Annotated in this window: 51 protein-coding genes and 2 tRNA genes (1 of these 53 running past the window's edge); 21 read left to right on the top strand and 32 right to left on the bottom strand. The window is 66.6% G+C overall.

The features are described from left to right. Positions 1 to 418: 418 nt before the first annotated feature. Positions 419 to 1,597: a trypsin-like peptidase domain-containing protein gene (locus tag F791_RS0111195; protein ID WP_019592619.1), complete on the top strand. Its 1,179-nt coding sequence runs from the start codon at positions 419 to 421 to the stop codon at positions 1,595 to 1,597. Between the two features lie 298 nt (positions 1,598 to 1,895). On the opposite strand, the gene F791_RS0111200 is transcribed toward F791_RS0111195, so the two are convergent. Continuing rightward, complete coding sequence (locus F791_RS0111200; protein ID WP_019592620.1) at positions 1,896 to 2,507, bottom strand: bifunctional 2-polyprenyl-6-hydroxyphenol methylase/3-demethylubiquinol 3-O-methyltransferase UbiG; 612 nt, start codon at positions 2,505 to 2,507, stop codon at positions 1,896 to 1,898. A gap of 113 nt (positions 2,508 to 2,620) precedes the next feature. Between F791_RS0111200 and F791_RS0111205 the strand changes: the two genes are divergently transcribed. Next, complete coding sequence (locus tag F791_RS0111205; protein WP_018995312.1) at positions 2,621 to 5,755, top strand: error-prone DNA polymerase; 3,135 nt, start codon at positions 2,621 to 2,623, stop codon at positions 5,753 to 5,755. 27 nt (positions 5,756 to 5,782) lie between these two features. Here F791_RS0111205 and F791_RS0111210 read toward each other — a convergent pair whose 3' ends face one another. After that, positions 5,783 to 7,213: a mannose-1-phosphate guanylyltransferase/mannose-6-phosphate isomerase gene (locus F791_RS0111210; protein WP_019592621.1), complete on the bottom strand. Its 1,431-nt coding sequence runs from the start codon at positions 7,211 to 7,213 to the stop codon at positions 5,783 to 5,785. 5 nt (positions 7,214 to 7,218) lie between these two features. Next, positions 7,219 to 8,565 carry a phosphomannomutase/phosphoglucomutase gene (locus tag F791_RS0111215; RefSeq protein ID WP_019592622.1) on the bottom strand — a complete coding sequence of 449 codons (1,347 nt, stop codon included), beginning with the start codon at positions 8,563 to 8,565 and terminating at the stop codon, positions 7,219 to 7,221. Positions 8,566 to 8,748: 183 nt separating this feature from the next. On the opposite strand from F791_RS0111215, the gene F791_RS0111220 reads away from it, so the two are divergent. Next, on the top strand, positions 8,749 to 9,510 hold the full coding sequence (locus F791_RS0111220; RefSeq protein ID WP_026182236.1) for a class I SAM-dependent methyltransferase: 762 nt from the start codon (positions 8,749 to 8,751) through the stop codon (positions 9,508 to 9,510). A 78-nt stretch (positions 9,511 to 9,588) separates the two neighbouring features. Here F791_RS0111220 and F791_RS0111225 read toward each other — a convergent pair whose 3' ends face one another. From F791_RS0111225 to F791_RS0111240, 4 genes are all read right to left on the bottom strand, one after another. Continuing rightward, complete coding sequence (locus F791_RS0111225; RefSeq protein WP_019592623.1) at positions 9,589 to 10,863, bottom strand: sensor domain-containing diguanylate cyclase; 1,275 nt, start codon at positions 10,861 to 10,863, stop codon at positions 9,589 to 9,591. 68 nt (positions 10,864 to 10,931) lie between these two features. Beyond that, positions 10,932 to 11,324 (bottom strand): CBS domain-containing protein, encoded by a 393-nt coding sequence (locus F791_RS0111230; protein WP_018139706.1) that lies wholly within the window; start codon positions 11,322 to 11,324, stop codon positions 10,932 to 10,934. Between the two features lie 13 nt (positions 11,325 to 11,337). Then, entirely contained in the window at positions 11,338 to 11,685 is a 348-nt protein-coding gene (locus tag F791_RS0111235) for a hypothetical protein (protein WP_018173905.1), read from the bottom strand. Next, positions 11,682 to 13,202, bottom strand: coding sequence for a DUF1538 domain-containing protein (locus F791_RS0111240; RefSeq protein ID WP_018139704.1), 1,521 nt, complete (start codon positions 13,200 to 13,202; stop codon positions 11,682 to 11,684). Before F791_RS0111240 ends, F791_RS0111235 begins: the two co-directional genes overlap by 4 nt. Positions 13,203 to 13,262: 60 nt before the next feature. Here F791_RS0111240 and F791_RS0111245 point away from each other — a divergent pair, with 60 nt between their 5' ends. Beyond that, positions 13,263 to 13,967, top strand: coding sequence for an SDR family NAD(P)-dependent oxidoreductase (locus tag F791_RS0111245; RefSeq protein ID WP_019592624.1), 705 nt, complete (start codon positions 13,263 to 13,265; stop codon positions 13,965 to 13,967). 92 nt (positions 13,968 to 14,059) lie between these two features. Next, complete coding sequence (locus F791_RS0111250) at positions 14,060 to 14,710, top strand: OmpW family protein (protein ID WP_018139702.1); 651 nt, start codon at positions 14,060 to 14,062, stop codon at positions 14,708 to 14,710. A 6-nt stretch (positions 14,711 to 14,716) separates the two neighbouring features. On the opposite strand, the gene F791_RS0111255 is transcribed toward F791_RS0111250, so the two are convergent. The 3 genes from F791_RS0111255 to F791_RS0111265 are packed head-to-tail and all read right to left on the bottom strand — an operon-like array spanning position 14,717 to position 18,253. Then, positions 14,717 to 15,136 carry an HIT domain-containing protein gene (locus F791_RS0111255; RefSeq protein WP_018173908.1) on the bottom strand — a complete coding sequence of 140 codons (420 nt, stop codon included), beginning with the start codon at positions 15,134 to 15,136 and terminating at the stop codon, positions 14,717 to 14,719. Next, complete coding sequence (locus F791_RS0111260; protein WP_019592625.1) at positions 15,133 to 17,109, bottom strand: M1 family metallopeptidase; 1,977 nt, start codon at positions 17,107 to 17,109, stop codon at positions 15,133 to 15,135. Before F791_RS0111260 ends, F791_RS0111255 begins: the two co-directional genes overlap by 4 nt. Before the next feature lie 13 nt (positions 17,110 to 17,122). Then, entirely contained in the window at positions 17,123 to 18,253 is a 1,131-nt protein-coding gene (locus F791_RS0111265) for a ChaN family lipoprotein (RefSeq protein WP_018139699.1), read from the bottom strand. A 123-nt stretch (positions 18,254 to 18,376) separates the two neighbouring features. Here F791_RS0111265 and F791_RS0111270 point away from each other — a divergent pair, with 123 nt between their 5' ends. Both F791_RS0111270 and F791_RS0111275 read left to right on the top strand, forming a co-directional pair. Further along, positions 18,377 to 19,165, top strand: coding sequence for an FkbM family methyltransferase (locus F791_RS0111270; RefSeq protein ID WP_019592626.1), 789 nt, complete (start codon positions 18,377 to 18,379; stop codon positions 19,163 to 19,165). A 32-nt stretch (positions 19,166 to 19,197) separates the two neighbouring features. Then, complete coding sequence (locus F791_RS0111275; protein WP_018139697.1) at positions 19,198 to 20,001, top strand: creatininase family protein; 804 nt, start codon at positions 19,198 to 19,200, stop codon at positions 19,999 to 20,001. 8 nt (positions 20,002 to 20,009) lie between these two features. Here F791_RS0111275 and F791_RS0111280 read toward each other — a convergent pair whose 3' ends face one another. Beyond that, positions 20,010 to 21,401 carry a M17 family metallopeptidase gene (locus tag F791_RS0111280; protein ID WP_019592627.1) on the bottom strand — a complete coding sequence of 464 codons (1,392 nt, stop codon included), beginning with the start codon at positions 21,399 to 21,401 and terminating at the stop codon, positions 20,010 to 20,012. A gap of 88 nt (positions 21,402 to 21,489) precedes the next feature. Here F791_RS0111280 and F791_RS0111285 point away from each other — a divergent pair, with 88 nt between their 5' ends. The 4 genes from F791_RS0111285 to mnmD all read left to right on the top strand — a co-directional run bounded on the left by F791_RS0111285 (position 21,490) and on the right by mnmD (position 26,801). Then, a complete protein-coding gene (locus F791_RS0111285; RefSeq protein ID WP_018173913.1) occupies positions 21,490 to 22,467 on the top strand; it encodes an ABC transporter ATP-binding protein in 978 nt (325 codons plus the stop codon). After that, positions 22,464 to 23,246, top strand: a complete 783-nt coding sequence (locus tag F791_RS0111290) for an ABC transporter permease (protein ID WP_018139694.1) — start codon at positions 22,464 to 22,466, stop codon at positions 23,244 to 23,246. Before F791_RS0111285 ends, F791_RS0111290 begins: the two co-directional genes overlap by 4 nt. A 111-nt stretch (positions 23,247 to 23,357) precedes the next feature. After that, entirely contained in the window at positions 23,358 to 24,881 is a 1,524-nt protein-coding gene (locus tag F791_RS0111295; protein WP_369771636.1) for a peptidoglycan DD-metalloendopeptidase family protein, read from the top strand. 60 nt (positions 24,882 to 24,941) lie between these two features. Then, positions 24,942 to 26,801 (top strand): tRNA (5-methylaminomethyl-2-thiouridine)(34)-methyltransferase MnmD, encoded by a 1,860-nt coding sequence (mnmD, locus tag F791_RS0111300; RefSeq protein WP_026333034.1) that lies wholly within the window; start codon positions 24,942 to 24,944, stop codon positions 26,799 to 26,801. Positions 26,802 to 26,827: 26 nt separating this feature from the next. Here the strand turns inward: mnmD and F791_RS0111305 are convergent, their stop codons facing one another. The 4 genes from F791_RS0111305 to F791_RS0111320 form a co-directional block, all read right to left on the bottom strand. Then, a complete protein-coding gene (locus tag F791_RS0111305) occupies positions 26,828 to 29,104 on the bottom strand; it encodes a diguanylate cyclase (protein WP_019592630.1) in 2,277 nt (758 codons plus the stop codon). A 149-nt stretch (positions 29,105 to 29,253) separates the two neighbouring features. After that, a tRNA-Leu gene (locus F791_RS0111310) sits at positions 29,254 to 29,340 on the bottom strand. Between the two features lie 43 nt (positions 29,341 to 29,383). Continuing rightward, on the bottom strand, positions 29,384 to 31,357 hold the full coding sequence (locus tag F791_RS0111315; RefSeq protein ID WP_018139690.1) for a M48 family metallopeptidase: 1,974 nt from the start codon (positions 31,355 to 31,357) through the stop codon (positions 29,384 to 29,386). A 9-nt stretch (positions 31,358 to 31,366) separates the two neighbouring features. Then, positions 31,367 to 31,951 (bottom strand): LemA family protein, encoded by a 585-nt coding sequence (locus tag F791_RS0111320; RefSeq protein ID WP_018139689.1) that lies wholly within the window; start codon positions 31,949 to 31,951, stop codon positions 31,367 to 31,369. Positions 31,952 to 32,090: 139 nt separating this feature from the next. Between F791_RS0111320 and F791_RS0111325 the strand changes: the two genes are divergently transcribed. From F791_RS0111325 to F791_RS0111345, 5 genes are all read left to right on the top strand, one after another. Beyond that, entirely contained in the window at positions 32,091 to 32,915 is an 825-nt protein-coding gene (locus F791_RS0111325) for a motility protein A (protein WP_018139688.1), read from the top strand. Positions 32,916 to 32,917: 2 nt separating this feature from the next. Beyond that, on the top strand, positions 32,918 to 33,736 hold the full coding sequence (locus F791_RS0111330) for an OmpA family protein (RefSeq protein WP_018139687.1): 819 nt from the start codon (positions 32,918 to 32,920) through the stop codon (positions 33,734 to 33,736). 119 nt (positions 33,737 to 33,855) lie between these two features. Further along, complete coding sequence (locus tag F791_RS0111335) at positions 33,856 to 34,761, top strand: HPP family protein (protein ID WP_018139686.1); 906 nt, start codon at positions 33,856 to 33,858, stop codon at positions 34,759 to 34,761. A gap of 75 nt (positions 34,762 to 34,836) precedes the next feature. After that, positions 34,837 to 34,913, top strand: a tRNA-Arg gene (locus F791_RS0111340). Between the two features lie 62 nt (positions 34,914 to 34,975). After that, on the top strand, positions 34,976 to 35,302 hold the full coding sequence (locus F791_RS0111345) for a hypothetical protein (RefSeq protein ID WP_018139685.1): 327 nt from the start codon (positions 34,976 to 34,978) through the stop codon (positions 35,300 to 35,302). On the opposite strand, the gene F791_RS0111350 is transcribed toward F791_RS0111345, so the two are convergent. Continuing rightward, positions 35,210 to 35,977, bottom strand: a complete 768-nt coding sequence (locus tag F791_RS0111350; protein WP_018995301.1) for an arylesterase — start codon at positions 35,975 to 35,977, stop codon at positions 35,210 to 35,212. The two genes, F791_RS0111345 and F791_RS0111350, sit on opposite strands and share 93 nt — an antisense overlap. Between F791_RS0111350 and F791_RS0111355 the strand changes: the two genes are divergently transcribed. Then, positions 35,976 to 36,686 (top strand): ABC transporter ATP-binding protein, encoded by a 711-nt coding sequence (locus F791_RS0111355; protein ID WP_018139683.1) that lies wholly within the window; start codon positions 35,976 to 35,978, stop codon positions 36,684 to 36,686. The two genes, F791_RS0111350 and F791_RS0111355, sit on opposite strands and share 2 nt — an antisense overlap. Next, positions 36,683 to 39,205 carry an ABC transporter permease gene (locus F791_RS0111360; RefSeq protein WP_018139682.1) on the top strand — a complete coding sequence of 841 codons (2,523 nt, stop codon included), beginning with the start codon at positions 36,683 to 36,685 and terminating at the stop codon, positions 39,203 to 39,205. Before F791_RS0111355 ends, F791_RS0111360 begins: the two co-directional genes overlap by 4 nt. A 15-nt stretch (positions 39,206 to 39,220) precedes the next feature. On the opposite strand, the gene F791_RS0111365 is transcribed toward F791_RS0111360, so the two are convergent. Then, positions 39,221 to 40,102, bottom strand: coding sequence for an undecaprenyl-diphosphate phosphatase (locus tag F791_RS0111365; RefSeq protein WP_018995298.1), 882 nt, complete (start codon positions 40,100 to 40,102; stop codon positions 39,221 to 39,223). Positions 40,103 to 40,360: 258 nt separating this feature from the next. Here F791_RS0111365 and F791_RS0111370 point away from each other — a divergent pair, with 258 nt between their 5' ends. Together F791_RS0111370 and F791_RS0111375 are read left to right on the top strand one after the other, a co-directional pair. Further along, a complete protein-coding gene (locus F791_RS0111370; RefSeq protein WP_018139680.1) occupies positions 40,361 to 40,792 on the top strand; it encodes an Rrf2 family transcriptional regulator in 432 nt (143 codons plus the stop codon). A gap of 24 nt (positions 40,793 to 40,816) precedes the next feature. Continuing rightward, entirely contained in the window at positions 40,817 to 42,481 is a 1,665-nt protein-coding gene (locus F791_RS0111375) for an ExeM/NucH family extracellular endonuclease (protein WP_019592631.1), read from the top strand. On the opposite strand, the gene F791_RS0111380 is transcribed toward F791_RS0111375, so the two are convergent. From F791_RS0111380 to F791_RS0111430, 11 genes are all read right to left on the bottom strand, one after another. Next, entirely contained in the window at positions 42,478 to 43,416 is a 939-nt protein-coding gene (locus F791_RS0111380) for a mechanosensitive ion channel family protein (RefSeq protein ID WP_018173923.1), read from the bottom strand. The two genes, F791_RS0111375 and F791_RS0111380, sit on opposite strands and share 4 nt — an antisense overlap. An 11-nt stretch (positions 43,417 to 43,427) precedes the next feature. Continuing rightward, positions 43,428 to 44,234 (bottom strand): hypothetical protein, encoded by an 807-nt coding sequence (locus F791_RS0111385; RefSeq protein ID WP_019592632.1) that lies wholly within the window; start codon positions 44,232 to 44,234, stop codon positions 43,428 to 43,430. 57 nt (positions 44,235 to 44,291) lie between these two features. After that, complete coding sequence (locus tag F791_RS0111390) at positions 44,292 to 45,377, bottom strand: PA0069 family radical SAM protein (RefSeq protein WP_019592633.1); 1,086 nt, start codon at positions 45,375 to 45,377, stop codon at positions 44,292 to 44,294. Between the two features lie 287 nt (positions 45,378 to 45,664). Then, on the bottom strand, positions 45,665 to 46,033 hold the full coding sequence (locus F791_RS0111395) for a DUF1992 domain-containing protein (protein ID WP_018139675.1): 369 nt from the start codon (positions 46,031 to 46,033) through the stop codon (positions 45,665 to 45,667). A 3-nt stretch (positions 46,034 to 46,036) separates the two neighbouring features. After that, positions 46,037 to 46,528: an O-acetyl-ADP-ribose deacetylase gene (locus tag F791_RS0111400; protein WP_019592634.1), complete on the bottom strand. Its 492-nt coding sequence runs from the start codon at positions 46,526 to 46,528 to the stop codon at positions 46,037 to 46,039. A 7-nt stretch (positions 46,529 to 46,535) separates the two neighbouring features. Then, on the bottom strand, positions 46,536 to 47,000 hold the full coding sequence (locus F791_RS0111405; RefSeq protein WP_018139673.1) for a hypothetical protein: 465 nt from the start codon (positions 46,998 to 47,000) through the stop codon (positions 46,536 to 46,538). Between the two features lie 124 nt (positions 47,001 to 47,124). Continuing rightward, positions 47,125 to 48,162 carry a dihydroorotase gene (gene pyrC, locus F791_RS0111410; protein ID WP_019592635.1) on the bottom strand — a complete coding sequence of 346 codons (1,038 nt, stop codon included), beginning with the start codon at positions 48,160 to 48,162 and terminating at the stop codon, positions 47,125 to 47,127. Positions 48,163 to 48,228: 66 nt separating this feature from the next. After that, positions 48,229 to 48,486, bottom strand: coding sequence for a DUF167 domain-containing protein (locus F791_RS0111415; RefSeq protein WP_038057126.1), 258 nt, complete (start codon positions 48,484 to 48,486; stop codon positions 48,229 to 48,231). Between the two features lie 5 nt (positions 48,487 to 48,491). Next, positions 48,492 to 49,238 (bottom strand): class I SAM-dependent methyltransferase, encoded by a 747-nt coding sequence (locus F791_RS0111420; protein ID WP_018139670.1) that lies wholly within the window; start codon positions 49,236 to 49,238, stop codon positions 48,492 to 48,494. Positions 49,239 to 49,310: 72 nt separating this feature from the next. Beyond that, positions 49,311 to 50,204, bottom strand: a complete 894-nt coding sequence (locus F791_RS0111425) for a hypothetical protein (RefSeq protein WP_019592637.1) — start codon at positions 50,202 to 50,204, stop codon at positions 49,311 to 49,313. Between the two features lie 164 nt (positions 50,205 to 50,368). Beyond that, on the bottom strand, positions 50,369 to 51,226 hold the full coding sequence (locus tag F791_RS0111430) for an alpha/beta hydrolase (RefSeq protein WP_019592638.1): 858 nt from the start codon (positions 51,224 to 51,226) through the stop codon (positions 50,369 to 50,371). Positions 51,227 to 51,344: 118 nt separating this feature from the next. On the opposite strand from F791_RS0111430, the gene F791_RS0111435 reads away from it, so the two are divergent. Further along, entirely contained in the window at positions 51,345 to 53,546 is a 2,202-nt protein-coding gene (locus F791_RS0111435; RefSeq protein ID WP_019592639.1) for a bifunctional (p)ppGpp synthetase/guanosine-3',5'-bis(diphosphate) 3'-pyrophosphohydrolase, read from the top strand. A 108-nt stretch (positions 53,547 to 53,654) separates the two neighbouring features. On the opposite strand, the gene F791_RS0111440 is transcribed toward F791_RS0111435, so the two are convergent. From F791_RS0111440 to F791_RS0111455, 4 genes are all read right to left on the bottom strand, one after another. After that, positions 53,655 to 54,038: a flagellar protein FliT gene (locus tag F791_RS0111440; RefSeq protein WP_018173932.1), complete on the bottom strand. Its 384-nt coding sequence runs from the start codon at positions 54,036 to 54,038 to the stop codon at positions 53,655 to 53,657. 49 nt (positions 54,039 to 54,087) lie between these two features. Beyond that, on the bottom strand, positions 54,088 to 54,501 hold the full coding sequence (fliS, locus tag F791_RS0111445; RefSeq protein ID WP_019592640.1) for a flagellar export chaperone FliS: 414 nt from the start codon (positions 54,499 to 54,501) through the stop codon (positions 54,088 to 54,090). Positions 54,502 to 54,519: 18 nt separating this feature from the next. After that, entirely contained in the window at positions 54,520 to 55,872 is a 1,353-nt protein-coding gene (gene fliD, locus F791_RS0111450) for a flagellar filament capping protein FliD (protein ID WP_019592641.1), read from the bottom strand. A gap of 227 nt (positions 55,873 to 56,099) precedes the next feature. Further along, positions 56,100 to 56,260 carry the 3' portion of a flagellin gene (locus F791_RS0111455; protein ID WP_019592642.1) on the bottom strand. It continues 1,156 nt past the right edge of the window, so the window shows 161 of its 1,317 coding nt (coding positions 1,157-1,317); its start codon lies off the right edge, out of view — the gene reads right to left on this strand; its stop codon occupies positions 56,100 to 56,102.

The raw sequence follows: 56,260 nt of genomic DNA on the forward strand, positions 1-56,260 counted from the left end.
CTGGACATGCCCGATCGGCGAGAGGGCTCGCCTCCTACAGTGGGTAGGCCCCAGCCTCGGCGACGTGAGAATGCGGCAACCCACCCTCCTCCGGCTCCACGCTGCCTTTCCGGCTGCATTGGAGCTCCAGGTTATCTACCGTCAGGATCGACAGTCCCGTTCGTGTATCGCTCCAAATGCAAGCGCTTCGACGCGGTATCGCCGTTTCGCTGGGGAAGACTAACGGGACATCCACCTTTTGGCACGTCCGGGAATCCACCATCGCCGTACGCCGCAGTCCCCCGTTTTGGCATGGCTGTGCTTGCGCCCTATGTCGGCTGCGGAGCGCGGTCTATGATCGAAGGGACATGGGTTCGGTGCCGAGCGCACCCGGGGATGCTGGCGAAAAGAGAGGAACATCATGGCGGGGCCATATCGGATGCTGCATGGGGCCGGGTTGGTGCTTGTTCTGCTGGCAGTCGTATCGGCCGCAGGCTGTGCCATCAGCCAGCCCACGGAAGGCCTGGATGACGAGCGAAACACGATCGCGGTGGCGCGCGAGGCGGGGCCGAGCGTAGTTTCGGTGCGGGTGTCGAGAACAGCAGAAGAGGACGACGCGGGCCCCGACGAGATGACCGAGGTGATCGGTGGCAGTGGCTTCGTGGTAAACGACGAGGGCCAGATCATCACCAACTTCCACGTGATCGCGGCCACGGTTGGCGAGGCGAAGGAGGACCGCATCGATCTGGCACCAGGGGCGACGCTAACGGTGTCGTTCCTCGGGACGCCGGAGGTGGAGCACGATGTGCGGGTGGTCGGTGCCAACCCGGACGTGGATCTGGCGCTACTGGAGCTAGTGGACCCGGCGGCGGCGCCCGACCCCGGCCCGATCCCGCTGGGCGATTCCGACCGGTTGCAGGTCGGCCAGAAGGCGATCGCGATCGGCAATCCGTTCGGCCTGCATTCGACGGTCACCGCCGGGATCGTGTCGGCGCTGGAGCGCGAGCGTCCGGGGCTGGTGGGGATCGAGATCCCGTACATCCAGACCGATGCTGCGATCAACCCCGGCAATTCCGGCGGGCCGCTGCTCGATTCCAGTGGCGAGGCGGTGGGGGTCAACAATGCCATCCTGGCGCCGGCCGGAACCTTCGCGGGCATCGGTCTGGCGGTGCCGAGCAACCTGGTCGCCGAGGCGATGGCGGAACTGCGCGCGGGCGGTTTTTCCGGCCTGGCGGCCGCGGCGGCGCAGCTGCCGGAACGCCCGCGCATGGGCATGGAGGTGGCGCTGCGGGTGGTGGATTACCCGCGCGGCCTGCGCGCGGAGCTGGGGCTGCCAGAGCATGGCGTGGTGGTGACCGACACCTCGGCCGACGGGCCGGCCGAACGCGCCGGCATCCGGCGGCCGGAGAACGTGTTGCTGGTAAACGGGCGCGCGTTCCCGGTGGATATCGACGTGATCACCCATATCGACGGACAGCGCGTGACGCGGCCGATCGACATCCAGCGCGTGATTCTGGGGCGCGAGGAGGGCGACGTGGTGACGCTGCGGGTATGGCGCGACGGCACTGAGCGCGAGGTGGAGGTAGCACTGGAGATCGTTCCCCTGGGCGAGGATTGAGCCCGAAGGCGGGAACCGCCGCACCCTTGGTCTGACGCCTCTGGCGTGCGCTCTCCGGCAGGAGCCCAGCCCTCTGGGCGATGGAGGCTGGACACGCCCGATCGGCGAGAGGGCTCGCCTCCTACAGTGGGTAGGCCCCAGCTTCGGCGACGAACCCGCGTGCCAGATGCCGCACACGCCCCCTTCTCTCGTAGGAGCCCAGCCCTCTGGGCGATAGGGCGCTGGACATGCCCGATCGGCGAGAGGGCTCGCCTCCTACAGTGGTAGGTCCCAGCCTCGGCGGCGAACCGGCGTGCTTTCAGGCGGAGCTGGCGGGTCGGGCGATGGCAAGGACGGAGGCGCGCGTCCCGTGGCGTCCGAGTGTGGTGAACTCGTCGATCACAAACCCGGCCCCCGCCACCTGTTCCCGAAACGCTTCTTCGTAGGTCACGCGACCGAAATCGATGGTGGTGATGCGTCTGAGCAGCGGCTTGAAGCGTTCCATCCAGCGGGAGGGGCGGGTCTGGAAGGTCTGGGTGAAGAAGACCTTCCCCTCCGGCTTCAGCAGGCTGCGGCAGTGGCGCAGAGCGCCCTCGGGGTCCGGCAGGAGCATGAAGCTGGCGGAGAAGTAGATCGCGTCGTACGGGCCACCCGTGTGGTCGTAGATGGATTCGAGTCGGGCCTCGGCATGATCGGCCAGGGACGAGTCGCGCAGGGCTCGCCGGGCGTGCTTGATGTAGTCGGCATCGATATCGATCCCCGTGATGACGAGCCCCTTCTCGCGCGCCGTGTCGGCATTGGCGAGCAGCGCGCCGGCGGTGCCAATGCCCACGTCCAGCAGGGCCGCCCCGTCCGGCAGCCGCCGCATGACCTCGGCATACCACTGCGAGGTAAGGCGGAGGATCAGCAGGTTGTAGATAGCGCTGCGCATAGGGGAGTCGTCACTGGGATCGGCCGGTAGCGGGCCTACCATACCGGAGCCGGCGCACCGGCTCGAAGCCAGGGTTTCTTGCCAGCCCGTAATACTGTTTATATAAACAGTCTATGGATGCCACTACCCCCGAACCATCGGAGTACGCCGAGCTGACGGCCGTCAGCAACTTCTCGTTCCTGCGCGGGGCCTCGCACCCGGAGGAGCTGGTGGAGCGGGCCCGAGCGCTGGGCTATCGCGCGCTGGCGCTGACCGATATCGCCTCGCTGGCCGGCGTGGTCCGCGCGCACGCGGCGGCGAAGGACTGCGGGTTGCACCTGATCCTAGGGGCGACCTTCCAGCTGGCACACGGCCCCGCCCTGACCCTGCTGGTGCGCAATGCGGCGGGCTATGCCGCGCTGTGCCGGCTGATCACCCATGCACGCGGGGCGGCGGACAAGGGGCACTACCACCTGACACAGGCGGACCTCGACGCCCTGCCCGCCGAGGCGCGTGCCGGCTGGCACGTCCTGCTGCGTATCGAGCCCGAGATCGCGGAGCCGACGCTCGCCGAAGCGGCCCGCTGGCTGGCCGGGTGGGCCGCGCCGGGGCAGGCCCATCTGGCGGTCAGCCAGCTGCGCACGCCGGAGGATGCCGCGCTGGCAACCCGCACACAGCAGCTCGCCGACACGGTGGGACTCCCGATCGTCGCTTGCGGCGATGTGCACATGCATTCTCGCGGCCGGCGTGCCCTGCAGGACGTGCTGACCGCGCTGCGCCTGCGCACCACAGTTGCCGAGGCGGCCCCGTCGCGCTTCCCCAACGGCGAGCGCTGCCTGCGCCCGCGCGACGACCTGGCCGCGCTGTATCCCGCCGCCTGGCTCGCGGCCAGTGTGCGGATCGCGCGGGACTGCGACTTCTCGCTGGACGCGGTCACCTACCGCTACCCGACCGATCCCCTGCCCCGGGACACGAGCCCGGCCGCCTACCTGCGCAAGGAGACCCTGAAGGGCGCGCGCGGGCGCTGGCCCGACGGCATCCCGCCGAAGGTGTCCGAACAAATCGAACGCGAGCTCGGGATCATCGCGCAGCTTGGCTACGAGCCCTACTTCCTGACGGTCTACGACATTGTGCGCTTTGCTCGCGGCCGCGGGATCCTGTGCCAGGGGCGCGGCTCGGCGGCAAACTCCGCCGTTTGTTATGCGCTCGGGATCACGGCGGTGGACCCCTCGCGCTCCAGCATGCTGTTCGAGCGCTTCATCTCCGCCGAGCGTGGCGAGCCGCCGGATATCGACGTCGACTTCGAGCACGAGCGCCGCGAGGAGGTGATCCAGTACATCTACCAGCGCTACGGCCGCGAGCGCGCGGCGCTGGCCTGCACGGTGATCCGCTACCGCCGGCGCAGCGCCCTGCGCGACGTCGGCCGCGCGCTGGGCATCTCGCGCGCGCGGCTGGATGCGCTGACCGCCAACCTCGCCTGGTGGGACGACGGCATCCCCGCCGAGCGCCTGCGCGAGGTCGGGCTGGATCCGGATGGTGCCCTGGCCCGACAGTGGCAGGCGCTGACCGCCGAGCTGCTGGGCTTCCCCCGCCACCTGTCGCAGCACACCGGCGGCTTCGTGATCGCCGAGGGCCGGCTGGACGAGCTGGTGCCAATCGAGAACGCGGCGATGCCGGAGCGCTCGGTGATCCAGTGGGACAAGGACGACCTCGACGCGGTGGGGCTGTTGAAGATCGACGTGCTGGCGCTGGGGATGCTCTCCTGCGTGCGCCGCGCGCTGGAGCTGATGGCGCGCCACCGGGGCCGCGACTGGGGTCTGGCCGACATCCCCGCCGAGGATCCGGCGGTCTACCACATGCTGCAGAAGGCCGACACCCTGGGCGTGTTCCAGATCGAGTCGCGCGCGCAGATGAGCATGCTGCCGCGCCTGAAGCCGGCGAACTTCTACGACCTGGTGATCGAGATCGCCATCGTGCGCCCCGGCCCGATCCAGGGCGAGATGGTGCACCCATATCTGAAGCGCCGTGCCCACCCGGAGCGGGTGCGTTATCCGAATCCCGAGATCCGGCGGGTGCTGGGGCGCACCCTGGGGGTGCCGATCTTCCAGGAGCAGGTGATCGAGCTGGCGATGGTCGCGGCCGGCTTCTCCGCCGGCGAGGCGGACGGGCTGCGCCGCGCGATCGGGGCCTGGCGCCGTACCGGCCAGCTCGCGCGCTACCGCGAGCGCCTGATGGACGGGATGCGGCAACGCGGCTATCCGGAGAAGTTCGCCGAGCAGCTGTACAAGCAGATCCTTGGCTTTGGCGAGTACGGCTTCCCCGAGTCGCACTCGGCCAGCTTTGCGCTGATCACCTATGTCTCGTCCTGGCTCAAGTGCCATGAACCGGCGATCTTTGCCTGCGCGCTGCTGAACAGCCAGCCGATGGGCTTCTACGCCCCTGCACAGATCGTCGCCGACGCGCGCCGCCACGGCGTGGAGGTGCGCCCGGTGGATGTGCGCTGCAGTGACTGGGACTGCACGGTGGAGCCGGTGGCCGGGAGCGACGCGCTGGCCCTGCGCCTGGGCCTGAACCGGGTCGGCGGGCTCGCGCAGGCCGTGGCCGAGCGCGTCGTCGCCGCGCGCACCGAGCGCCCGTTCGCGGACGTGCCGGATCTGGTCGCCCGCGCCGCCCTGACCCGTGCCCAGGCCAACCGCCTGGCCCGCGCCGACGCCCTGAAGGGACTGGCCGGCAACCGCCACCAGGCGCGCTGGGCAACCGAGGCGGTGGAGGAACCCCTGCCCCTGTTCGCCGACGCCCCGGCCGACACAGTGCGCGAAGCCGACGTGACCCCGCTGCTGCCGCGCCCGGATGCGGTGGATGACCTGGTGCAGGACTACGCCACCCAGGGCCTGAGCCTGGGCCCGCACCCGCTGGCGCTGATGCGCCCGTTCCTGGAGCAAAGACGTTTACCCACCGCCGCCCGGCTGCTGGAACGCCCTGGGCATCCCGGTGCCCGCTATGCCGGCATCGTCATTACCCGCCAGCGTCCCGGCTCGGCCAACGGCACGGTGTTCCTGACCCTGGAGGACGAGAGCGGCACGCTGAACCTGATCGTCTGGCCGGACCGGGTGGAGCGCTTTCGCGCCGAGGTCCTGCACGGCCGCCTGCTGGAGGCCCACGGGGAATGGCAGTACAGCGAAGGGGTCGGCCACCTGATCGTGCAGCGCCTGATCGACCGCAGCGCCTGGCTGGGCGAGCTGACCACCCGCTCCCGCGACTTCGGCTAGTGCGAGGGATAGCCGCTCGGGCGGTATTCAGACGCGGCCGTAGAGGTCCTCCAGCCGCACGATGTCGTCCTCGCCCAGATAGCTGCCGGACTGGATCTCGATCAGCTCCAGCGGGATCGCGCCCGGGTTCTCCAGCGAATGGATCTGCCCGATCGGCACATAGGTGGACTGGTTCTCCGTCACCAGATAGGTCTCCTCGCCGTTGCGCACCCGCGCGGTGCCGCTGACGACCACCCAGTGTTCCGCGCGATGGTGATGCATCTGCAGCGAAAGCTTCGCCCCGGGTTTTACGGTAATGCGCTTGACCTGATAGCGCCGCCCGACGTCGACGCACTCGTAGCAGCCCCAGGGGCGATACACCGCCGGGTGGTCCACATGCTCGCTGCGGTTGTCCGACTTCAGCCGCTCGACGATGCGCTTGACGTCCTGCACGCGGTCGCGGTCCGCCACCAGCACTGCATCGCGGGTGGCGACCACCGCGAGGTTGCGCAGGCCGATCCCCGCAACCAGCAGGCCGTCGGCATCGACCACGCAGCCCTCGCTGTCCTCCAGCAGGCAATCGCCGCGCAGGGTATTGCCCTGCGCGTCGGTCCCGCGCACCCCGGCCAGGGCGGACCACGAGCCGATATCGCTCCAGCCCGCGGCCAGGGGCGTGACCGCCGCGCGGTCGGTGCGCTCCATCACGGCGTAGTCCACCGAGATGTTCGGGGCCCGGGCAAACGCCTCCGGGGCTACGCGCAGGAAATCGAGGTCCTCGCGCGCCCCCTCCAGCGCGGCCTGACAGGCCGTAACGATCTCGGGCTCGAAGCGCTCCAGCTCCTGCATATACTGCGAGGCACGGAATACGAACATGCCGCTGTTCCAGAGATAGCCCCCCTGGCTCAGGTACTCGCGCGCCGTGGCAGCATCGGGCTTTTCGACAAAACGCGCGACCCGCGCACCGGCCTCGCCCAGCGACTCGCCCTGCTGGATATAGCCATAACCGGTCTCGGGTGTCACCGGCACGATCCCAAAGGTGACCAGATAGCCGGCCTCCGCCAGCGCCACGGCGCGGCCCACGGCAGCCTTGAAGGCATCGCCATCACCGATGTGGTGATCCGCGGCCAGGACCAGCAGCAAAGGATCGCGCCCTTCCGCCCGGGCCTGCAGCGCCGCCAGGGCAATCGCCGGGGCTGTGTTGCGCCCCTCTGGTTCCAGCAGGATGCGCGCCTGTTCGACACCAATCGCGCGCAATTGCTCGGCGGCGAGGAAGCGGTGCTCCACGTTGGCCAGCACCAGTGGTGCCGCCGCATGCAGGCCCTCCAGGCGCGCGACGGTTTGCTGCAGCAGCGTCTGGTCGCCGGTCAGGGGCAGGAACTGCTTCGGGTAATGGCTGCGCGACACCGGCCACAGCCGCGTGCCGGTACCGCCGGCCAGGATCACCGGTTGCAGCTGGTTCTGGGTATCGGCAGGCGCCATCGTTGTTATCCCCGTATCAGGCGGGAAAGCTCTTCCACGCGACGCTCCAGCAGGGCCGGATCAGCGCGGGTCTCGACGTTCAGCCGCAACAGCGGTTCGGTGTTGGAGCTGCGCAGGTTGAAGCGCCAGTCCGGGAACTCGAGGCTGACGCCGTCGGTGCGATCTTCCTCGCCACCCTGACCCTCAAGGGCCGCGAGAACGCGATCCGTGGCGGCTTCGACGTCCGCGACCTCGAAGTTCAGCTCGCCGCTGCAGGGGTAGCGTGCCATGCGCTCGGCCACCATTTCGCCCAGCGACTGGCCACGGCGCCCCATCAACTCGGCGACCCGCAGCCACGGCAGCATCCCGCTGTCGCAGTAGTAAAAATCCCGGAAGTAGTGATGCGCGCTCATCTCGCCGCCGTAGATGGCGTCCTCGTGGCGCAGGCGCTCCTTCATGAATGCGTGCCCGGTCTTGGACTGGACGGGCTCGCCACCCCCCGCTCGCACCATCTCGATGGTGTTCCAGGTCAGCCGCGGGTCGTGGACGATCCGCTCGCCGGGTTGCCCGCCTTCCAGACAGGCCTGCGCCAGCAGCCCCACAATGTAGTAGCCCTCGATGAAATTCCCCGCTGCATCGAACAGGAAGCAGCGATCGAAGTCGCCATCCCAGGCCACACCCAGATCCGCGCCATGCTTGCGCACGGCGTCGGCCGTGGCCGCTCGGTTCTCCGGCAACAGCGGGTTGGGGATGCCATTGGGGAAATGTCCGTCCGGCTCGAAATTCACGCGGATCAGCTCGAACGGCAGATGAGGCTCCAGTGCCTCCAGCACCGGGCCCGCACCGCCATTGCCCGGGTTTACGACTACGCGCAGCTTCGGCAGCGCCTCTCGGTCGACCGATGCGAGCAGCCGGGCGATATAGTCCGGCCGATGGTCCAGCGGATGTACCTGGCCTTGTGGCATGGGGCGGAAGTCGCCGCGCTCTGCGCATGCCTGGATCGCCTGCAGCCCGGAGTCCCCGCTGATCGGTCGCGCCTCGCCGCGCACGAGCTTGAGCCCGTTGTAATCCAGTGGGTTGTGGCTCGCGGTAACCATCACCCCGCCACCAGCCCCGTAGTGCGCAGTCGCAAAGTAGACCTCTTCGGTCCCGCACAGACCGATATCGGCCACGTCGCTACCGCCGGCGGTGAGTCCTTCGGTCAGGGCCTGGGCCAGTGTCGGGCTGGAGAGGCGGATATCGTGTCCGACCACCGTACGGCCGGGCCGGACCTCTTCGGCAAAGGCGCGTCCGATGGCGTATACCACCTCGGGGTTGAGTTGATCCGGCACGCGGCCGCGTACGTCGTACGCCTTGAAGCAATCGATCTTCATGCAGTTCCCTTCCGGCCCCCTCCGACTCCCGGCACCGCCGGCAGCGCGCACTCCTTTCTCCTCATGATACATAGCAGAGCCGCAGCATGATGCGACGGAGGTTACAACGACCTCAGTAGGTTTACTTGACGCTTGCGGCTCATGCCCCTGAACATGGTGGGTTTATCCAACGAGGAGAAGCCGATGAGTGAGCCGCAAGTGAAGACCGAGGAGAAGAAGCAGCATTTCGACGATATCTACGTCGCCGAGACCCCGGTGCCGTTCAAGGAGCGCATCATCGACGCGCTCGATTACATCTCCGACGACTTCAACCGGCAAACCTTCGACCGGCTGATTCTCCCCTGGGCGCAGCAACAGGCTGACGCAGGCAAGACCCTGAATTACGTCGATCTGTGCTGCTGCTTTGGTAACACCACCATGGCGGCCGTCCACGGCATGGATGTCGAGGCAATCCGCGCCAACTGGGCCGACGAGCAGGCCTGCAAGACGGTTGCTGCCCCGCGCCGTCTGCCCATCAAAACGACCGGAATCGACATCTCCGGCAACGCCCTCGCCTACGGCAAGAGCTCGGGTCTGTTCGACCAGACCTTCGAGGCTGACCTGAACCAGGCCGACGCCGACACGCGCAACGCGATCGAGCAGTCGATGGAAGAGGCAGACATCGTCATCTCCACCGCATCGCTGGTCTATCTGGACCCGCCGGCCATCGAGAGCCTGGTGGACGCCTTCGCGCGCGGCAAGGGCGAAGGCTACATGCTGGTGAATTTTCTCAACCCCTTCGCACTAGAAAAAGCGGACGCCACCAAGCGTTTGTTGCTGGATCGTCTGGACTTTGTCGGCAGTACTGCAACCCGTCACCGTCGTATGTCGCCGCTGGAGCAGGAAAACTATCCCGGCGAAGACTGGGCCCTGCTGGAAATCTGGGTGCTGCGTCGCCGCGGGTAAGCCGTTACCGGCGCCTTCAGCGCATCAAGGAAAAGGCCGGCGTTCGCCGGCCTTTTTTGTGTCTCCGTCACCGGAAACCTAGAGCGCGACCACACGATCGCGCCCTGCCCGCTTGGCCTGGTACATCGCCTCGTCAGCCCGCCGCGCGAGGAGCTTGGCGCTGTCACCGGAGGCCCGTTCGGCGACCCCGAAGCTGGCGGTGACGCCCGGCACCCCGGGCACGCTCATCGCAGCGACCGCCTGGCGCAGCTTTTCGGCCATGGCCGTCGCACCCACCAGCCGGGTCTCGGGCACCAAGATGATGAACTCTTCTCCGCCCCAACGACCCAGGGTATCCGCGTCGCGCAGTTCCGCACTCACGGTCTTCGCCAGCGCTTTAAGGACTTCGTCGCCGGCATCGTGGCCGTAACGGTCATTCACCGCCTTGAAGTGATCCAGATCGAACATGATCAGGCTCAGCGGACGACCATAGCGCTGGCTGCGCTCGATCTCCGCCTCCAGCGTGTTCCCGAGGCTCAGGCGATTCGCGACGCCGGTCAGCCAGTCGGTATTCGCCACACGCCGGATCTCGTCCTCCATGCGCACCCGGTCGGTCACGTCCTTGCCCAGGGCGACGTAATGCGAAATCTCGCCGTGGTCATCGAGTACCGGGGTGATCGTCTGCTCCAGATGGATCAGAGATCCATCGCGACGCCGATTCACGAACTCGCCCCGGAAGGTCTCGCCGCGCTCCAGCGACTCCCACATCCCGCGATAAAAGGCATCGTCGTGACTGCCCGATCTGAAGCGTCGCGGATTCGCGCCCAGGACATCGCGGCGCGAATAGCCCATGAGCTCCTCGAAGGCGGCATTAACGTAGGTAATCGTACCTTCAGGATCGGTGATCAGGACCGGATCACCCGACACTTCCAGCGCGGTCGACAGCAGTCTTAACTGCTCGTCGCGTTGCCGTTCGGCGGTCACGTCCTGCTGCAGTGATACGTAATGCGTAATCCGTTCCGGCGCATCGTCGGCATACACGGGCGAGATATGCCAGCGCACCACGTAGGTACTGCCATCCTTGCGATAGTTGATCGCCTCGCCGTCAAACATCTCGCCCGCATCCAGCGCGGCGCGCAGGCGGTCGAGGATTACCCGTGATGTGCGCGGCCCCTGCAGCAGGCGCGGGGTCTTGCCCAGCACCTCGTCGGCCGCGTACCCGGTCATCTGTTCGAAGCCGGCATTCACGTAGACGATGCGTGGCCCGTCGTCCAGGTCCGCGTCCGTGATCAGAACGGAGTGGCGCGACTGGTCGATGGCTGCATCCAGCAGCCGGAGTTTCTCGAACCCCTCGATGTACGCGACAGTGGCCACGGGACTCCTTTGAAATGGATCAGCCTGGGACCGGCACTACCGGTCCGAGTGTCCCGCGGCGGGGAGGTTCATTCCATATCCGCCATTTCGAGAATCGAGCCCACGATATCGCTGGTGGTAACGATTCCTTCCAGGGTATTGCCCCGCAGCACGACCAGGCGCCGGATGCCCTGATTGACCATCAGCCGCGCCACGTACTTCACGTCCATCTCGGCCGGCACGGTGATCACCGGCTTCGCACAGACATCGTAGACGTTGGAGAGGTCGATATCGCCCTCCTCGGCCACGATGGTCTTCAGGATTGTTGTGTAGGTGATGATCCCGTAGGCGTCGTGCTCGTGCTGCTTGTCCACCACCAGGGACTTCACGTTGTGCCGCCGCATCAGCTGCATCGCCTCGCGCAGCGGCGCGAGCGGCGACACGGTAATCACATTGGGCTTCAGGATGTCGCTTACCAGCATGCTCGAGTCCTCCTCAGATCTCTTCCTTTACGTGTTCCTGGAACTGCTCGATCTGCTTGCGCCCGATCCCGGCCAGGTGGGCAATATCCACGGTGAATGCAACGCCGCGCGGGTCTCCTTCGAGTTCCAGGTCCTGACTGATGACCTTGAGCACGTTCAGCGCGACCTTCTTTTCCAGCACCCACATCAGCACCGACTGGCTGCCCTCGTAGGTCATGCCCAGAAACGTCTTGCGGGCCTCCGCGCCGATACCGCGGGCATCCATGATCGTGACGCCGCCGGCGCCCGCGGCCTTGGCCGTCTCGATGGCCCGCTGCTCGAGGTCATCCGGAAGCACGGCGATCAGTGCCGAAAATCTCATGGCGAATCCTCCTGTTGTGCGCGGCCCCTGCCGGTCCAGCGCTCGTAGATATCCACCAGGATGGCGTAGACCATCACGGTGACGATGGGGAAGATCGACGCGAAGGCGATCAGGCCGAAGCCGTCGATCAGGACATTACGGTCTTCCAGATGCGTGGCCAGACCGATCCCGAGGGCCGTGACCAGGGGTACGGTCACCTCGGAGGTCGTCACCCCGCCCAAGTCGAAGGCGAGCGCCACGATCTGCTTGGGGGCGAGGATCGTCAGCACGATCACCAGCAGGTAGCCAGCCATGATGTATTGATGGATGGAGTCGCCCACCAGGATGCGGTGCACGCCAATGGTGATACCGATTGCGACCCCCAGCGCCACCAGGATGCGGATTACATTGCCGCGTAATGAACCGCGCGCCGCCTCCTCGGCCTTCTGGCCAATCGCGATGAGCGCGGGCTCCGCCATCGTGGTCGCAAATCCGATGGAAAACGCGAACAGGTAGACCCACAGGAACAGTTCGTTGGTGATCAACTGCTCGGCCATGCTCTCGCCGATCGGGAACAGGCCCAGCTTGAGCCCGACCACGAAGGCGTACAGGCCCAGCACGACCAGCACGAAGCCGAAAATCACCCGCGGCAGATACGGGATGCGCTTGCGCAGCACGAAGTACTGGAACACCACAATCACCGCGATGATCGGTGCGACATCGCGAAGCATCAGTAGCAGGTCCATCCCCATCGCGGAGAGCCAGTGTTCCTCGCCCGCACCCGGAAGGTCCGTGTCCGCATCCATGGCCGCGGTCTCGCCATTGCCCGGGGCGTCGACCTCCGCGCCGGCGAACACAATGATTCCGTAGAGCTGCACCGTGATCATTGGCACCATCACGGCAAGCGCCACCAGGCCAAAGCCGTCGCGCAGTGGATTGCGCCCGCTGATCGAGGCCGCCAGGCCGAGACCCAGCGCCGCGACCAGCGGGACGGTCACGATGTTCGTAGTCACCCCGCCCGAGTCGTAGGCCAGGCCGACGATCTCCTCGGGGGCGAAGAAGGTGACCAGCACCACCAGCACGTAGCCGCTCAGAATGTACCAGTGCAGCGGATGGCCCATGACCGTGCGCAGGATGCCCAGCGCCACCACGGCACCCACGGACAACGCGACAATCAGGCGCAGGACCAAGCCCTCGATCCGTCCCTCGCTGATCAGCTCCGCCTGCTCCGCCACAGCGATCAGGGCCGGTTCCGCGATCACGGTAGCGAAGCCGAGGGTAAAGCCGAACGCCATCAGCAGGAGCAGCGAACCGCGCCGGGCCAGCGCGTTGGACAGGTTCTTGCCGATGGGGAAGATCCCCATCTCCAGGCCCTGCAGGAACAGCGCCACGCCAAAGACCACGATGGCCAGCCCGATCACCATGGACAGCAGGCCATCCGGCACCGTACGCAGCACCAGCGCCTGGAACACCGCAACCACGATCACGATGGGCGCAAGATTGCGCGCCGCATGGCCCAGCGTGTGGAGAAAGTTCATGCGCTCCCTTGCCGAGGCATGGCCCCGGAATCAATTCCCCGCGCCATGGTCGCAGGCAGTATGGAATCCCTGCAGATACCCTATCGCGCCGTGGTCGTCGGTGCCACGGGCGGGCTCGGCGCCGCGTTTGTTGAACATCTTGAAAACGACCCGGCCTGCGAGCGCGTAGTGGGACTTGGCCGCCACAGCGACCCGCCCGTGGAGCTCCTCGACGAGACCAGTATCGAACACGCCGCTGGCTGGCTACGCAAACAAGCGCCCGAATGGGATCTAATCCTGGACGCCACCGGCATCCTGACCATCGACGGCCACGGCCCGGAGAAGCGTCTGCGCGATCTCGATCCGGCGATCATGGCGCGCTCGTTTGCCATCAATGCCATCGGCCCGGCCCTGCTGTTCAAACACCTGGCACCTTTGTTGCCGCGTCAGCGCAAGGGCATCCTGGCGACCCTATCGGCCCGAGTCGGCTCCATCGAGGACAATCAGCGGGGTGGATGGGTGAGCTACCGCGCTTCCAAGGCCGCGCTCAACCAGATTGTCCGCACGACGGCGCTGGAGCTGCGCTTCAGCCATCGCCAGGCCGCGGTGATCGCCCTGCAGCCGGGGACCTGTGCGACCCGCCTGTCGGAGCCCTATCGGGCCCGCGCCCCGGAAGTGCTCGCGCCGGAATACGCCACCGGCGAACTCCTGAAGGTGCTGGATCGTCTGGAGGCATCGGACTCCGGGAACTTCTACGACTTCGAGGGCCAGCGGCTGCCGTTCTGAAAACTATTGTCGCTCGTGATCTGCATCAACAAGTGCTAATACCAGGCGGGCAATAGTACCTCTGAACCATCACATTGTCGGAGGAACCGAACATGCGCCGTACCCTGACCTTTCGTGCCCTAGCCCTGGCCGGCCTGCTGGCCCCGGCGGCCCTCATCCCGGCCCAAGCGGCCGCCGCCAGCGCGGATGTCTCCGCCGGCGACTGGCTGCTGCGCGGCGGCCTGACCTACATCTCGCCGAAGTCCGACAACGGCGAACTGACGGGAGATGACCTGAGCGTGGACGTCGGTTCCAGCACGCGCCCGACCGGCACTGCGACCTACATGCTCACTGACAACCTGGGTCTGGAGCTGCTGGTCGGGATCCCGTTCAAGCACGACATCGCGTTGGAAGGTCTGGGCAACGTCGGCTACACCCGACACCTGCCGCCGACCCTGAGCCTGCAGTACCACTTCAACACCGGCTCGGCGTTCCGCCCGTACCTGGGGGCGGGCGTGAACTACACCCACTTCTTTGACACGACCACCCGCGGTGCACTGTCCGACAGCCGCCTGCGGCTCGACGACTCCTGGGGTGTCGCTCTGCAAGCCGGGATCGACATCGCGCTGGATGACAACTGGTTCCTGAACACCGAGGTGCGCTGGATCGACATCGAGAGCACCGCGCGTCTCGACGGCCAGCGTATCGGGACGGTCGAGATCGACCCGTGGACCTTCGGGATGAACGTCGGCTACCGCTTCTAAGCCGGCCTAGCCCAGTCGTTCCACGAGGCCGAGGACCCGCTGCATGCGGTCCTCGGCCTCGTTCTTTTCCAGGCCCCGCTCGGCGGGGACGCCCCAGACCGGGCCCGGCCAGGCCGGATCGCCCGGCTGACGGGCGACATGGTGCAGGTGCAGCTGCCCGACGATATTGCCCAGCTTTGCCACATTCAGCGTCTGCGGCTCGAAGGCCGCCTGCATCGCCCGCGCCAGGACCAAAGACTCCCGTGCCAGCATTGCCGCATCGTCGGACCCAAGGTCATGCAACTCGCGTAAACCTGCGCGGCGCGGGACCAGGATGAACCACGGGATTGCCGCATGATCCATCATCAGCAGCGTCGACAGGGGCCAGTCCGCGACGAACCAGGTATCCGCGTGCAGGCGCCTATCCAGCTCGAACGCCTCCGTCATTGCAGTTCCTTCCAGATCCCCGGCGTGGCCCAGTGCCCCGTGCGGCGCTCTTCGCCTTCCAGCAGGACATAGCTGTAATGCGCGCGGTGGCGCAGCTCGCCCGCCAGCGCACGGCGTTGCTGCACATCCGAGCCCGAAATCACGATCACATCCTCGCCGGGCATGGCCCAGGCGGCAGCGTCCGGGGACTCGGGCAGATCACTGTCGATCGCCACCGGCGATTCCGGCCAGTCGCGGGCGCGCAGCCAGTCGCGGACCGAGTCCGGCTCGCCGAGCACGATGCGGGTCCCTTCCATGTTTTGGCTCTGCTCGGGTGCGCGCCCCAGCCAGGGCGCCACCTCGACCGGCCGCGCCGAGCCCAGTGCGATCACCTGTGTGTCCGGGTCTAGTGCGGCGCGGCGCAGGATCGCCGGGGATTCGCCTTCGGCCAGATGGCGAAATAGCCGCCAGTCGGGATCGGCGGCGACGCGCAGCGGCTTGGCATCCAGATCCACCTCGAACGCCTTTTCACGGTCGGCCAGCGCAATCCAGAACGTCTCCGCCCCCTGTTCGGTCTCGACCACGAGGGGTACACGCAGATCCCAGGGGTCGTCATCACGGGACTGACGCAACGTACCCGACAGCGTCCACCCATTCGTCTCCTGTTCGACGGCAAGATCGGCCAGTTCGAGTGCCGGCGCACCGCGCCGATCAACCCACTGGCGGAAGAACGGTTCCAGATCCTCGTCGGTGGCGGAATCGAAGGCCGCGATCAGCGCATCCCAGTCCGCCTCGCGCCCCTTCCAGTCGTTGTAGAGCGTGCGAGCACCCTCCAAAAACGCCTCGCGCCCGATCCAGTCCTCCAGCATCCGCCAGATCATCGCGCCCCGGTGATAGCCGGCGATGCGCAACGCGCCCTGGTTGCCGCCCTGGTACTCCCCATGGGCGCGATCCTCGTCCGCCGGGAGTGCCGCGTAGTCGCGCAGCCACTGGGCTCGCTCCTCACGCCCCTCACCCGCCTCGCGCTTGAACTGGTAGTCCGCCATGTAGGTGGTCAGCCCCTCCGACCAGTTGCCGCCCGAGCGATCGACATAGACCCCCGTGCCCCACCACATGTGCAGGACCTCGTGCCCCAGCGAGGTGTACGGGATGAACGGGAGCGGGATGACTTGTTCGCCCAAGAGCGTAAAACCGGAGAACGCCAGCCCCACCGGCTGCGGCGAGGCCGCCACGGTCAGGCTGCTGTACGGATACGGCCCGATCTCCGATTCGAAACGCTCGATGTACTCGACGGTCTTCTCGCGGTAGGTCTCGCCAAAGGCCTCATGCAGCGACTGCGGGAACAGGGTACGCACCTGCCACCCGTCGCCCTCGATCACGCCCAACTCCCAAATGCCGGAGGCGAGCGCCAGGTGGCGCGCAGCGGGGTGTTCGTAACGGGCCTGATAGCGCTCGCCCTCGCGCGTGTCATCGATCAGCGAGCCGGAGACCACGGCCTTCTGGCCACCGTCCACCGTCAGTTGAATCCGCATGGGCACGGGCTCGTCCTCCAGCGCGGGATACCAGCCCGCCCCCGCTGGCAGAAACCCGGCTTCCTCGCCCAGGAATCCCGAGCCGGGACGCGCCTGATCAGGCCGCGACAACCGAGCGCCATACGCGATCACCAGGAGCCCGGCATCGCGATCGGACAGCGCGCTCCCCAGTTCCAGCCAGCCCGACTCGGTCAGCTCGTGTTCGATGGAGTCACCATCCAGGGTCACGGCATCCACTCCCATGGCGGGATCGAGGCGCAATCGGCTCGGCGGGTCCCGGTCCAGGAGCTCCAGATCCAGCGCCAGACGCCCGTCGAAGGTCGATTCGCCCGGGTGCAGGTGCACGCTCAGGCCGAGCGGGAAGTCGGAATCGGGTTCGACGTAATCGTTACCGGCCGCCGAAGCGACCGGGAAGCCCAGCAACGCCATAAGGCCCATCGAGATCCACCATGCCGCGCGCATATTGCCCCCTCGTTTAATCGGCGTACGGGAATCGGGCTACGCGCTCTTCGGCCTCGCCGTTGCGCTCGATCTCCAGCGGCAGCCAGGTGCCCGGTGTCACGCGCTGGACGATCCGTTGCAGATCCGACGGGCGCTCCACTGGCTGGTCGCCGGCACGAAGGACTCGGTCGCCCCCCTCCAGGCCCGCGGCCTCACCCACGGAGCCCGACTGCACACCCTGGATGGTCACGCCGCCGTCCTCGTCGCCGCGCAGCTGCACGCCGAGCATCGGCGAAGCGCGGTCAAAGCGATCTCCATCCGTGATGCCGAATACCGCCCGGGCCAGGCCCGGATCGGCCGCGGAACAGTCCTCCCGGTACTCGCGGGGCAGCAGGACCGGGGCCTGTTCATAGCCCAGATCGGCCAGCTGATGCGGCACGCCATGGCCATATTGCAGGTGGCCGGAACCGATGATCCCGACCACCAGCGGCGGCTCGTCCGAAGCCTCCAGGACCTCGGCGATGCCGGCGGCCATCATCCGGTCCCACGCCAGCTGCGACCCGATGAACCGGTCGGAGTCGCGCTCCATGCCCGCCGGATGGCGTTCCATCACCTCCACCAGATACTCGCGGTAGGCCTCGGGCGGATCGGCCGGCTGGCTGACGCCGTAGCGCTCGTCCTCCGGGACCGCGTCCCAGCCTTCCTGTCCGAGCCGCTGAACCAGTGCACGTTCGGCGTTCAGCGCCACCAGCGGGACATCATGTACACGGGCAAAATGCAGAATCGGCCAGTACAGCTCCGGATCGAAGCCCCAGTGGGTATACCAGTCGCTGTCACGCAGAAATGCATCCGCGTCCAGTTCGCCGGCCACCCACTGATCCAGCACCGGTTGCACGGAGCGCGGCAGCATCTCGAGGCCGATGACCATGTCCGGGCGCTGTCCGTGCAGGGCAGCCAGTGTTCCCAGCTGCCAGCGATGGTGATCCATGCGATCGTGGCGCTCGCCCAGGAGCACCGCATCCGCCTGCGCCAACTCGGCGAACAGCTCCGCGCGATCCAGCTCCTCGCCGGCCGGCGTGGCCCATTGCCCCGGGGCCGGACACGCCGCGCTGGCCACACCGGGCACCAGCGGCGCGGCCAGCATCGCGGCCAGCATCACGCCCATGCCATGCCATCGGATTACTCTGCCTTGCATGCAATTCTCCTGTTTGAGGCACCATCCCCGGTGATAGACCTACTCTCGGACCCCCCGATGGCCGGCACGTTCCGCGTCCGGTAGCCTGCCGACATGGACACGCCCGAGGACACCGACGCGCGCAACCGGCTCCCCCAGCACCTGCAGGCATGGCTGGGCACCCTGCGCTCGATGGCGATCTACTGGCGACCCGGGCGCCAGGCCGGCCTGCGCCGCCTCTACGCCGCGTTCGTGCGGCCCGGTGACCTCGTGTTCGACATCGGCGCCCATATCGGAGATCGCACCCGCGCCTTCGCCGCACTCGGGGCGCACGTGATCGCGCTCGAGCCGCAGCCCCATATCCTGCGGCTGCTGCGCAAGGCGACCTCCAGGCTCCCCGGCGTGCGCGTTCGCCGCGAGGCCGTGGGGCCCGAGAATGGTACCGCGCAGCTCGAGGTCAGTCGCAGCACCCCGACCGTCTCCTCGGTCTCGCGACGTTTCACAAGCGAGATCGCGAAACGCAATCGCAGCTTCCGCAAGGTGACCTGGGACGACCAGATCGCGGTTCCCATGGTCACCCTGGACCAGCTCATCGCCGATCACGGCCTGCCGGCCTTCTGCAAGATCGATGTCGAGGGTCTGGAGGCCGAGGTCCTGCGCGGACTCAGCCAACCCGTCCCGGCGTTGTCCTTCGAGTTCGTCGCCGGCGCCGACGAGGTCACCGAGGAGTGCCTGGCGCAACTGACCGCCCTGGGTGACTACGAGTACAACCTGATCGTGGGTGAACAGCGCCGCTTCCGGTTCGACACCTGGCAGAGCGCGGATGCCATCCGCGCCTGGCTGGAACAGCATGTGGAGCGTGTAGGTTCCGGCGACATCTACGCCCGGCTGCGCGGGGCTTGACCCGGACCGCGCTCGCGGACAACGCTGCCTGAATGGACACCCGCACCCTGATCCGCTGGCAGGACCTGACCACCGAGGCCATTGCCGACCATGCCCGTCGCGACGCGGTCGTGGTGCTGCCCATGGCCGCGATCGAGCAGCATGGCCCCCACCTGCCGCTGGAAACGGACCTGCGCATCGGCCTGGGCCTGCTGGACGCGGCGGCGACGATACTCCCGAGCGATCTCGAGCCGCTGGTGCTGCCGCCGCTGGCGATCGCCACCAGCGCCGAACACACCCATTTCGCAGGGACGCTGAGCCTCACACCGGAGACGGCGCTCGCGGTGTTGCGCGAGATCGGCGCGGGCGTCGCCCACGCCGGCTTTCGCCGCCTGGTGCTGGCCAACAGCCACGGGGGCAACACCGCGATCATGGAGCTCGCCGCACTGGATCTGCGCCGGGACCATGGACTGCTGGTCACCAAGCACCACTACTTCCTGCAGCCACTGCCGGACACCATCGACATCCCCGAACGCGAGTGCCGACATGGCCTGCACGGTGGTCTGAGCGAGACCGCAATGATGCGTGTGCTGGCACCGACACTCGTCCAGATGGACCGCGCGCCGGACGCCCGTTCGCTGGGCGAGGATCTCGAGGGCACGACCGGACGCCTGGGTCCCACCGGCGAGACTGCGTTCGCCTGGATGGCGGATGACCTCAATCCAGAGGGCGTCGTAGGCGCCGCGGACCGCGCCACGCCCGAGTTGGGTCAGGCCCTGATCGACCACTACGCCGAGGGGCTGGCCCAGGCGATCACTGATACCGCCGCCTTCCCGATCGAACGCCTCGCCCGCTGAATCCCCGCTTACGCTTTCTGGCTGGCGTAGCGCTCTTCGAGTGCCCCGTGCAGCGCGCGCAGCCCCATCGCCTCGCCCCCCTTGGGGCGGCCCGGCCGGGCGCGCACGTTGAACGCCATGATGTCGAAGTGCAGCCACGGCACGTCTTCCGGCACGAACTCCTTCAGGAACAGCCCTGCGGTGATCGCGCCGGCGTAGCCACCGGTCGAGCTGTTGACGATGTCGGCGACATCGCTGTCCAGCATGTAGCGATACGGAGCATGCAGCGGTAGCGGGCAGACCGGGTCGTCCCAGGCTCTGGCCGGGGCTTCCAGCGCGTTCGCCCAGTTTTCATCGCTGGCAAAGACAGCGCTGATCTCCGTCCCCACCGCGACGCGGGCCGCGCCGGTCAGGGTCGCAAAGTCGACCAGCAGGTCCGGGTGGAAGCTGCCCGCCCGGTCCAGCAGGTCCGCGAGCACCAGCCTTCCTTCCGCGTCGGTGTTGTCCACCTCGATCGTCTTGCCATTGCGCGCGGTCAGCACGTCCCCGGGGCGGAACGCACGCGAACCCACCGCGTTCTCGACCGCGCCGATCAGTACTGTCAGCCGAACCGGCAGTTCCGTCGCCATGATCAGGCGCGCGAGCCCCAGCACGATCGCAGCCCCGCCCATGTCCTTTTTCATCTGGCGCATGGAGTTGCCCGGTTTCAGGTTCAGGCCTCCGGAATCGAAACAGACGCCCTTGCCCACCAACACGACGGACGGGGCACCCGCGGGGCCCCAGGTGAGTTCGATCACCCGCGGGCCGTGCGCACTCGCCTCGCCCACCGCGTACACGCAGGGGAACGACTTCTCCAGCGCGTCGCTGTCGCTGACCACGTGCAGGCTGCAGCCAAAGGCCTCGGCAAGCTCGCGCGCCGTCAGGGCGAGGTTCGCTGGCATCATGTCGGCGGCCGGGGTGTTGATCAGGTCCCGGGTCATGGCGATGGAATCGATATAGGCCATCACTCGCTTGCGATCGACCGCCTCGGGCCAGACCAGCCTGGGCGCCGGCCGATCCTCGGCCGCCCGATAGCGGTCGAAGCGGTAGCACCCCAGACCCCAGCCGATCGCGGCCTGCTCCTGAGTGGTCGGGTCGAGACCCTCCGTGACCAGGCGATAGTGGCCCGTCGCCAGGGTCTCGGCCGCCGCGGCTAGCATCCACAGGGGTGTCTCGGCATCGAATCCCACCAGGACCGCGGCAAGCTGTCCCTGATCCCCGGGTACACGCAGGACCTGCCCGTCCTTGCCCTCGAAGCGCCCCGCCTCGGCCCAGGCGCGCCACGTTGGCGGGGCCGCCTCGAGACGGGACTCCAGGGTGTCGGTGGTGACGGGTACCAGATCGATGGCATCGTCGGCGGCTTCAACAAAGGCAGAATCCACGCGGCTTTCCTCCCGGTTCGGTCAAAATGGCCATAATAACGCCCGTCGGCCGCCCCGGCCGGTACACCCACCGTCACAGGATGTGAGCATGACACCAGCGCTGGAAATTCGCGGCCTGCGCAAGACCTACAAGAACGGATTCGAGGCCCTCAAGGGCATCGACCTGGAGGTGGCGCCCGGGAGTTTCTTCGCCCTGCTCGGGCCCAATGGGGCGGGCAAGTCGACCACCATCGGCATCATCACCTCGCTGATCAACAAGACGGCCGGTGAGGTGCGCGTGTTCGGACACGACCTCGACCGCGATCAACAGTCCGTGAAGCGCTCGATCGGCCTGGTCCCGCAGGAGTTCAACTTCAACAACTTCGAGCCGATCGGCGAGATCGTGGTGAACCAGGCGGGCTACTACGGCATCCCGCGCCACGAGGCCTGGCGCCGCACCGAGCACTACCTGCGCGAGCTGGGGCTGTGGGAGAAGCGCAAGGACATGGCACGCACCCTGTCCGGCGGGATGAAACGGCGCCTGATGATCGCCCGCGCCCTGGTGCACGAACCGAAACTGCTGATCCTGGACGAACCCACGGCCGGAGTGGACATCGAGCTGCGTCGCTCGATGTGGGATTTTCTCCGTCGCATCAATACCGATGGCCGCAGCATCATCCTGACCACGCACTATCTGGAAGAGGCGGAGTCCCTCTGCCGCAACATCGCGATCATCGATGACGGCCAGATCGTCGAAAACACCACGATGAAGCAGCTCCTCGCGAAGCTCGAGACCGAGACCATGGTTCTGGACCTGAGCGAGCCGGTCCGGCAGCTGCCCCACGACTCCGAGATCCCGTTGCGGCAAATCGACGAACTGACCCTGGAGGCCGACATCAAGCGCGGGCAGCACCTGAACGACCTCTTCCGTGTCCTGGACCATGCCGGGCTGCGGGTTCAGAGCATGCGCAACAAGTCGAACCGGCTGGAAGAGCTGTTTCTGCGCATGACCCGCAGCGACGCCGCCCCCAGCCACCTGACGCAGGGGGCCACGGGCACCGCCGAACAGCCGGAGAACCCGCAATGAGCGAGCGCCACCTGCATGACTACTGGGTCGCCTTTCGCACCATTGTGACCAAGGAGGTGCTGCGCTTCGCGCGTATCTGGGTGCAGACCATCCTGCCGCCGGTGATTACCACCGCCCTGTACTTCATCATCTTCGGGGGGCTGATCGGCGAACGCATCGGAGACATGGACGGCTTTCGCTACATGGACTTCATCGTCCCCGGGCTGATCATGCTCGCGGTAATCACCAACAGCTACTCGAACGTCGTCTCGTCCTTTTTTGGCTCCAAGTTCCAGCGCCACATCGAGGAGATGCTGGTCTCGCCGATCCCCAACAGCGTGATCATCCTGGGCTTTGTATTCGGGGGTGTCGCCCGCGGGCTCAGCGTCGGCGTGGCGGTGCTGCTGGTCTCGTTGTTCTTCAGCCCTCTGAGTATCCACAACGCAGGCGTGATGCTGATCGTGGTCCTGCTCACCTCGATCCTGTTCGCACTGGCCGGGCTGATCAACGGCGTGTTCGCGCGCACCTTTGACGACATCGCGATCGTGCCCACCTTCGTGCTCACGCCCCTGACCTATCTCGGCGGGGTGTTCTATTCCGTCAGCCTGCTCCCGGAGTTCTGGCAGGGCGTATCGATGCTCAACCCGATCCTCTACATGGTGGACGGCTTCCGCTACGGCAGCCTCGGGTCCAGCGACTTCCCGATCATGGTCTCGTTTGCCGTAATTGTGGCCTTCATCGCGGCCCTGTACACGGCGGCCCTGATACTGTTGAACAAGGGCATCGGGATCCGGTCCTGATGCATCACGAGAACGCCACCCTGCCTGCGACCCCGCGCAACGTGGGCAAGAGGGGGTTTATTACCGGAAAAAACGTGGTATAAAGCGGAAACTTTTCCGGGCAGAGGCCATATGGGCGTCAAACGAAAGATCCCACCCGTCTTTCTTCTCGGCGCAGCCGGGGTCGCTGTTGCAATCAGCGCCAGTCTTCTTCTCGCTTCTCAGCCCGCAGAAACCTCGCAACCGCTCGATATCGCGGCGTTGCAAGCCGGGGCCAACGGCAAGATGTCGCCGATGGTCCCCACCGTTTCCCCCGATAGCCAGAACGGCCAGGCCGAGCAACTCTCCCAGCCGCATGGACCGGGAGCGGCCGGATCTGCCGGTTCGCACTTCGACGCCGAAGCCACCAAGGTCTCCTACGCAACCGACCTGATTAATGATTCCGGGTTCGACGACGAGACCGACTACCCCACTTCATACGAAACCTTCGACCTCGACGAAGGCGAGGACCGCGTGGCCGAAGAGGACCGCTCGGACTGGAACAACCACAAGCTCGAGAGCGGCGAGCGCCTGACCAGCCTGTGGCAACGCGACTGGGACCTGCCGCTGGCAACCCTCTACCGACTCCTGGACGATGACGAGAACGCATCGATCCTCAACCGCATACGGCCGGGGCAGGAGATCGAGTGGCAGGTGGACGAAGACGGCTACCTGACCCACCTGCGTCTCTGGACCGACCGCGCAAGCGGCTACGAATGGGTCCGCGAGGAAGATGGCTGGGATTTCCAGCGCGGTGAGGTCGAGAACGGGCGCGAAGTCAGCCACATGGTGATCAGTGCCGAGATTGAGGGCAATGTGTCCGCCGCGCTAGCACAACGCACCGACCTCTCGCCCCGCGCGGCCGGCGCCATCGCCGTGCTGCTGGACCGCTACCTCCCGGTCCGCACACACGCCCGTACCGGCGACGAGTTCACTCTGCTGCTGGAGATGGAAACCCTGGTCGGTGACGACACCCCGCACAATCTCCGCCTGCTTGCCTTCGACTACGAGGGACAGCGCATCACGGTACGCGCGGCCCGCAACTCCAATGGCCGCTTCTACACGCCGGACGGCGAAAGCCTTTTGCCACCATTTGATCGTCGTCCGTTCTCGGGCAATTACCGCATCAGTTCCGGTTTTGATCCGCGTCGGCGGCATCCGGTCACGGGCCGTGTGGCACCGCATTCCGGGACGGATTTCGCCATGCCGATCGGCACCCCGGTGAACGCGCCAGCTGACGGCCGCGTCACCCGTGTGGAGAACCATCCCTACGCAGGCCGCTTTATCGTGATCGAGCACGGGCAGGGCTACTCTACCCGGTACCTCCACCTGCACCGGCAACTGGTCAGCGTCGGAGACACCGTGGAACGCGGGGACCGTATCGCGCTGTCCGGCAACACCGGCCGCTCGACCGGGCCACACCTGCACTACGAGGTCCACGTGAACAACCAGCCGCGCGACCCGATGCGTGTGGAGCTCCCCGAAAGCGAGTCGCTCGCGGGCGAGGAACTGGAGAAGTTCAAGAGTTTGAGCCAGACCCTCCTGGCGCAACTCGACAACGGCGTGCGCAACACGCAGGTCGCGTTCACACCCTACGACGAGTTGCTGAGCCAGTAACGCATTGCTTTTGCCAAAGGTCGGCGCCCCACCCATTTACAGGTGGGGCGCGCTTCGATTGTGACCCCCGCACATTCTCCCGCTATTCCATGTGAACCACTGGCGCAGGCGCGCCTCGTCTGGCGCGACGGGCGACCGTACGCACCCGAATACCAGGACGCCTATTTCGGCTCGGACGACCCCGGGGCCGAGGCCTTCGAGGTCTTCATCAAGGCCAACGACCTCCCGCGTCGATTTGCCGCCGGCGGAACGGTCGCCATCGGGGAAACTGGTTTTGGTACAGGCCTCAACGTCCTGCTGACGCTGCAACAGTGGCGGCAACACGCGCCGCCCGGGGCCTTCCTGTCGATACTGAGTCTGGAAGCCCATCCATTGTCACTCGACGATCTGCGGGAGGTCCATCGGCACCTGGACCTGGACGACGCCGATAGCCGGGCCCTCCGTGCGCAGTACCCCCCACCGATCAGTGGCCTGCACCGGATTGTGTTTCCCGGAGCCCGCGCAATCCTGACGCTCGGCCTGGGCGATGCCGCTCCCCTGCTGGCGCAGATCCGCGGCGGTATCGATGCCTGGTTCCTGGACGGTTTCGCGCCACGCTCGAACCCGGGCCTGTGGAACACGGCGGTCTTTCGCCAGATCGCGCGCCTTTCGCGCCCCGGCGCCACCTTTGGCACCTATACCGCCGCCGGACAGGTACGCCGGGATCTGGAGGCAGTGGGATTTGAAGTCCAACGTGCCCCGGGACATGGCCAGAAGCGTGAACGCCTGGAAGGCAGCTATCGCGGACCTGTACCCGACGCGCTCAAGCGGCCCCGGGTTGCGATCATCGGTGCCGGCGTTGCCGGGCTCGCCTCTGCATTCGCATTGCATAACAGAGGCTGCGAGGTCCGGCTGTTCGACCCTGCCGGCGCCGGGGGCGGCGCATCCGGAAACCCGGCCGCGGTCCTGTTGCCGAACCCCCACCCCAGGGACACGGAGTTGAATCATCTGGCCCTGGCCGGCATGCGCTCGACCCGGGGCCTGCTCGGCGAGATTACTGCGCAAACCGGCATTGACCCCGTGCTGGCGGAAGGGGTCTCCTTTCATGGTGTCAGCGCCCACGGCCGCAAACGGGTGCAGCGCCTGCTGCGCGCTGGGCGGGAGCACACCGGGGCTTTGTTCGACCTCGAGGGCGGACCGGATTCGGGTCCGGAGCCACGTCTGTACTATCCCGGGGGCTGCGGCCTCAATCTCGCCCGGCTTTGTACGGCCCTCGCGCAGTCGCTCCCGCCTGTGGAGACCCGCCGGATCACTGGCCTGCGCCTCACCGACGAGGGCCCGATACTGGAAGGCCAACCGGCCGGGTCCAGCGCCGATTCTCTCCCATGGGATCACGTAGTGGTCGCGACAGCGGCTCCCGGATTACACGCCCTGTGCCCCGAACTGGAACAGGTATCGACCGTGTCGGGGCAAATGACCCGGATCCGTGCCCCGCTCCCGGACTGGGGTGGACAGGTCACGACGGGCCAGGGGTACTGCATCCCGCTAGGCCCGGGCGAGGCCTGGATTGGCGCTACGTATCGGCGGACACAGATGCCGGATACAGTGGAAGCCGCACCCGACACCACGCCTCGCCGCGAGGACGACCAGCTCAACCTCGAGCACCTGAGCTGGGTTCCCGGTCTGGGTGACCCCGCCCAGGTCGAGACGCTGGAACGCTGGGCGGGTAACCGTGCTGTGGTACGTGATCGCTTGCCTCTGGCCGGTGCGAGTCTTCGCGACCCCGGCCGCCGCGTCTGGCTCAATGTGGCCCACGGCTCGCGCGGGCTGTTGTACGCACCCCTGGCCGCGGAATTGGTGGCCGACCGCCTGTTGGGTCTGCCAGAGCCCTTGCTGGACAGCACCGCCGGCCGCCTCGACCCGCAACGCCCGCTCGCCTAGTCGTCCCATTCGCCGGTTGTTGTGGACTACACCCTCGGCGTGGGGCGCCCATGGTTAGGGGGGGCATCACCGGCCAGGCCGACATCATTGCGCCCCTGCGCCTTCACCTGATACATGGCCCGGTCGGCTGCGACCATCAGGTCCGACAGATGCCGGCCCACATCCGGATAGAAGGCCACACCAATACTGGATGTGACCTTTAGCTCCACGAATTCGCCAGGACCGGTGTGGACCTCGAACGCGTTATCGAGATCCTGCTGCACCCGCTGGGCCAGATGAAGGCCCTCTTCACGCTCCTCCAGCGGCGCGGTCAGGACGATGAACTCGTCCCCGCCCAGACGGACGAGGACGTCGTCCGGGCGCAGATGCGATTTCAGCCTTTCCGCGACCCGGCGCAAGAGCTGATCGCCCACGACATGGCCATAGCGGTCATTCACCGGCTTGAAGTGGTCCAGATCGATGAACAGCAGCGCGAGGCGTCCCCCCTGACGCTCGGCACGCGCCACCAGCCGCGGGAACGCACGATCCAGTGCCGCCCGATTGGCCATCCCGGTCAGGGGGTCTTCCCAGGCCATGGTCTTCAGCTTGATCTCCAGCTCCCGCCGATCCGTGACATCAAGCGCGTGCCAGACGACTGCGGGGAGGCCGTTGATTGCGCGCGCCAGAGGCCGGATCCGTGCCTCGAACCAGCGCGCGCCGGTTTCATGCTCGGGAATCCCCAGGCGCTTCAACAGATCCACATCCAGGCGGTATTCGTGCATCTGCAGCGTCCCCTCATCGATCGCCCGGTTCACCATCTCGAGGAAGTTCGCCGCCACGTCCGAGGGAAACAACTGATCCAGGGTGTCGCCAAGGAGGGTCGGGGCCATCTCCTGTCGATGGCAGGCGTCACCAAACACGTGCCGAACCGTGCCCTCGGAATCGACCACAAAGGCATACCCCGGAATGGCCTCGAACATCGCATCCTGCAGGTCCCGCGCCGCCGTCAGTGCGTCGAACAACAACCGCTTTTCGTTCACATCGACGAAGGTCAACAGCCAGGCGCGACCTTGCTCCCAGTCCACCGGCACCCAACGCAGCAGGAAAAAGCGGCAGCCCCCGTGAAACACGCATATCCGTACCTCGCGTCCATGCGTCTCGGGAGGTGAATCGGTGAAATCGAGGTTGGGTGGAAGCCGGTCGAGATCATCCGGGTGCACAAGGTCCAACTGTGCCAGCTCCGTATTCACAGGCGGTTGTTGTCCCAGCATTCGAACAAACGCCGGGTTTGCCCAGAGGATACGTCGCCCGGACACCACGAGCGTCGGGTCTTCCAAGCGATTCACCAGGCCCCGGTAGCGATCAAGGTCACGTCGACGTGCCTGCATGCCCGTCCCGACGCGATAGGTGTAGCCGCCGACTGCCAGTGCGCCCACGAACCCCAATGCCCACCAGGCCATGGGACGATCCGTATCCCTGTGCGCCGGATCTACATCGGCCAGGAGTTGCCATTCGCCCCCCGGGAAACGAATCCGATGCCGGTGTGGCGCCTCCTCGGCGAGGTCATGAGGATTGTAGAAAAACGGGCCAGCCTCGCCCACACCATCCCGGCCGCGCAGGGCAAGCAACAGCGTACCCAGTTGTTCGCCGATGCCCGCACGCTCGAGCAAGGCCTCAAAATCCAGCGCTATGCTGCTGATACTCAGCTGGTCCATAGGCTCGTCAGCGGCGAGGTGAGCAGGACTGTCTGGAACGGGCTCCGTGTCGACCGGGGCGCGCACCAGGAGCCCATAACCGCCCTGAACCAGCGGCCAGGGGCCCGCTACGACCACCTCTCGTTCGTTCAGGACTCGGCGAAAGGAATCCGCCTGTTCGGGGTGAGTGGCGAGGTTGAGCCCGACCACGCCTTCGTTCCCCTCAAGGGGATAGACAAATTCGACGATCGGCCCCCGTGCCAGCGTCAGGGAAATCACGAGGTCTTCATGCCCGCGGTAAATGCGCTCGGCTACGCGCTCGAACTCGTCGGTCCCCAGGTCCGGGTGAACATAGGCGTAAGCCGCCAGCCCGATGGTCGAATGCACCAGCCCATTGATCACGCTTTCCACCTGCGTGCGCAGACTGGCGAGCTCGCTCGCCACCGCGGCACTCTGGCGATCTTCCAGCTCGATCTTCCAGGCGCGATCAATCAGCAGAAACAGCCCAAGGAATATCAGGGCGGCCACCAGGCCCAGGGCAAAGGGGCCCGCCGTGGACCCCGAATCCCGGCCCCTGTGGCGAGGCGCGTCGTGCGGGGCTTCCGTGCGCGTGTGGGTGCTGTCATCCATGCCCAGACCTGTCACTACCAGCGGTAGTACCCACTATGCGCCTAAAACACCCCCCTGTGAACGGTGAGATCGCTGCTCACCCGAGGCGCAGAAATATGCTTTTGGAAGTGACGATTAGCCGTGGCACTTCAAAGTGCAAGGAAAGATAATGGTGGGGGCGGCCGGACTCGAACCGGCACAGCCTTGCGGCCGAGGCATTTTAAGTGCCTTGCGTCTACCCGTTCCGCCACGCCCCCGGGGACTCGCATCATACCGGCTACACCAGCCGGGTGTGGAGCCTTATCCCGCTGACCCGCTCCCCTGCGAGCCATCCGCCATCTCGGCGATGGGCAACGGGATGTGCAGCGCAGCGGCCATCGCGCGCAGCAACTCGATCTCGGCTACCTGGACGCCACCGCCGCGCTGAACCGTCGCCAGCATCGCCTCTACCAGCGTCCGCTTGTCCTTGACCCGTAGGTCGTCGAGCCGCTCCAGGGCCTTGTCCAGCACGGCTGCCCAGGCATTGCCGGTGGTGGCCTGCTCGAGTTCGGGCGGGGCCTCCGACTCCAGCGGCATGATGCCGGTCAGCGCCGCCACGCCGGCATTGAACGCCGTGATGGCCGCATCGGGATCGTCGGGGTGCCCGTGGTGGGCCAGGACCGCCAGCACGTAGCGTGCCTGTCCACTGTTGTCGGCCAGCCGGCGGCGGCCACCTGAACGGGCCTGCGACGGCCGTTCGATATCCTGCAGCTGACGCCGTACAAGGCGCCCGAGCGCGTACTCGAAGGCCGACACCCGTCCATCGGCCTGAATCAGCTCATCTACAAGCCCTGACAAGACCTCGCGTTCCTGTGGGGGGTGACGGCGGAGCACGGGGAAGGCCATCTCCAGCACCGGGATGCGCAGATCGGGACTGAGCTCCGGTACTGCCTGCAGCAGGTCGCGCACGCGCTTCTCGCTGTCCTCGCCGCGCGTCTCGAGGATGCGCATCAGCTGGGCATCTCGCACCTCCGCGTCATTGGAGATCAACAGATACAGCACGGCCTCGGCGGCCCAGCGATCGGAATGCACCGAGCGTTCCAGGGCGCTGGGCACTGCGGCGACCAGGAAGCCGGCGCCGAGGATATGCGCAAGGCCGGGGTCGCCAATCGCTTCGAGCAGGGCCTCGGGGTGCAACGCCAGCCCACCCCCGGCCTTCGGCTCGGCCTGTTCGCGCGCGGCCTCGGCCTCCTGCTCCTCGCGCCGGCGCCGCGCATCGTCCTGCATGCGCTTTTGTACAGCCTCCAGCTCCGAGGGATCAAAACTCGGCTCGATCTTGCGGATACGATCTTCCAGCGGCGGATGGGTCGCAAACATCCGGCCCAGGCCCCCATTGACGAACAGCATGTGTCCGACCTCTTCGCTGTCCGCGTTGAGCCCGGAGTAGCTGGCCCCGATCTTCTTCAGCGCCCCCGCAATACCCTCCGGCTGGCGCGTGAACTGCACGGCTGAGGCATCCGCCAGGTATTCGCGCTGACGCGAAACCGATGCCCGGATCCAACGCCCGAAGAACAGACCGATGTAACCCACGATCATCAGCACCAGGCCCGCGACCACGATCCCACCGGCGTTCCGGTTGTTGCGGGAAAAGCGCATCGCCAGCAGCACACGCTGCCCGATCAGTGCCATCACCAGAATCCCGAACAGCATCCCCACCAGGCGGATGTTCATACGCATATCGCCATTGAGGATGTGCCCGAACTCGTGGGCGACCACGCCCTGCAGCTCGTCCCGGTTCAGGTGTTCCAGCGCGCCGCGCGTCACCGCGACCGCGGCATCGGACGGCGAATACCCGGCCGCGAAGGCATTGATGCCCGGCTCCTGCTCCAGCACGTAGACCTCGGGCACCGGAACCCCCGAGGCGATCGCGACCTCTTCCACCACGTTCATCAGGCGGCGGCGCAACGGATCACGGGTGTCCCCTTCAATCCGCGTGCCCCCAAGCTCGCGCGCAACCGCGCCACCGCCATCGCGCAGGCTCAGCATGCGATAGAGACTGCCCAGACCGATCAGCCCCACGGTGAACGCACTGGTCCAGCCAACCACGTCCAGGTTGTCGCGGAGAAACGCCCGGGTCAGCCAGGGTTCGCCCGGTGCGGTCGCCTGCGCCTGGCCGAACAGCACCAGCGCGATCAGGTTCATCACCACCACAATCGCCAGCACAGCCAGCATGAACAGGCCCAGCAGCACCCGCGTGCGCCGCTGGGCACGGTCCTGATGTTCAAAGAAATTCATGCCCTGTCCCTAGGAAAAGTTGACCTCGACCGGCTCGCGCTTCTGCGGGTCCTCGATCTCCAGCAATTGCGCCGGGCGGAAGGCGAAGTTGTTCGCGATCAGGGTGTTCGGGAACATCTCGCGCAGGATGTTGTACTGCATCACCGCATCGTTATAGCCCTGACGCGCGAAGGCCACCCGGTTCTCGGTGCTGGTCAGCTCTTCGGAGAGCTGCATCATGTTCTCGTTCGCCTTCAGGTCCGGATAGTTCTCGGACAGCGCGAACAAGCGTCCCAGGGCGCCGGACAGCCCCTGCTCGGCCCCGGACAGCTGGCGCACGGCCTCAGTGTTCGTGGGGTCCCCGCCCACCTGCTTCAGCCGGTCCATCGCCTGATTGCGCGCCTGGATCACTGCTTCCAGCGTGTCGCGCTCATGGCTCATGTAGCGTTCCGCGACTTTCACCAGGTTCGGGATCAGGTCGTAGCGGCGGGTCAGCTGGACGTCGATCTGGGCAAACGCGTTCTTGTAGCGGTTGCGCGCCGTCACCAGCCGGTTGTATGTCCAGACCGCCCAGACCACGAGCAGCACCACAATCGCGATCAGCACCCATTCCATGCCGGCCTCTCCCTCAGCAAACAAAGCCCCGAGTGTACGCAGGAACGACGCCGTCGGCGAACGCCCGGGACTGCGTGAACCCGGCGCGGCCGTGCTATACCCTGACCCCCATCAATCCCGGAGCCTTACGGATTCCTGAATGAATCTCTCGACCCTTCTCGGCATCATCGGCAGCCTGCTGGTTTTCGGCAGCGTGATCGCCTTTTCCTCGCAGGACCTGCATGCCTTCCTGAACCTGCCGGGGCTGGGTATCGTGCTCGGCGGTACGATCGCCGCGACCCTGATGAGCTATCCCTTTCACGAGGTGGTGCGAGTCTTCCGTGCGGGGGCGCATGCCATCCGCGAGGAGCGCTACGACATCGCCAGCGACCTGGAAGAGATCGTTCAGGTCTCGCGCTACTGGTACTCGCAGAACCTGCGCGGCGTCCAGCAGCGCCTGGAGCAGGTCCAGAATCCGTTCCTGCGCACCGGCATCCAGCTGGTGATCGATGACACCCCGATGGACGACATCCAGGACCTGCTCAACTGGCGCATGGCCCGCCTGCGCGCCCGCGAACAGGCCGATGCGCAGATGTTTCGCACCATGGCCACCTATGCCCCGGCCTTCGGCATGCTGGGGACGCTGATCGGACTGATTAACCTATTGCTGACCACCGAGACCGATGACTTCACCATCATCGCGGTCAACCTCGGGATCGCCCTGATCACCACGTTCTACGGCATCCTGCTGGCAAACCTCGTGTTCCGCCCGATCGCGATCAAGCTGGAACGGCGCACCGAGGGCCGCGTGGTGCTGATGACCATGGTGCTCGAAGGCATCATGCTGATGCGCAAGGGCCGCACCCCGGGGTACATCCGCGAGACCCTGCGTTCGTTCATGGAGAACCACCGCGACGAGATCCGCCAGACCGAGCCCAACGGCGAACCCGATCCGGATGAAGCCGAACGCCAGGAACGCACCTGAGCATGCCCAGCCCCGGATACTCCACCTCCAACCGCGCGGCCATGCAGGCCGAGATGGATGCCCAGGCGGCCACGCGACCGGAACAGGCCTTTCTCGGCTCCTATCCGGGCGAGCGCCAGCGCGACGACGAGCACGCCTGGATCCTCACCTATCTCGACGTGCTCACCCTGGTCATCGTCATATTCGTGATCATGCTGACCTTCATGGACCCGCGCGACGACCGCCCACTGGCCAGCGCGGCCCAACCGATCCAGCTCGCCCACCCCGATCACCAGGCCCTCCTCGACCCGTTGGTCGCGCCCCTAACAGGAGACCTGGGCGATCTCGAAGGCCGGCTCCATGAACTGCTGCCGGAAGTGGACGACCCCGATCCCGAGGGCACGGCCACGACCGCATCCAGGATGCGCGAGCAGGCACCTCAGGGCGTCGAGGTCGTCGAGCACCCCGGCCGCACCGAGCTGCGCATCCAGGACGAGATCCTGTTCGCCAGCGGACAGGCCGACCTGCAACCGGAAGGCCGGGCGCTACTGGCGCAGCTGGAGACCCTACTGGACGAGCACGACGGCCTGGTTACCGTCGAGGGGCACACCGACAACATCCCGATTGGGACGGAGCGCTTTCCCTCCAACTGGGAGCTCTCCTCCGCCCGCGCCAGCGGCGTGGTCCGCTACCTGCTGGACCAGGGACTCGACGCCGAGCGACTGCGCGCCGTGGGCCGCGCCGACACCCAGCCTGTGGCCAGCAACGACACCGCACGCGGCCGTTCCGAGAATCGGCGCGTCGCGCTGATCCTCGAGTCTCCAACCGCCGCGGATCCATGACGCCCAAAGGATTCCCATGCCTTCCCCGGGAATCCCGCAGCACGCAACCCACCACTTGACCACGGGCCCTGCGCCCCTAAAGCTGTGCACTTTATTCAACTTATGAGCAACGGGCAGACATGCGCACAGGACGCGGCCTCCTACTCGGCGACTTCCTCGACACCACCAATCACAAGGACAAGCTGATCGCGCTGATCGGGGCCGTGATCGGCCTGTATCTGTCACTGGAGGTCGCGGCCTCGGTCACCGAAAGCGGGATCAACGGGCTCATCCTCGCCTCCCTGGGCGCTACCGCCGTCCTGCTCTTTGCCGCACCCCGGGCCGCGCTGTCGCAGCCCTGGAATGTCCTCGGCGGGCATGCCATTGCGGCTATGGTCGGGGTCGCCGTCCGTCACCTGGTCGATCACCCGCTGGTGGCCGCCGCACTCGCGGTCGGCCTCACCGTCTACGCGATGTACTACCTGCGCTGCCTGCACCCTCCCGGGGGTGCCACGGCGCTGTATGCCGTGCTGGGCGGCGCCTCGGTCGAGGAGCTGGGGTTGCTGTTCATCCTGCACCCCGTTCTCTCCAGCGTGGCCGTCATGCTGCTGGTCGCCTTCATGATCAACTACCCGTTTCCATGGCGCCGCTACCCGGCCGCCCTGGCGCGCCTGGGCGAGCCCTCGCCCGCCGGCCCATCCGGTGCACTGGAGCGTGCCGGCCTCAGCCAGGCCGACCTGGAACACGCGATGCGCGATCTCAATCTGTATCTCGACATGACGGAGGACGACCTGGCCCGCCTGTACCTCCTGGCACGACGCCACCATGCGCACCCGGACGCGATCGATCCTGCGGATGTTCGTCCCGGACAGTGCTACAGCAACGGCGCCGCGGACCACGCCTGGAGCGTGCGCAAGGTCCTGGCGCGAGATGGCGACCTGATCACGTATCGCGTCATTAGCGGCGCAGGCGTCCCCGAGGAAGGTCGCTGCCCTGTGATGGACTTTGTCGCCTGGGCCCACCATCGCCTGGACGTTCAAGGGTGACCGTCGCCACAGCCTGGGAACCGCCACATCGCTTTGGCGCGAATCCCGACACATGCTTATACTCGCGGCGCGGCTGTCTCCGTAGCTCAGCTGGATAGAGCAGCCCCCTCCTAAGGGGCAGGTCGCAGGTTCGAATCCTGCCGGGGACACCACCTTCCATTAGTGTTTCCTTAACGAACTGGTGTCGGCGGAAAATCCACCGTAAGGTACCCCAATGGAGACGCTCACCACGGAACAGGCCGAACGACTGGTCGATCTCCTGGCACCGCTGATCGGGGTGCAGGGGGAAGTGGATGGCCGCATGGTGGAACTGGTCGAGGTCCTCGACGAGGGCCCCCGCGGCGAGCCGGGTATCGCGTTGATGGAGACCGGCCTGGACCGCCCGATTCAGACGAATCAGTACGGCGACCCACTTTCGCGGCACTCGCTGGTTCGCACCCTGCCGCTGCTATCCGAGGTCGAACGCGATATCCATCCGGTGCTGCGCCAGCTCCTCCCCGAGGACGTCCTGACCGATCTGCGCCGCGCGCTCGGAAACTGAAACCGCGTCGTCCAGACAAGCCTCTATCCCGCGCATCATGGGCTCCAGATGAGGCCACACGGCATCCAGCATGTAGGGCTGCGCCTCGGGCGTCGGGTGGATCCCGTCATCCATGATCATCCCGTCGCGAAGGGCAACCTCGTGCAGGAAGAAGGGCTCGAACACCAGCCCACGCTCCCGGGCCAGATCGGCGAAGACGGCCTCGAAGCGCTGACTGTACTGGGGGCCGTAGTTGGGCGGAATGCGAATCCCGAGCAACAGCGTCTGGGCGCCCGCCGAGTCGATCGCCTCCAGCATCGCCTCCAGGTTCTCGCGCATGGCCCGTGGCGAGAGCCCGCGCAGGCCGTCATTGCCTCCCAGGGCCAGGATCACGAGGTCAGGGCTCTCGCGTTCGAGGACCTCAGGCAGCCGTTCGCGCCCCCCGGCCGTCGTCTCGCCACTGATCGAGGCATTGGCCACACGCCAGGGATGATTGCGCTCGCTCAGACGCGCCTCCAGGAGCCCCACCCAGCTTTCGGAATCGTTCATCCCGAATGCCGCGCTCAGGGAATCACCGAACACCAGCACCTTCGCGGGTTCTTCCCCTGAATTTTCCGAGCTGATGGAATTCGCAAGGCCAAGCGGACTCCATAGCAACGCGAGCCACGCAAACATGACCAGGGAATAACGCCACATGGATGCATCCTCATCTTCGGTTCTGGAAGCCCGCGACCTGCAACAGCGGATCGCCGGCCCCAGCGGTGTACTGGATATTCTGCGCGGAGTCTCGCTCGCGGTGCACGCCGGCGAGACGGTCGCCATCCTCGGCGCCTCCGGCTCCGGCAAGTCCACATTGCTCGGACTTCTTGCAGGTCTGGACGCCCCAAGTGCCGGAGAAGTTCGCTTGCTCGGCCAAACGATCAGTGAGCTGGACGAAGATGGCCGGGCCGCCCTGCGCGCCGGGCGCGTCGGCTTCGTGTTCCAGTCTTTCCAGCTCCTCCCGGCACTGACGGCCTTTGAAAACGTGCTGCTGCCGCTGGAGCTTAACCCCGAGCACGAGGCGCGCTCGCAAACCGAGATCTCCGGCTGGGCCCGCGACGCGCTGAAGCGCGTCGGGCTCAGCGAGCGCGAAGCCCACTACCCGCACCAGCTCTCGGGAGGCGAACAGCAGCGCGTCGCCATCGCCCGCGCGATTGTGGATCGCCCGGCCGTGTTGTTTGCGGACGAGCCCACCGGCAATCTCGACGGCCAGACCGGCAGCCGCATCATCGAACTGCTGTTCAGCCTGGCCCTCCAACCGGATGACCAGGGCCAGCGCACGGCGCTGATCCTGGTGACACACGACGCCGATCTCGCGCAGCAATGCGATCGTATCCTTCATATCGAGGACGGCGTGCTGGCATGACCTGGCTTTCTAGGCGCGGCGGTCCGCGCGAATGGATTCGTGGCACCTGGCGCGAATGGCGCAGTGCCGAACTGCGTGTGCTCGCCGCAGCCCTGGTCGTCGCGGTGGCGGCGGTCGCGGCGGTCGGGTTCTTCACTGATCGGGTGGATCGCGGCATGGCGCAGCAGGCGACCCTGCTGCTGGGCGGTGACATGGCCGTGGTCGGCGACCAGCCGATCCCGGAGGACTGGCTCGCGGAGGCCGAACGTCGAGGCCTGCAGACCGCCCGCACCGCGGCCCTGCCCAGCGTGCTGTTCACCCCCGAGGACGACTCCCGCCTGTCCGCGCTGCGCGCGGTGGATCGTGACTGGCCCCTGCTGGGCGAGGCCCTCGTACGAACCGACCCGGACGCGGACCCCGAGGTACGCACCCAGGGACCGGAACCCGGTACGGCCTGGCTGGAGGGCGCCCTGCTGCAGGCGCTGGAACTGGAGGTCGGCGATACCGTCGAGGTCGGCGAACTGGAACTGCAAGTGGCCGGCGAGATCACGCGGGAGCCGGACCGCGGCAGCGCCCTGCTGGATATCGCACCCCGGCTGATGCTCGCCTATGAGGATCTCGAGGTCAGCGGTCTGATCGGACCCGGCAGCCGCGTGCGCTACGAGCTCTTCGTGACCGGCCCGGCGGCCCCGATCGAAAGCTACCGCGACTGGATCGAGGAGCGCCTGGAGCCGGGCCAGCGACTGCGCGGGCTGGACGACGCCAATCCGCAGTTGCAGGTCGCGATCGAGCGAGCCGAGCGCTTCCTGGGGCTGGCCTCTCTGATGGCGGTCCTGCTGGCCGGCGCGGCGATCGCGGTGGCCGCCCATCATTTTGCCCAGCGCCGTGCGGACGCCGCCGCGGTCATGCGCGCGCTGGGGGCCAGCGGACGCCATGTACTCAGGCTTTATTTTGGCCACGTCCTGATCATTGCGCTGCTGGCCAGTGCACTGGGCCTGGTCATTGGGTTCGCGGCGCAGTTCGTGCTCTCCGCGCTGCTCGGTGAGTGGCTGGCGGGCGACCTGCCGCCCCCGGGGTTACGCCCAGTAGCGGCGGGCCTCGGTGTGGGCCTGATTACCGCGATCGGCTTCGCCCTGCCCGCGTTGCTGCGCATCGGCCAGGTGTCCCCCCTGCGCGTACTGCGCCGTGATCTGGGGCTCCCGCCCGCCTCCGTCTGGCTGTCGGGGCTGCTGGCCCTTCTGGCCTTCGGTGCGCTGTTGTACTGGCAGGCGGCCGACCCGCGCCTGGCCGCCTGGGTCCTGCTGGGGACCGCGGGCGCCCTGGTCGTACTCGGCGCACTGGGCCTGCTGCTGGTGCTGGCCCTGCGCCCGCTGCGCAATCACGGGGGCATGGCCATGCGCTTTGGTCTGGCCAACCTCTCCCGCCGCGGCGGGCTGAGCGCCGTGCAACTGGTTGCCTTCAGCATCGGCATCCTTGCGCTATTGCTGCTGGCGATTGTGCGTGTGGACCTGCTCTCGGCCTGGGATGCCAGCATCCCCGCCGATGCACCAAACCAGTTCTTCGTCAATATCCAGCCCGGACAGGAAGAGGCGTTCGCCGACCGGATCGAGGCCTCCGGGCTCGAACGCCCGCAGATGGACCCGATGATTCGCGGACGCCTGATCGCGATCAACGACCAGCCGGTCCAGCCCGATGACTTTGACGACGACCAGACCCGGCGCCTGGTGGATCGCGAGTTCAACCTCTCCTACGCGGAGGAACCGCCGGAGCACAACCGCGTGACGGAGGGCCACTGGTTCCACCACGGGCCGACCGGCGAGGCGGCCGACGGTGCCTGGTCCGTCGAGGCCGGGCTGATGGAACGCTTTGGACTGGAGATCGGCGACAGCCTGACCTTCCGGGTGGGCGGGCAACCCGTGCGCGGGGTCATCGCCAACGTACGCGAGGTCGACTGGGACAGCTTCCGGGTCAATTTCTTTGTGATCGGCCCGCCCGCCCTGCTGGGCGAGCAGCCGCGCACCTATATCACCGCGCTGCATGTGCCGGAAGGTATGGGAGCGGAGCAGAACCGCTGGCTGCGCGAATTCCCGGCCGTCTCCGCGATCGACGTCGGCGCGATCATCGAGCAGGTCCGCGACGTGATGGACCAGGCCACCCGCGCGGTCGAGTACGTCTTTCTGTTTACCCTGGTCGCGGGCCTGACCGTGCTGTTTGCGGCGGTACAGGCCACGCGCGACGTCCGCCGCCGCGAGACCGCACTGCTGCGCACGCTGGGGGCGCGGCGGCACCACATCCGACGGGCACTGCTGGCCGAGTTCGGCAGCCTGGGTTTTCTGGCGGGTCTGCTGGCAGCCATCATCGCCACCGCGGTGGGGGCCCTGCTGGCCTGGCAGGTGTTCGAGTTCGACTACCGGATCAATCCGATGACCTTCGTCTTCGGGATCGTCGGCGGGACCCTGGGGATCGCGCTGGCCGGATGGCTGGGGACGCGCAGCGTACTGCGCCAGGCGCCACTCGGGGTCCTGCGCGGCCCCGAGTGATGCGCCCGACGACCATCAGTGGCCGTACATGATGTCCACGTCGAGGAAGCCGAACAGCACCAGGGCCGCCAGCGCCCAGACATAGAAGGAAAAGACCTTCAGGCGCGCGCGATAGAGGAAGAACAGCACCATCTTGAGGGAGACCACCCCGACCACCGCGGAGACCACGAACCCGACGATCAGCGGCGTCCAGGTCAGATCCCCCAGCCCATTGCCATTCGTCCAGACATCCAGCGACTGAACGGCGGTGGCCGCCAGGATCGTCGGGATTGCGAGGAAGAAGCTGTATTCGGCTGCCCAGCGCCGCTTGAGGCCCGAGAACAGCGCGAAGGTGATGGTCATCCCGCTGCGGCTCAGCCCGGGGACCAGCGCAAAGCCCTGGGCCACGCCAATCACCGTGGCGATCTTCGGCCCCAGCTTGCGCAGCCCCAGCGGACGTCGGCTCAGGCGATCCGTCCACCACAGCAGGATGCCCGTCAGCGTGAGGGTGCCGGCGATCAGCGTCGGATTCGCGAACACGTGCTCAAAGCTCGCCTTCAGCGTAAAGCCGATTGCGGCGGTGGCGAAAACCGACAAGCCGCAGAGCAGCGCGAGGCGCAGGAACAGCATCTCTCGGCCCGCGCTGCCACCGGCCGACGCCCATTGCCAGCTCTCGCGGGCGATCCCACCGCTCAGGCGCCAAAGACTCTGGCGGAATACGTAGACAATCGATACCAGCGTGCCGACATGCACAACCAGGTCGAACAGGATCATCTCCGGGCTTTCCGGCGGCGGCAGCGGCTCGCCACTGAGAATCAGCCAGTGCTGGGTGAGCACCAGGTGCGCGGTCGAACTGACCGGCAAGAACATGAAAATGCCCTGCACGACACCGAGCAGGGTGGCAACCCAAACTGTCATTCCGATTCCGGTTTTGTCCCAAAGGCGGGCGCAGTATACGGAAACGGCCCGGGAAACGGTGTTACCGGGTTCGCGCCCCGGCACTCGCTTTCATATACCCAACGTACTTGTTTTTGCGCCAGTACACCCTTATCTTGCCGTTATACATTCACATAGCCGTATATTTGGCAGCCGACCAACCGAACCCGTGCGACCCGCGAGAACGTACGGGACCTGGCGAGCGCCGATCTGGCCTGCAAACCGCCAACGAGTCACCCCATGCAACTAACTCGCTTCACTGATTTCTCCCTGCGCGTCCTGATGTACCTCACGGTCCAGCCCGACGACCAGCGCGTCACCGTCACCGAGATCTCTGAACGCTTCGGCATTCCGCGCAACCACTTGGTCAAGATCGTTCACCAGCTGGGCCAGAAGGGGTATCTGATCACCCGCCGCGGCAAGGGCGGCGGCATCTCGCTCGCTCGCGCACCCGAGTCGATCAATATCGGGGCCGTCGTACGCGACATGGAGCCCAACCTCAAGGTCGTCGATTGCGAGAGCCCGATGTGCCCGATCCTGCCCGGCTGCCAGCTGCGCGGGGTACTGGACGACGCCCGCGATGCCTTCCTCGCGGTGCTCGATCAATACACGGTGCGCGATGTCACCCAGTCACCCGAACACCTGCGGTCCCTGCTACGCTATAGCGCCTGACCCCACTGCCCCGAGGACGCCGCCATGGATCGGCACGTGACCTCCCGCCGACCGCTATCGGCCGCAACCCCGCTGCTTGTGGCCCTTGCGCTTGCCGCACCGCCTGCGCTTGCGCTGGCACCCGCCTGCCCGTCCGACAGAGCCAGCCTCACGACCGACGAACTGCTGGCCGAACCTCCGGCGGACGACGCCTCCGTCGTTCTGGAGGGCATCGTGACCGGCGTCTTCATGGGTGACGATCAACTGGGCGGCTTCTACCTGCAGAACGACGAGTCCGACAGGCCAACCGGGCTGTTCGTCTATGCCCCGCGCCAAGAGCCGGTTACGCCGGGTGATCGGTTGCGCGTACAGGGCCGCTTTGGCCACCACCACGGCCGTCCCCAGCTCGCCCGCATCGACGGCATCGAGACCTGCGGAAGCGGTCGGCTGCCCGAGCCGGTGACACTCGAGCTCCCGCGCGACGCCGAACGACTGTCTGACTTCGAGGACGTGCGCGTGCGCTTTGATCAGACGCTGACCGTATCGGGCCACCATGAACTCGAGCGCTACGGCAACCTGAAACTCTCCGCCGGCGGGCGCCTGTGGCACCCGGGACAAACGGGCGCGTTCGACGACCACGACCATGCCGAACGCCGCATCGTGCTGGACGACGGCAGTTACCGCGCCCGTCCGGACCCCATCCCCTATCTCGACGACCAGGGGACGCGGCGCGTTGGCAGCCAGGTCACGGGCCTGACCGGCATCCTGACCCACGCCTTCGATGCCCACCGCCTGCATCCGACCGAAACGCCTGAGTGGGAGGGGGGCACCCGACCCGAGGCGCCGAACCCGGCGACAGGCGGTGCACTGCGCATCGTTACTGCCAACATGGAGAATGACTTTGTCACGCTGGGCGAGCGTGGCGCGGCCAATCGCGCCGAACGCCAGCGGCAGGAGGCCAAGCTGAATGCCGCCCTGCTCCCTCTGAACGCCGACCTGATTGCGGCCATCGAACTGGAAAACCGCCCCGTCGCCCGCGAACGCCTGATCGAGCGCCTGAATCAGCACGGCGACCTCACCTACGAGGCGGTACGGCATCCCGCGCCGGGGACGGACGCGATCAAGGTGGGCATAACCTACCGCCCCGATCGGCTGGAACTGCTGGAAGTCGTCGCCGACGAAGACCGTGTGCATCACCGTCCACCGCTGCTTGCATGGTTCGGCACACCGGAAGGTGAACCCCTGTTCGGGGTCGTGGCGGTGCACTTCAAGGCCAAATCCGGATGTCCGTCCAGCGGTGACGTCGATCACGGCCAGGGCTGCTGGAACGAGCGGCGCACGGCCCAGGCCGAACGCCTGGCACAGTGGATCGAACAGGAGCGTCGCGACGGGCTGCCCGTGATCATTGCCGGCGACCTGAACGCCTACGCCGCGGAAGACCCGCTCCGTGTGCTACGCGAGGCGGGGAAACGGGATCTGGTCCATACCGAGCCTGACCGGGCCTACAGCTATGTCTTTCGCGGCCAGTCCGGGCAACTGGACTACTTGCTCGGCCCCGGGGGAATCGCTGAACACGTCGGGGACGCCGGCTCCTGGGCGATCAACGCCGACGAACCGGCCTTTCTGGGATTTGACGGGAGCCAGCCCGTCGACGGGCCATGGCGCGCCTCCGACCACGACCCCGTCTGGCTGGACCTGCGGGTCGACTAGTCACGGGTCGGAAGTTGTTCTGACGCTCCTGCGTCGGCCTCCGGCTCGGTGGCTTTTTCCCCAACCTTCTCGGCGGCCTCCGTCTCCTCGTCGCTCAGGTTGTCCTGGATAAGCCGCACGGGGATCGGCCCGCCATCGATATGGCTCAGCGTGCGCTGCGGGAACGGGATCTCGATACCCGCCTCGTCCAGCGCGGCCTTCACCTGCATGTGCATACTGTTGCGCAGATCCAGGAATTTCTCGCGCCGCGCCCAGACGGACAGCTGAATCTTCAGCGCGGAATCCCCGTACTCGAGGAAGATGAACAGCGGTTTGGGTTCCTCCAGACAGACCGGATTTCGGTCCGCCACGTCCATCAGGATGTCGCGCAGCGCCTTCAGGTCGGTGCGATAGGCCACCCCGATCTGCATGTCCAGGCGGCGGATCGGGAAGCGCGTCATATTGGTGATCTGCGACTTCACCAGGCTCTCGTTCGGCACCCGCACCAGCAGGTTGTCGAAGGTGCGGAGCTTCACCGATAGCAGGTCGATGGACAGCACCTCCCCGGTCGCGTCCCCCACCTTGATGATGTCACCCACCGAGAAGGGCCGCTCCCCGATCAGGAACAGCCCCGAGATCAGGTTGGACGCCGAGGTCTGCGAGGCAAAGCCCAGCGCGACCGTCAGGATGCCGGCCGCCCCCAGCAGCACGGTGAGATCGAAACCCAGCTCGCGCAGCCCGGACACAACCGCCAGGACGATAATCACGTAGAAGCTGATGCGGCGCATCAGCATGATCTGCTGGGCATCCATATGCCGGCCGAAGGCCCGCGTAAGGTTGCGCGAGACCAGTCGCGCCACGATCAACCCGACGACGATGTAGAGCGAGGCCCGCAGCGCGGCCAGAAAGCCGTCGCTGGTCAGAAAGTCCATGGTGCCTTGTATCCAGCCGTCCATTCAGTGTTTCCCTATTGGAACAGGGCGCTGAACGCCCGCACCATCACATGCCGCCCGCCCACCTCGCGCGGCTCGGCGATCCGCTCGGCCCCCTCGGCCTCAGCGGGCGGCCCGGCATCGATCTTCATCGCCGCCATGTCCTTGTCTTCCTCGCGCTCCATGCGGACCGCCGGGGTCCACAGGCGGTTGTGGCGATCGGCATAGACCGGCAGACGCGGCACCGGCAGGTTCACGCGCTCCAGGAACAGCGCATCGAGCGCCTTGTTGTGGATCGTCAGCGGCGTGACCACGCGGTGCGGACGCTCCGGGACATCCTCCAGAGCCAGCCGCGCCTGGGTGCGCGTGGCGTAGCACAGCTCCCCCTCGACCGTACTGGGACCGAACCAGGTGTCCGAAGGCACATAGACCGGGAATTCATGTGCCCGCGCATCGCCCAGATAGAACTGGACCCAGGCAGGCGAACTGAGAAACAGCGTGACCCGGCCCTGAGCCGGCACGTAGAACGGGTTTTCCGGCCGACTGACCATCGGACGGTCGGCCAGAGCGATCCGCAGTTCCGGTTGTGTGTCGCCGGTAGCACCGGCGAAGCGCAGACGCTCGGAGAGCGACTCGGGCCACTCGGCGTCGGTCGGTACCTCGATATCCAGCGTCGCATCGGCGGCGTCGCGCGGCCGGTCCAGGCCCAGGCGCCATTCCGCCGGGGTATGTTCGAGCCAGATATCCAGCGGCCCGACGGACCAGCGTCCGATACGCCCCTGTGGCAACGACCAGTGCCCCCACCAGGTCGGCCGCTTCCCTGTCTTGTCCTTGTCGGTCATCCCTGGTGGTGTCCTGTGTCCGTTGCCGATGTGCTCGACGACCACTGTAGCGCACTCCTAAAACAGATCCATCTGGGGGCCGCGGTCGGCTTCCGGTGCTGCCGGCGGGGAGAAGCGCGTCGTATCCAGTTCCGCCAGGCGGCCGGCCAGACCCGCACGGCGCCGGGCCAGGCGAAAGCGCTGACGCAGCAGTGTTGCATAGGGGCCCGCCCCGACCATCCGGTGGCCGAAGGTCGAATCGTACAACTGGCCCCCGTGCGCCTCGCGCAAGCGCTGCAGCACATGGTCCGCTTTCAGCGGGTGGTACGTGCGCAGCCAGTCCTCGAACAACGGCGCCACCTCCCGCGGCAGGCGCAACAGGACATAGCCGGCGCTGCTCGCCCCGGCCTCGCGCGCTGCGTCCAGCAACGATTCGAGCTCGCCGTCAGTCAGCACCGGGATCAGGGGCGCGACCAGCACCGCCACCGGCACCCCGGCCTCGCTCAGTCGCCGCATGGTTTCCAGACGCCGCTGGGGCGCGGCCGCGCGGGGTTCCAGATGGCGCGACAGCGCCCGATCCAGCGTGGTCACGGAGACCGCCACCTGAACCAGCCCCTCCTCCGCCATGGGTCCCAGCAGGTCGAGGTCCCGTTCAACCAGCGCGGACTTGGTCACGATCGAGACCGGATGCCGCGCCTCGGCTAGCACCTCCAGGACCTCCCGCGTAATACGCCACTCGCGCTCCACGGGCTGATAGGCATCCGTATTGATGCCCAGAGCCAACGGGGTCACGCGGTGCGCGGGGCGTGCCAGTTCGCGGCGCAGGCAGTCGGCCGCGCCCAACTTGGCGAATAATCGGCTCTCGAAATCCAGCCCCGGCGACAGCCCGACATAGGCATGTGCCGGCCGCGCGAAACAGTACGCGCAGCCGTGCTCACAGCCCCGGTAAGGGTTCAGCGACAGTTCGAACGGGACATCCGGCGATTGGTTCCAGGACAGCACCTTGCGCGGGCGTTCCGGCGTCACCTCGGTGCGCAGCGGCCGGGGCTCTTCGTGTTCACCCACCCAGCCATCGTCAAATGCTTCGCGGTGCCTGGTCTCGAAGCGCGCGAGGGGCTGGATCGTCGCGCCGCGGCCACGAACCGGTCCATCACGCTGGTTCATCGGCGCGGGCCGTCAAGGGAAGCGCTGATCCATGTACACGCTCGCGCTCGAGTCGCTTTTGCGTGCGAACAAGGCGCGGCGACTGCCGTGCAGTCATTCTGCACAAGGGAGCCGCAACGCCGTGCGCGCACCCGTTTTTGATAACAACGGGCGGCCAAGCCCCTTCGGGGTTGGCACCCCAGGTTCCCCGATCCTGCGTTGCGTCCCTTGTCGGTAGAACCACTACCGGCTACGCACCGCGCCCTGTCTCGGAAAACCTGGGGTACCAACGCGAGCGTGTACATGGATCAGTGCTTCCCTAGCCGCTCGCAGAGCTGGCGAAAATACCCGGATTCGGAGATCAGGCCGCGCCCCTCTTCCGACTGGTTCAGCCGATCCAGCAGCATCCGCAGGCGCCGCGCCGCCCGGTCGCGGGTGGCCGCGTCGTCAGCGGCTTGCAGCAAGGCCTCCGCCGAGGCGATATCGCCGCGCAGGCGCACGGCCTCCGGCACATACCCTGCGTTTTTCATCACTCGAAACGCCAGCCGCAGCTCCTGTGGCACATCGCGGTCATCGTCGAGTTCCAGCGGCCGCCCGACCCCGGGCAGATCATCGAACTCGCCCCGCCGAGCGGCCTCGGCGAGCTTCGCCTCGACTTGTGTCTCGGAGAGCAGCATGCGTCACCGCTCGAGCCGGATGCGGTAGACATCCGCATCCGCCGCACTGAATGCGCAGACCAGCAGGCTGCGAAACTGGTCCTCCTGCGCCCGCAGCTGTTTCAGCGCGATACCGGCCGCGCGGTCCTTGGGAAAGCGGTAGACGCCGGTGCTGATCAGGGGAAAGGCCACCTCGCGCAGGCCATATTCGATCGCCAGTTCCAGGCTTGCGCGGTAACAGGAGGCCAGCAGCGTGTCCTCGCCCGCCTGGCCGCCCTCCCACACGGGACCGACGGTGTGGATCACGTACTCGGCCGGCAGGCGAAACCCGGGGGTGATGCGCGCCTCGCCGGTCGGGCAGCCACCAAGGGCCCGGGTCGCCTCCAGCAGCTCGGGGCCAGCGGCGCGATGAATGGCCCCGTCGACACCGCCGCCGCCCAGCAGGCTCTCGTTGGCGGCGTTGACGATCGCATCCACCTCCAGGGTGGTGATGTCGCCCTGTACGACCGAGATCATGGCTGCCCTACGCCGGCACCATCCAGAGGGTCAGTGACAGCAGGATGGCCGTCATGCTCAGGCCGATCACCGGCAGCATCATGACCCCGGCCAGCGCCTCGCGCCGGAACAGGCGGAAGGCCATCCCGATGAGCGTCAGGGCCCAGCCGAAGGCGACGAAAAACGCCAGTGCGAAGATCTCGTTGCTCCACAGCACGATCAAGGCCACCGGCAGCGCCAGATTCAGGAACACCACGCCCAGCTCCTGCGAGCCTGCGGCACGCCCCGCGGTCAGCGCGTAGCCATAGGCGGCCCAGACCATCACCATGCCAAACGCCAGCGCGCCTGCGGCCGGCGACTCCAGCGGCGCGCGCAGGATAGCCGCGCCATGCGGCTCCAGGCCCACGCCCAGCGCGATGATCAGCAGGCCTACCCCCACACTGATCAGCAGCCAGAACCACAGGGTTCCGCGTTGTACGTCCGGTTCGGTCATGTGCCCTCCCTGGGGTCGGAAATTGGCTACGCAATGCAAACGATGTCTGTACTACCGGGGACCACGGGGACGGCTTGAGGTTCGGACCCGCCACCGCCGCTGTCGTGTCGGTCACGCCGTGGGATCAATGCCGCGCCAGCTGCCAGGCAACCGTTTCGCCCGCGCGCAAGGGCACGCCCGGGTCATGGCCGAACAGCACCGCCTCCGGCACGGTCCAGTCCACCCGCTCCAGCGTGATCGTATCGGTATTGCGCGGCAGGCGGTAGAAATCCGGGCCGTGGAAGCTGGCGAAGCCCTCCAGCTTGTCCAGCGAATCCACAGAGGCGAAGGCCTCGGCATAGAACTCGATCGCCGCGTGGGCCGAATAGATGCCCGCGCAGCCACAGGCGGACTCCTTCGCATGCCGCGGGTGCGGGGCGCTGTCGGTCCCGAGGAAGAAGCGTGGGTGCCCGCTGGTAGCAGCACGCAACAGGGCCTGGCGGTGGCGCTCGCGCTTCAGGATCGGCAGGCAGTAGTGATGCGGCCGGATGCCGCCGACGAACAGCGCATTGCGGTTGTACAGAAGGTGCTGCGGGGTGATGGTCGCGGCGATGTTCTCCGGGCCCGATTCGACAAACGCCACCCCCGATTCGGTCGTGGTGTGCTCCAGCACCACCCGCAGGTCCGGAAACTCGCGAATCAGCGGCTGCAGGTGGCGTTCGATAAACACCGCCTCGCGGTCGAAGATGTCGACCTCCGGATCGGTCACCTCCCCATGCACCAGGAGCGGCAGATCGACCCGCTGCATCGCCTCGAACACCGGGTAGCATCGCCGGATATCCGACACGCCACTGGCCGCGTTGGTCGTCGCCCCCGCCGGGTACAGCTTCACGCCGTGAATGAACCCGCTGGCCTTTGCCGCCTCGATCATCCCGGGCGTGGTCGCCTCGGTCAGATAAAGCGTCATCAGCGGCTCGAAGTCCGCCTCATCCGGAAGGGCAGCGAGGATGCGCTCGCGATACTCGGCCGCCGCCTCGACCGTCGTCACCGGCGGCTTGAGGTTCGGCATGATGATCGCGCGGCGAAAACGCCGGGCGGTATCCGGCAGCACGCTGCCGAGCACATCGCCATCGCGCAGATGCAGGTGCCAGTCGTCGGGTCGGGTAATCGTCAGACGGTTCATGGGATCCTGGAAGAGTCGCGGGAGCCCTGGCGGCTCCATTGAGGAAACGCTGATTGTATCCGGCGATCAGGATAACGCGCGGCGGATTTGCTCCTCGCCGTAACCCTCGATCGCCACGGTCTTGTCGCGCGCGGTCGCACCCGCCACGACGGTCACGTCACGGGCCGGGCAGCCCAGCGTCTTCGCCAGCAGGGCGCAAGCGGCCTCGTTTGCCCGGCCTTTCTCTGGTGGGGCCTGCACGCGAAGCTTGAGGATATCCCCCATCCAGGGGCCAATCGCATCGCGCTTGCTGCCCGGCGCCACGCGGACCCTAAGGCGAGCCAAACCGCCTAGTCGGCCGGCCGCGTCGCCAGGTAGGCGCTGAATACGCCGAGCTGCACATCGCGCTCGACCTCGCGGAAACCGACATCCTCCAGCACGCCCATGATCTTCTCCGGCGGCACGCACTCGTTGATCGTGTCCCAGAAATAGCGCATCAGCAGATGGCCATCCGGGTCACGGGTCAGCAGGCGGCTGAGAAACGGGATGAAGTCGCGGAAGTAGAACCGCGCCATCTTGAACTGGCGCTCCGTGCTGGGGCGCGAGACCTCGAGGATCATGCAGCGACCGCCCGGCTTGAGCACACGGAAGTACTCGCCAAACAGCTCGTGCAGGTCGCGCACATGGCGCAGGCCGTACCCCATGTACACGCGGTCGAACTGCTTGTCCGGCAGCGGCAACTGCTCGCCCAGACCCTCGATGAAGCGCGCCTTGATCGAGCGCCGGGCCACGTCGATCATGCCGCGGCTGGGATCGACACAGGTGATGTTCTCGTCACCGACCACCTTGCGCACCTCGCGCGCCACCGGGCCCGTGCCCGTCGCGACATCCAGGACATCCATACCGGGCTTCAGGCCGGACTGCTTCAGCGCGTAGCGGCGATACGCCTGGCCGGTGCCCAGAAAGCCCCAGCGCAGGATGCGGTCGTAATGCGGTGCCGTCCGGTCGAACAGGTCATCGACAAACGCCCGCTTTTCCGACTCGTCGCCGTAATAGTCCTTCAATACCGGATGCGGCTTGTACCCCGGATCATTCATCCACTTCCCCCTTCTGCGCGCCGCGCGCGCCCAATGCCAGTTCAATGCCCGCGAGAGGCGGGGCCCTGCGGGCTAGCCCTCGCGGTACAGCCCTTCGATTTCCACTAACAGTTCGCTGCGGCAGATATCCCCATGCAGCAGCAGGATGTCGACGTCTTCGCCCAGGCACTCGCGCAGATGCCGCTGCGCGCGAGCACCGTCTGCTCGGTGGCGCAGATAGACCTTCAGCATCGACAGGTCGCCGGGATCGCGCAGAGCCACAGCGCCCTCCTCGGAGGCCGCCGCCAGCAGCACCCCGATATTGCGCAGGCTCTCGTCGATCTGGGCCTCGAGATCCTCCGCGTGCCGGCTTTCGTGGCCTACGATGCTGGCCGTGCCGGAGATGAACAGTTCCGCGGCCCCGCACGCCTCCTGGCTCATCCGCGCCCGCGCGAACGACGGGCTGCGCGGCCCGTACTGCCGCGGATAGCGAAACGCGCTGACCTGGCGCGGATTCTCGATCCGCAGCGTGGCCTCGCGCATGGCGATGAAGTAGATCAGCATGCCGTCGGCATGCGTGCCAATGGCCGTCGCCGCCGGCAGGTGCCGCTCGAAATCCGGCAGGGCCTCGAACACCCGGGCACGCCCGGCACAAAAACTGCGATAGCGCTCCTGGCCGTTCAGTTCCTGGTTGATCGCAGGGAAGTAGTTCCAGGCCCGCACCAGGTGTTCGAACCCCCGCTCCTGGCATGCCTCGAGGATCGCATGATAGGCGTGCTCGGTGATGGCCCCGGGGTCCTCGGCGGCGCCATGCGGCCGATACCAGCAGCCCACGAGCCGGTCCCCCGCATGCGCCAGCATCAGGTCATCGATCTGCTCGGTGCGCACCGCACCCGCTGCGTACCAGAGCTCGGGCGCCGCCTCGCGGCCTTCCGGGATCTCCAGCGGCTCGAGGCCAAGGGCAATATCGATGCCGTCCGGGCGCAACGTGGCCCCGGTAACGGGACCGAAACGCAGCGTGAGTACCGGTGCGTCACTCCGGCCTTCCTGCCGGCTGATCGCGAGCCCCGGTGGGCCTAATTCAAGCTGAGGCATTCATGCGTCCATGCCGTTCAAGACGGGCACAAAAGACGCCGATTCTAGCACCGCACCTACTCCCCGTCCCCATTCGTCGCATCCCGCGGGCGCAGCTCCAGACCTGCATCCTCCAGAAACGCGCGCAGCCCCTCGATGTAGCGCGAACCGGTCGCCCGAAAGGCGTCATTGTGCCCGCCGTCCATCTCCATCAACTGTGCCCCATCGCCGCCCGCCTCCAGCAGGCGTTCGGCATGCGCAAACGGCACGATCTCGTCCTCGCGCGCATGAGCAAACAGCAGCGGAGCCTCGATCGCCCCCACCCGTCCGAGCACGTCGTACTCATGCCGGATCAGCGCCCGCACCGGGAGCCAGGGGTAGACCTCCGCGCCGAGATCGGCGGCCGAGGTGAAGGCCGCCTCCAGGATAACGGCCGCAGGGCTCTTGGTCTCGGCCAGCCGCGCCGCCACGGCTGCGCCCAGGGAACGGCCGAACAGTACGATCTCCTCGGGTTCGTACTCCAGATGCTCGCGTAGCCAGTTCCACGCCGCACGGGCATCTTCATAGGTGCCCTCCTCGTCAGGTCGCCCCTGGCTGTTGCCGTACCCACGGTAGTCGATGATCAGCACCGCGAGCCCCAGATGATGGAACTGCTCGAGCGACTCCAGGCGGTGGCCGATATTCCCCGCATTGCCATGCAGGAACAGCAAGACCGGCGCATCATCCTCCGGACCCGGCAGGTACCACCCGTGCAGCCGCACGCCGTCTTCGGTCTCGAGCGCCACATCCTCGTACTCCAGCCCGATGTTCGCGGGACTGCCGACCACATTGCTGCTGGGCATGTAGATCAGCCGGTCCTGCGTCAGGTAGATCAGCCCCACGAACAGGGCGTACCCAACCGCCAGAATCAGCGCCAGTTTGAACAGGTTCAGCATGATCCGATCGTGACCCGGCAGGTGTCCGATGGCAAGCCAAAGCGGTAGGCCGTCGTATGACTCCCCTTCGGACAAAGCCTTTGCCCGGCGGACGGCTGACGTACAATACCTAGCGATCATGCGCCATTCGCTACTCACCAACACCGAGCTGCAGGGCCTGGACCGCGACCAGCTGGTCGCGCGCTTTGCCGGGCCCAACGGCGATGCCGCGTCGGCAACCGCGCTGGCGGATGCGCTGGACCTGGCGCTGGCTTCGGTGGATGCCTCCGGCCTGGAGTCTCATCCGCTGGACGTGGCCGAGGTCCTGCGCCATCTGAACGTGGACCGGCAGACCATCACCGCCGCGCTCCTGGTCAGCGCCTATCTGGCCCGACAGATCGACGAGCGCGCCCTCAAGGAGCGCTTTGGCGACTCGATTGCGCGCTTGACCGTCAACGTCGCGGCCCTGGTCAGCCGTCGCTTCGAGGCCCCGGTCGGACGACCGGAACAGGCCGAACGCCTGCGCCGCATGCTGATGGCGATGGTCGACGACGTGCGCGCGGTGCTGATCAAGCTCGCCTACCGGGTGCAGCACCTGCGCCTGACCGTGAAGGAGCCGGACGACGGCGCGCGCGTGCTCGCCCAAGAGACCCTGGACGTGATCGCCCCGCTGGCGAACCGCCTGGGCGTGGGCCAGCTGAAATGGGAGATGGAAGACCTCGCGCTGCGCATCCTCGAACCCGAGACCTACCGCGAGATCGCCAAGGGGCTGGAGGAGAACCGCACTGAGCGCGAGACGTATGTAGAGCGCTTCGCCCATACCCTGCGCGACCGGCTGGCCGAAGCCGGCATCCAGGCGCGCGTGTTCGGGCGGCCCAAGCACATCTACAGCATCTGGAAGAAGATGCAGCGCAAGCAGACCTCGCTGGACGAGCTCTACGACCTGCGCGCCACCCGTGTAATCGTCGATGAGCTCGCCACCTGCTACACCGTGCTCGGCATCGTGCACAACGACTGGCGCCACCTGCCCAGCGAGTTCGATGACTACATCGCCAATCCCAAGGACAACGGCTACCAGTCGTTGCACACCGCGGTGGTCGGCCCCGAGGGCAAGGTCGTCGAGGTGCAGATCCGCACCCGCGAGATGGACGACTTCGCCGAACTCGGGGTTGCCGCGCACTGGCGCTACAAGGAGGGCGGGCGAGAGGATCAGGCACTCAACCGTGCGATCAGCAGCCTGCGCCAGTTGCTGGAGGCCGCGGACAACTCCGACCAGAATCTGCTCGACGAGATCCAGAGCGAGCCGCTGCACCAGCGCGTATTCGTGCTCACGCCCCAAGGCGAGGTGATGGACCTGACCCAGGGCGCCACGCCACTGGACTTCGCCTACGCCGTGCACACCGAGGTCGGCCACCGCTGCCGGGGGGCCAAGGTGGACGGGCATATCGTACCGCTGACCTACAAGCTGAAGTCCGGCGAACGCGTCGAGGTGCTGACCACCCGCGAGGGCGCCCCGAGCCGCGACTGGCTCAACCCCAATCTCGGCTACCTGAACACCGCCCGCGCCCGCTCCAAGGTGCGCACCTGGTTCCGCCAGCAGCACCAGGACGAGCACCTGGCCACCGGCAAACACCTGATCGACCGGGAATGTCAGCGTCTGGGCTGCGGTTCCAATCTGGACCGCAATGCGCTCGCCGAAGCCATGAAGTTCCAGACCTTCGACGAGCTGCTGATCGCGCTCGGCGCCGGGGATATCACCACGAACCAGATCGCCGGGCGCCTCTCCCAGCAGCTGCGCGAGCAGCGCCAGGCGGAAAAGGCCCGTGCCGAACAGGCGGCCCCCCCGCAACCCGCAGAACCGCGCCGCGAAGAACGCATCCAGGACGACGAGATCCGCATCCGCGGCGTCGGCGGCCTGCTGACCTCCCGCGCGCGCTGCTGCAACCCACAACCGGGCGACCCGATCGTCGGCTTCATCACCCGCGGCGCCGGCGTATCCGTCCACCGCAGCGACTGCGTCAACATCCTGCGTATGCCGGAGGAGAAGCGCGGCCGCCTGATCCCCGTATCCTGGGGCGACGAACCCGAACGCGAACCCATCACCCTCGAGCTCGAGGCCCACGACCGCGCCGGCCTGCTCGGCGAAGTCGGCAATGCCTTCTCCGCCAGCGGCATCAACCTGCTGCGCGTGAACACCCGAACCGACCCCAACGACCGCAGCGTCCACATGGAACTCGAGGCCGAGATCACCGACCTCGGCGAACTCAGCACCCTGTTCGACCGCCTGCAGTCCCTCGGCAGTGTCCAGTCCGTCCGCCGCATCCCCAACCCGTCAGCCTGAGCCCGGCTACGTAAGCACTACTGCATCGTCCAGAGGGCTGGCCTCCTACGCCAACACGGCCACCTGTAGGAGCGCAGCCCTCTGCGCGATCCAACGTTGGACAGGCCCCTAACCGCCGGGCTTCATCGGCCCGGAGCGCATGGAGTTACGGCGGGTGTTCTCGTAGGCGTTGGTGCCTTTCCGCCCCGCGCGCAGTTCGCGCAACTGGCGGCTGGCATCACCGCGGCGTTCGGTCAGGATCGGAACGGTGTCTTCGTAGAACGCCGACAGGCGTTCCAGCGCGCTGCGCAGGGCCTCGCCCGTGTCATCACGCAATGGTACGGGCTCTTCGCCAAACGCGCGTTCGACCAGCACGCGCGCCTTCAGGTCGAGCTCTTCCAGGCGGTCCCAGTCTTCTTCGCGGATGGCCTGGTCCATCAGGCCGCGTACGGCCTCCACCGCATCCTCCAGCGTTGCACCGGAGTCCTCTGTACCCGCATCGTTTGTCGTCATGATCGGCGAACGACAGCACGCGGCAATCCCGCGGTCAAGGTCAGACGCCTCAACCGGCCTTGCGCTGACGTTCCTCCGGTGGAATCTCGTCCCAGCCGGCCTTGATCTCGCGCAGAAGCTTGGCGACCTCGTCCAGCGCCGCCGGGTCATTCTGCGCGTTGCCTTCCAGCAGACGCCGGGTCATGTACGCATAGAGTGCATCCAGGTTTCCGGCCAATTCCGGGCGATGCTTGTGATCCAGCATCGCACGCAGTGACTCGACGATATCAATCGCCTTGCCGATCTTCTCGCCCTTGAGCGACACATTGCCTTGCTGCATCGCCCCCTTGGCAACCGCAATGCGCTCCAGCGCTCCCTCGAACAACATCTGGATCAGACGATGCGGATCGGCCACCTGGGCCTCGGCCAGCGCGCCCGATTGCCGATACTGACTCACCGCGCGATTCATACCCGGTCCGTACATGTCGTGTTCTCCCCAAGATTACCTGGACTGGTTCCTGGCCAGTGGCGTGTTGGCCAGTTGCCCCATGAGCTGGTCGCCGGTGGCCTGCAGCTGGGCGACCATCGAATCCATCCGCGAAAACTGGCGCACCCACTGCGCCTCCATTCGTTCGATTCGGGCATCGAGATCTTCACGCTGCCGTTCGATCCGGCTGAGGTCGCTCTGCAGCCCGTCCTGGCGCACCTGAATCAGGCCATCGCGGCCCGTAAAGCTGTCGGTGACTTCGCGCATGTTTCCGGCAATCTCGCGAACCGTGCCCGACACATTCTCGAACCCGTCACGGTCCATCGCCTCCTGGAATCGGGTGCTGTCGAAGCTCAGGGTGCCGTCACGGTTGCTCACAATTCCGAGCTCCGCCAGCGTACGATTGCTGGCTTCGCTGTTCTCGGCCGGCTGGATCAGGGCATTGCCCAGACGGCTGCGGACACCGCGAACGGTGCTGTCACCCGCCAGAATCGCCGCCTCGTCCTCTTCTGGGTCATAGGCGGTCAGCTCGCTCGTCCGGCCGATCAATGCGTTGTAGTTCTCCACGAAGCCCTGCAGCAGGGACTCGAGTTCATCCCGGTCTTCGGATACCGACACGGTGGTCGGCCCGTTCGACACGCCGGTCAGCTCGATCTCCAGTCCCTCGATCGTGTCCGAAAGCGTGTTCGAAGAGCTGGTAACGGCAAGGCCGTTAATCACGGCTTCGGCATCCTGCGCCGCCCGGGTTTCGACCATATTGTTGCTGTCCAGGCGGCCCAGGCCACCCGGATCGCCGTCGGCGGTCACCTGGATCTGGTTGTCGGCGCCTGTTTCATTGGCCTCCATAACCAGGCGGGCCCCGGAACCGTCATTCACGATGGATGCCCGTACGCCGGCATCGGAGTCGTTGATCGCATTGCGCAGATCGCGCAGCGTCATCCCTTCCTCGACGTCCAGCGTTACCGCGGCGCCCGAACCAACCTGGATCGTCAGTTCGCCCGCACCAACCGCGTCATCCGCGCTGTCGAAATCGCCCGGTGCCGAGGCCACAATCTGCGACTGCGCCAGCCGGTTGACCTCCAGCGAGAAGTCCCCGTTGTCGGCGTCTCCGGTGACCGTCACATTGGCCACACCCTCGTCGCTGACGCTCGCCGACTGCTCCGGTTCGAAACCGGAAAGATCGCCCAGCACCGAACCAACCTGATCCACGCTGCTGGTCAGTTCGCCAAATGCCGAGATCTGCGCGTCAATGCGCTCCTCGCGCTGGTTCAGGCGCTGTTCCTTGGGCTCGCGCTCCGCCGCCACGAGCTGCCCGACGATTTGATTGAGGTCCAGGCCGGACCCGACTCCGAGAGAACTGATCGCCATCTGATGCTACCTCTAGCGGCCCGGGTACCCAGGCCCTTGATCACGTCGTTATGCAGGATAACGACCGGAAACCCGATTTCTTGAGTCCCGTATGACCGCATCGTGATGACGGGCGTTCGGCACTCGGTTCTATTCTGGTCCATATCCGCAAATTCCGCAGCCCTGGCCACAAAAAAGGCGGACAGCCTTGCGACTGCCCGCCGTTCGGACTCACTGGAATCCTTGGCTTACTGCAACAGTGCCAGCACGTTCTGCGACGTGGCGTTCGCCTGCGACAGTACGGAGGTCCCCGCCTGCTGCAGGATCTGGGCACGGGTCAGCTCCGCGGTTTCCTCGGCGAAGTCGGCATCCCGGATCCGGGAGCGGGCCGCATCGAGGTTCTCCGAGG

Source organism: Thioalkalivibrio sp. ALRh, from assembly GCF_000381425.1.
GTDB lineage: Bacteria > Pseudomonadota > Gammaproteobacteria > Ectothiorhodospirales > Ectothiorhodospiraceae > Thioalkalivibrio.

What these genes read in the sequence shown, in the direction of transcription:
- F791_RS0111195 (WP_019592619.1), top strand. Translation starts at nt 419, where the DNA reads ATGCTGCATGGGGCCGGGTTGGTGCTTGTTCTGCTGGCAGTCGTATCG.
- F791_RS0111200 (WP_019592620.1), bottom strand. Translation starts at nt 2,507, where the DNA reads ATGCGCAGCGCTATCTACAACCTGCTGATCCTCCGCCTTACCTCGCAG.
- F791_RS0111205 (WP_018995312.1), top strand. Translation starts at nt 2,621, where the DNA reads ATGGATGCCACTACCCCCGAACCATCGGAGTACGCCGAGCTGACGGCC.
- F791_RS0111210 (WP_019592621.1), bottom strand. Translation starts at nt 7,213, where the DNA reads ATGGCGCCTGCCGATACCCAGAACCAGCTGCAACCGGTGATCCTGGCC.
- F791_RS0111215 (WP_019592622.1), bottom strand. Translation starts at nt 8,565, where the DNA reads ATGAAGATCGATTGCTTCAAGGCGTACGACGTACGCGGCCGCGTGCCG.
- F791_RS0111220 (WP_026182236.1), top strand. Translation starts at nt 8,749, where the DNA reads ATGAGTGAGCCGCAAGTGAAGACCGAGGAGAAGAAGCAGCATTTCGAC.
- F791_RS0111230 (WP_018139706.1), bottom strand. Translation starts at nt 11,324, where the DNA reads ATGCTGGTAAGCGACATCCTGAAGCCCAATGTGATTACCGTGTCGCCG.
- F791_RS0111235 (WP_018173905.1), bottom strand. Translation starts at nt 11,685, where the DNA reads ATGAGATTTTCGGCACTGATCGCCGTGCTTCCGGATGACCTCGAGCAG.
- F791_RS0111240 (WP_018139704.1), bottom strand. Translation starts at nt 13,202, where the DNA reads ATGAACTTTCTCCACACGCTGGGCCATGCGGCGCGCAATCTTGCGCCC.
- F791_RS0111245 (WP_019592624.1), top strand. Translation starts at nt 13,263, where the DNA reads ATGGAATCCCTGCAGATACCCTATCGCGCCGTGGTCGTCGGTGCCACG.
- F791_RS0111250 (WP_018139702.1), top strand. Translation starts at nt 14,060, where the DNA reads ATGCGCCGTACCCTGACCTTTCGTGCCCTAGCCCTGGCCGGCCTGCTG.
- F791_RS0111255 (WP_018173908.1), bottom strand. Translation starts at nt 15,136, where the DNA reads ATGACGGAGGCGTTCGAGCTGGATAGGCGCCTGCACGCGGATACCTGG.
- F791_RS0111260 (WP_019592625.1), bottom strand. Translation starts at nt 17,109, where the DNA reads ATGCGCGCGGCATGGTGGATCTCGATGGGCCTTATGGCGTTGCTGGGC.
- F791_RS0111265 (WP_018139699.1), bottom strand. Translation starts at nt 18,253, where the DNA reads ATGGGCGTGATGCTGGCCGCGATGCTGGCCGCGCCGCTGGTGCCCGGT.
- F791_RS0111270 (WP_019592626.1), top strand. Translation starts at nt 18,377, where the DNA reads ATGGACACGCCCGAGGACACCGACGCGCGCAACCGGCTCCCCCAGCAC.
- F791_RS0111275 (WP_018139697.1), top strand. Translation starts at nt 19,198, where the DNA reads ATGGACACCCGCACCCTGATCCGCTGGCAGGACCTGACCACCGAGGCC.
- F791_RS0111285 (WP_018173913.1), top strand. Translation starts at nt 21,490, where the DNA reads ATGACACCAGCGCTGGAAATTCGCGGCCTGCGCAAGACCTACAAGAAC.
- F791_RS0111290 (WP_018139694.1), top strand. Translation starts at nt 22,464, where the DNA reads ATGAGCGAGCGCCACCTGCATGACTACTGGGTCGCCTTTCGCACCATT.
- F791_RS0111295 (WP_369771636.1), top strand. Translation starts at nt 23,358, where the DNA reads ATGGGCGTCAAACGAAAGATCCCACCCGTCTTTCTTCTCGGCGCAGCC.
- F791_RS0111305 (WP_019592630.1), bottom strand. Translation starts at nt 29,104, where the DNA reads ATGGATGACAGCACCCACACGCGCACGGAAGCCCCGCACGACGCGCCT.
- F791_RS0111315 (WP_018139690.1), bottom strand. Translation starts at nt 31,357, where the DNA reads ATGAATTTCTTTGAACATCAGGACCGTGCCCAGCGGCGCACGCGGGTG.
- F791_RS0111320 (WP_018139689.1), bottom strand. Translation starts at nt 31,951, where the DNA reads ATGGAATGGGTGCTGATCGCGATTGTGGTGCTGCTCGTGGTCTGGGCG.
- F791_RS0111325 (WP_018139688.1), top strand. Translation starts at nt 32,091, where the DNA reads ATGAATCTCTCGACCCTTCTCGGCATCATCGGCAGCCTGCTGGTTTTC.
- F791_RS0111330 (WP_018139687.1), top strand. Translation starts at nt 32,918, where the DNA reads ATGCCCAGCCCCGGATACTCCACCTCCAACCGCGCGGCCATGCAGGCC.
- F791_RS0111335 (WP_018139686.1), top strand. Translation starts at nt 33,856, where the DNA reads ATGCGCACAGGACGCGGCCTCCTACTCGGCGACTTCCTCGACACCACC.
- F791_RS0111345 (WP_018139685.1), top strand. Translation starts at nt 34,976, where the DNA reads ATGGAGACGCTCACCACGGAACAGGCCGAACGACTGGTCGATCTCCTG.
- F791_RS0111355 (WP_018139683.1), top strand. Translation starts at nt 35,976, where the DNA reads ATGGATGCATCCTCATCTTCGGTTCTGGAAGCCCGCGACCTGCAACAG.
- F791_RS0111350 (WP_018995301.1), bottom strand. Translation starts at nt 35,977, where the DNA reads ATGTGGCGTTATTCCCTGGTCATGTTTGCGTGGCTCGCGTTGCTATGG.
- F791_RS0111360 (WP_018139682.1), top strand. Translation starts at nt 36,683, where the DNA reads ATGACCTGGCTTTCTAGGCGCGGCGGTCCGCGCGAATGGATTCGTGGC.
- F791_RS0111365 (WP_018995298.1), bottom strand. Translation starts at nt 40,102, where the DNA reads ATGACAGTTTGGGTTGCCACCCTGCTCGGTGTCGTGCAGGGCATTTTC.
- F791_RS0111370 (WP_018139680.1), top strand. Translation starts at nt 40,361, where the DNA reads ATGCAACTAACTCGCTTCACTGATTTCTCCCTGCGCGTCCTGATGTAC.
- F791_RS0111375 (WP_019592631.1), top strand. Translation starts at nt 40,817, where the DNA reads ATGGATCGGCACGTGACCTCCCGCCGACCGCTATCGGCCGCAACCCCG.
- F791_RS0111380 (WP_018173923.1), bottom strand. Translation starts at nt 43,416, where the DNA reads ATGGACGGCTGGATACAAGGCACCATGGACTTTCTGACCAGCGACGGC.
- F791_RS0111385 (WP_019592632.1), bottom strand. Translation starts at nt 44,234, where the DNA reads ATGACCGACAAGGACAAGACAGGGAAGCGGCCGACCTGGTGGGGGCAC.
- F791_RS0111390 (WP_019592633.1), bottom strand. Translation starts at nt 45,377, where the DNA reads ATGAACCAGCGTGATGGACCGGTTCGTGGCCGCGGCGCGACGATCCAG.
- F791_RS0111395 (WP_018139675.1), bottom strand. Translation starts at nt 46,033, where the DNA reads ATGCTGCTCTCCGAGACACAAGTCGAGGCGAAGCTCGCCGAGGCCGCT.
- F791_RS0111400 (WP_019592634.1), bottom strand. Translation starts at nt 46,528, where the DNA reads ATGATCTCGGTCGTACAGGGCGACATCACCACCCTGGAGGTGGATGCG.
- F791_RS0111405 (WP_018139673.1), bottom strand. Translation starts at nt 47,000, where the DNA reads ATGACCGAACCGGACGTACAACGCGGAACCCTGTGGTTCTGGCTGCTG.
- pyrC (WP_019592635.1), bottom strand. Translation starts at nt 48,162, where the DNA reads ATGAACCGTCTGACGATTACCCGACCCGACGACTGGCACCTGCATCTG.
- F791_RS0111420 (WP_018139670.1), bottom strand. Translation starts at nt 49,238, where the DNA reads ATGAATGATCCGGGGTACAAGCCGCATCCGGTATTGAAGGACTATTAC.
- F791_RS0111430 (WP_019592638.1), bottom strand. Translation starts at nt 51,226, where the DNA reads ATGCTGAACCTGTTCAAACTGGCGCTGATTCTGGCGGTTGGGTACGCC.
- F791_RS0111435 (WP_019592639.1), top strand. Translation starts at nt 51,345, where the DNA reads ATGCGCCATTCGCTACTCACCAACACCGAGCTGCAGGGCCTGGACCGC.
- F791_RS0111440 (WP_018173932.1), bottom strand. Translation starts at nt 54,038, where the DNA reads ATGACGACAAACGATGCGGGTACAGAGGACTCCGGTGCAACGCTGGAG.
- fliS (WP_019592640.1), bottom strand. Translation starts at nt 54,501, where the DNA reads ATGTACGGACCGGGTATGAATCGCGCGGTGAGTCAGTATCGGCAATCG.
- fliD (WP_019592641.1), bottom strand. Translation starts at nt 55,872, where the DNA reads ATGGCGATCAGTTCTCTCGGAGTCGGGTCCGGCCTGGACCTCAATCAA.